The following is a 57,671-nucleotide window of genomic DNA, read 5'->3' as shown; positions in this document are numbered from 1 at the left end:
CAAGGATATATAGTAATAGGCATCATCCATAGCGATCTTCAACAGGGGAGTGGCATTCGTGGTGTCGCCCTGAGCCAATAACGTCTTTCCAACAGGCAGGTATCCATTTCCACGCCAAAACCGTTCCTGCATGGTTTCGAGGTACTGTATGGCTTTTGCTGCGTCGCCGTCTTTAGCGAAACTTTGCGCCAGTTGGGCCACGGCATAATCGTATGTAAGCCCTTCGTCGGGAAAATTTTTAACCGGCCATTTTTTTAGCAGTTCCTTATAGGCCTTTTCTTTTGCCGCTGTAGTTTCGGCTTTGTAAAGCGTGTTCTGGATAAACGCATCGCGTGTGATGGCACCTTTCGGAAATTTCTTGACGGCAACTTTTTCCAGTTCCTGCGTTTTTGCATCCTGTTCCAAATTGCGGAGTATATTTAGCGTCGACCGGTATTCGGCTTCCGTTTTATAGCTCTTTGCTTCACCCACCAAGGCAGTAGCTAAGGAGTCCTTTTGTGCCGCAGAGCCCTCAGTGATGATCGGAAGGTATTGCTGATACCGATCGGCTGGCTTTTGCTGACCGTAACTCACGGTGGCAGATAGCGCCAGGGCGAAAATTAGTGTGTTTTTCATATCTTTTTATTTATCTACGTTTTGTTCCAGTGTTCCGTTACCCGGGTTGTCGAATGCGCCCTGCGGAAAGGGCATTATCCAAAGATGCGAGGCTGGCGATAAGCTGTATGCAGTGCCATTTTCAGTTTTGGTTAACGTTGTTTTGTAGGCATCTTCTTTATTTAATCGTCGTTTATCCGCGAAAGGCATGATAGAAAAGATAAGTTCATTCGCTTTCGTGCGGTGGATCCACTTAATAGCTTGTACGGGGTCGTTCGTTTGTAGATCAGCGTATTTATCGGCGAGGATTCTTGTTTTGCGCACCGTGTTCAGTACTTGCATACCCTCTGCTACTTTTCCGGTACGCGCTAAGGCCTCTGCTTTAATGAGATATACTTCGACTGTAGTGAGTCCTTGCAGGTTGTGGTATCCGGTCATTGTAGTGGCATAGTAGGTATCAGGTCCCAGCGTGCGAAGCTTCCAACGCGATAAAAATTTGGCATCCCCCTCTTCAAACCGCGCAGCGCGGTCTACACGCAGTGCGTACTCGGAAGTGCGGTAGGATGACGCATTATTACCATGCCGGAAGTAGTAATTTTCTACATATCCATGGTTTACAGGGGTTTCGTTCAGGGCGTAGTCTGACGGAGATTCAATACGCGTTTTGTTTTGCTGATAATAAGTAAGCCAGTCAAAGAGTTTGTCGTTTAGCTGTAAAGCGTCGTCAGCATGTTCAAGTGCTAATGGATAATTTCCCATCTGTAAGTAGATGCGGGCAAGCAAAGCATGCGCTGCTCCTCTGGCAGGGTGCAAAACTGTTAGTCCCGTCTCGGGCAAATCGCTCAAAGATGTTTGTAGCTCACTGATCATGAAATCATAAATTTCCTGAATGCTAACCTGGGTATGTGCCGCGCCAACATCTGCACTGTAGATGATCGGCACTGCACGTAAGTTTGATGCCGTTCCTTCCTCATAAGTGGCTGCGTAATAGTTTGTTAAAATAAAGTAATTTAAGGCCCGTAGCACTTTTGCAGTAGCGACAAGCTCTTTCCGTTGCGCATCTGTGGCTTCTGTCATCTCAGCCCCATTCTCTATGATCAAGTTGCAGGTTGATATGCTCGTGTAACTTTGGTAATAGGTGTCTTCATCGGCATTGTTCAGCAATTTTCGATCTACGTCTTCGCGCCAAAAATAGTTGGCATCCCATAAGCGGTAATAATTGAGATTGGAGCTAGATACAAATCGATCATTGAGCAGATTGGTAGCTTGCGTAGTGCGGGTGTGGTGTACACCGTATTCATCGCGGAGCAACGGTTCGAAGTCTGCATACGTCGTCGGAAGTTTTTTCCCTTTTGGCAGTACATTAAGATAGTCGTTGCATGATACAGCGCCAGTTGCTACAAATCCTAGAAGTATATATCTTATCAGTTGTTTTCTCATGATTATGAAGATTATAAAGTAATGTAAAGTCCGAAGACATAATTTGGTCTGCGGTAGCCCCCCAACATATTTTTTGCGTTGGCACTTTTGGCAAATAGCGCTACGTTTTCGGCATTTAGCTGAATGCGGGCATTTGGTATGCGTAGCTTGCTTAAGTATTGGCCAGGAATACGATAGGCCAGGCTGATATTGCGTATATTTAGGTTGCTGGCGTCAAGTACGTTGATGTCTGCGTTTCTGTAAATATTTTCGCTTTGGGCGTTGTACAGGCCTTCTTCTTCCGGAAAGACCAGGCGCGGAATATCTGTGTGCATTTCATCGCCCGCCTGCCTCCAGCGGTCGGCGATGTCTTTGTTAGCGATACGGATATTTGCAAACTGTGAAGATCCCCCTAAATAAGGAAGGTCTGTATTACGAATTTTGTGCCCCGCTTCATAGGTCATCATAATGGAAAAGTCGAAGTTGGCATAGGTGAGACTATTCGTCCACGATGCCGTGTGGGTGGGAACTGTTGATCCAGCATAAATCACAGAGGCTAAATCGCCTGGTGTGTACAAGACTTTTTCGCCCGCGCTATCATAGACCTGGGGCATGCCCTGGTCGGTAAGCCCTGCCCATGCGTATCCATATAGGGATTGATATGGATTTCCTATCCTAGGAAAAGCGTAGGCATGGTCAATTTGCAAGAAATATACCGGCGCTTCGACATCTACATAGGTCACCTTATTCTTATTATACGCATGGAGAAGATTGGTGTTCCAACTGAATTTTCCCTTATTTATTACCGTTGCGCCAAGGGTAGTTTCGATACCGTGATTTGTCATTCCGCCATTGTTTAAGTCATATGTACTATAGCCAAAACCTTCGGTCGGTATGCCTTGGGCGCTGGATAACAAATCTGCTCCTGTCTTCCGATAATAATCAAGGCTACCGGTAATTCGGTTATTCCAGACAGAAAAGTCTGTTCCCAGGTTGAAGGTCGTTGTCTTTTCCCAGGAGAGCAACGGATTTGGACGCGTATCAACAGTGGCTGAGGTACCGCCTACATTCGGGTTCATATTGTAGTAAGTTGTTAAATAAGGACTGGTGTCATGTGCAATATTACCACCTATCCCGTACGACGTTCTGAGCTTCAGCTGATTGATCCAATCTACTTTAAAAAAGCTTTCCTTTTCGAGGTTCCATCCTGCACCGAGAGACCAGATCGGCTTGTTCTGGTATTTATTGCTGGTGCCCCATAAATTGGAACGATCCCACCGTACACTACCGCTCAACAGGTATTTGTTTTGGTAGGCATAGCCCCCATTTGCATAAAGTGAGACATAGCGACGCTCAAGATCAAATTTGCCATAAACATCACTTTGTGGATTAAATTGTGCATAGTTACCAAGTATACCTCCACCGGATCCGATGTTTGGTGTCAACATCTCATAAGTAAGCGCCATCGGGTCGTAGTTGTACAAACTTTGGTTCGTACGGATAATGTGATTGTTACGGATCTCGGTACCGAGGATGGCATTAAGACTATGGTTGCTGCCGAAATTTTTGTCGATATTAAGCTGCTGCCGAAAGGTGAAATTGCGCCCGTTTTGCTCATCAGTCGCAAAAATATGGCCATAAGGTATGAGGTAGCGGAGCTGCCCGTCGATCGTACGTGCATATCCATTCACCCGATTACGCACATAAAAAGAGTTTTTGTCGTAAAGGGTCTCACCGTTATCCCGCGTATATTCGTATTGGAACCACCCCATGTACGAAATCCAATCCGCAAGCTTCGCATCCAACTTCAGGTAACTTCTGTTTCCGAAACGATTCTGCTTTTGAATATTATTCCCGATCTCGTTCAATGGATCTATATGCATAGGGTAAAGATTATTGTTTCTAATGATATCACGCATCTCTAGACTTAAGCGGGACTCTTCGGTGGATATGAAGTTGCTGCCATCGGCATTGCGGAGTCCATCATACGGCATAAATGGGAATTGTGGATTTTGCAGCAAATCATAGGTTTGCGCGTCGCGCGAACCGTATGTCATAAATGTACTGAGTTCTACCGCTAGCCATTTGGTGACTTGCGTGGTATTGCGCAGGTTAATCCCTAAATTATCCTCTTTGTTATAAACGTCTTCCAGCAAATTCTTTTTATAAGTAACCGAAGAATAAAAACGGTTTCTTTCGCTTCCATTTGAGATGTTAATATTGTATTGTTGCGCGAAGGGATTGCGCTTTCCGAATTTCTCGACATCATCATAATACCGATAGCCGCTACTCGCCATTTCATCTAAACGCCTGTTCATTTCTGTCTCGGTGATCGTACCTGCATAGCTTTGCAAAATGGTTTGTATGCCGCGAGTCGGATAAACCATCTGGTTAAGCAAAGCGTGCGCACCGGGAGAAGTTAACGTGTCTAATTTTGGATCACGTAATGCCCATTCGCGTTCAATGCCGATAATATCTGCTGCCGACGTTAAACGGCTCGTGTTGAAATAATAAGGCGTGTGGGTTACAACCGCAGAAGCGCCTACTTCTGTTCCGTTTGCTTTACCTTTCTTTGTGACGATAACGACAACCCCATTAGCGGCCCGCGCGCCATAGATAGAAGCTGCAGCGGCGTCGCGCAATACGGTAATGGATTCGATGTCTTCTAAATTGAGGTTTGGTAGTGCTTCTTCAATATTACCATTGAAAGCTATCGTATTATTTTCTATCGGAAAACCATCTACAACGTATAGGGGATTGGTTACTCCTTTCATGGACGTCGTGCCACGAACTCTACCATTATGGTAGCCAGCAATTCTTCCTTCGAGCAAGGTGCTTAGATCATTAAGCCGCTGTTGTTCTAAGCTTTTCTTCGGTAGTGAAGCAAACGCACCTGTTGCGCGCTCTTTGGGTATCGTCTGATAACCGGTACTCACTGTTACGGCAATCTCTTCGAGTTCGGCCTCCAGTTCTGGCAGGACGATATTGCCTACCTGCGTCTGAGCGGGTACTTCCACGGTCTGATGGCCAATAAAGCTAATCTGTAACGTGCCCTTTTGTCTATTACTGGTTAGTATGAAGATTCCTTCTTCATTCGTTGATGTAAAGATATCGGTATTTTTTAGGCGTACGCTGGCACCTGCTAACGGGGTATTTGCCGCATCTACCACTTTACCCGAGAAGGTATAGCTTTGTACTATTTCCTGTTCGACGCGACCAGGCGCACTTGCTTTCGACGCAGATTTGGTCTTGTTTTTTATCAAGATATTTTTCTTGACGATTTTGTACGTTAGGTTACTGTCATCAAACGCTGCTGCTAAAGCGCGCTCGATGGAGACGTTGCTTATATCTACGTCTACGATCGGAAATTGTATATTCCCTTCGTCGTATACAAAGCGGTACCCACTCTGTTGCTCGATAGACGAGATCACAGTCCGGGCATCCGCTCGCTTTACGCGCAGTGTAATCTGCGAAAAAGCGTTGGACGAAAATAATACGACAGATGCCGCAAGGGGTAATAGCCACTGACGTAAGGTCAGTTTCTTCATTCGGTATTGCTTCATGATTGATTATTTGGTTTTGTTATTTTTTACATCTAGATATACTGTACGGCCTTCAATTCGGCAGCTAATGTCAAAGTAGGATAGGATTTCTACGACATCATATAAGCTTACATGGCGCGATATTTCTCCGGTAATTTGCTTGCTCGGGATAGTCATGTTTTCAAATACAAAGTCTACGTCGTACCAACGCTCAAGCTGCGCGGTAATATCGCGTAGGTCGCTTCGTTGAAAACTGAATAATCCATTTTTCCAGGCCATAGCGCTATTCACATTTACGCGTTTGCGATGTAAGGATCCCTTGTCCAAAAAGGCCTGTTCGCCAGGGTGTAGGAGTAGCGGTTGTACGGCTTGTGATGCCGTTACCTGCACCTTGCCATGTGCCAAGGTCGTTGCCGAAGGGCTGTTTGGATATGCACGCACATTAAAGCCGGTACCCAAGACTTGTATCTGCTGATCTTTTGTTTTCACCATAAACGGCTTGTTCGGGTTGTGACTAACCTCAAAATAGGCTTCGCCAATGAGTTCCACACGACGACTGTCTGCCGCAAATACGTTTGGATAGCGCAACTGCGATCCCGCATTGAGCCATACGGTCGATCCGTCACTCAATACTACTTTATATTGTCCACCCCGGGGTATACGGATCGTATTGAGAGCCGTCGCATGAATTCCTAGTTTCTGAAGATCGATAGTTTTATCGCTCAGTGCGATTGTGCTGGCTCCATGGTGTAGGGTTTGGGTGCCGTCTAGGATGACCTGCTCGCCATTGGCAAGTTCCAATATCGCTTTGTCGCTTCCGGGCTTTATATTTTCCAGTAAGGTTCGCTGTTCTGCTATTAACCGATTGGTGGAACCCAATTGATAGCTGTATAATGCAAAAGCTACCGCAATGACGGCGGATGCGGCCGCGTACCACCAGATATGGTGGGAACCGAAACGCTTTTTTGGAATCTGTTGCCGCATGGAGGCGTCCACCTGTGCCAGGTTGTTCGCCAGATCAGAATCGGATATCTTGTGCTTAGACTGCTTGGCTTTATGTAGATAAAAGCTATCCAGCCACAGTATCTCCTGCCTGCTTAATTTTTCGCCTGCATTGTACTTTTGCAGGATCTTTTTAGTGTCTAGTTTGTTCATCATTATCAGGTACTGGCCCCATATTTACGACGGTCAGTTATAGAAGAGACGGGCAACCTAGGAAAAGGGAGTACTATAAAAACGAAAAAAGTAAAAAAAGTATAGAAAATAGGAGTGTAGTAAGCTTTGTGCGGAGGTAACGGAGTGCATTATGTACCTGTTTCTTTGCAGTTGTCTCCGAAATAGATAGTTTTTCGCCGATTTCGCGGTAACTTAGCTGTTGTTCGCGGTTCATTTCGAAAATTTCGCGCGTACGAGGGGGTAAATTAGACTTATTTTCTTCGATCAGGGCTAAAAGTTCGCGTTCGAGTACCGATTCTTCGGTGTAGCACTGTCCGTTTCGCTCGAAATCGGTCAACTCGCCTAAATATTTGTCAATTACTTTTTCGTGGCTGATGTGATCAAGTACCTTGTTGCGTACCGCTTGATAAAGGTATGAAATTGCAGAGGTTTTGATATGCCAGGTCTTATGCTTGGTCCAGATGGTCAGGAATACATCTTGTATAATGTCGTTGCAGACCTCCACATCGGGAATCATACGATACGCGTGGCGGTAGAGGACTTCTTTATAACGACTGAACAATTCATCAAAAGCCCGGTGGTCGCCGGCATTAATCCGTAAAACTAACTGTACATCATCGCTATAGGTACCTCTCTCTCGCACGGCTACTACTTTGTTACCAAATGATTAATTTTTTGTAAATCTATCTTATTTTTTAAAAATTTGCAAATACCGGATCGTATCATGTCTTTCAGACGACATTGCTCCCGTGTATCTACATCGCTGAAACACACGGGATCAACTATGCTAGCTCTCCCGAACGGAAGAATCCCAGGCGCTATCCTCCTCCGACTCGGCAATGAATACGCTATCTTCTTGGAGCAAGCGTTCCTGCAGTTCGATTTCTTCCCGAAAGTTACCCAGATATTCTTTACTCGTCCGGTGCTGCGCAAGCTTTTTCATGGCTTCATTATCGTATACTATAAAATCCTGCGCTTTGCGGTGCAGGGTGTATTTTCTTAAACCCAACTCGGATAGTACGTCCACGCCCATATATACGGAGTCTAACAGCGATTCCCGGAAGATGTGGTCGATCCCTTTGTCCATCAACTCATACGCATCGTTTCGGTTTTTGGCGCGTACAAAGAGCTTCAGGTGTGGGAAATGCTTGGGAAGCATGTCGAAAAGCTCCATATTGGTGTGTGGATTGTCGAGGGCGGAAATCAGTATTTTTGCATCTCTTGCTCCAGCTGATTCCAATAGATCCAATCGGGTACCGTCGCCATAAAATACGTTGAATCCCATCTTTCGAAGTAAGTTTACGCGATCGCTATCGCTATCGATAATGGTAGCCTGTATATGGTTAGCCCGCAAAAACCGTCCGAGTGTACTTCCAAAATGTCCAAAACCGATCAGAATGACCTCGTGATGTGCTTCAATTTCGTCGTAGGATTTTTCCGTATTTTTTTCGGTAACACCAATCTTGGGCGCGATGAACTTCTCGTTTATAAATAGCAGCAACGGTGAGACCATCATACTGATCGTCACGACCGCCATAAACAGATCCAGGTCATCTTTCGGAACGATGCCGATTTGGCCAATGGAGCTTAATAATACAAACGCAAATTCGCCCACTTGGCAGAGCAAGAATGCAAATAGGATATTCTGGTCGGATGCCAACTTGAATTTTTTCCCAATAACAAACAGGACTATCCATTTTACGAATAGGAGTGAGAAGACAATGGCGGAAACTTTTAGGGGATCGGCCGCGATAATATCAAAGTTGATGGTAGATCCAACGGCGGTAAAGAAGATACCCAGCAGCAAGCCTTTGAAGGGGTTGATATCGGCTTCCAGTTCATGCCTGAACTCGCTGTTAGCCAATAAAACCCCGGCCATAAAAGCACCGAGGGCTGCACTGATACCGACGGCTTCCATTAGCCAGGCAATGCCGATTACAAAAAATAAGGCCGCTGCAGTAAAGAGTTCGTGCATCTGCACTTTGGCAATTAACCTAAGAAAAATTGGAAGGAGGTATTTACTGAGTACAAACACAAAGCCAACTGCGAGGAGTAATAATAGGCTTGGATAATCTTCCATAACCGATAGAAAACCGGGTAATTGATGTTGTTCTTGACTGTCGGAAACAGATTGTAGCGCCAGCAAAGGGAGTACCGCAAGGATCGGAATAACGGCAATATCCTGGAAAAGCAATACAGAAAATGCATTTTGACCGGCTGGTGTCTTGTCGAGGTTTTTTTCCTTCAGCGTTTGCAATACGATGGCTGTCGACGACATGGCAAATGTCATGGCGAGTGCCAAAGACGCATTAAGGGAGAAGGACAGTACGAAATAAAGTAGCGGGAAAAGTAATAACCCGGTAAGCAGCATCTGAAGCCCGCCGAGTCCCACTATTTTCGTTTTCATCTTCCAAAATTGGGCGGGATTCAGCTCCAACCCGATCACGAAGAGCATCATCACTACCCCAAACTCGGCAGTATGCATCACATCGTGCCCATCAGTACCAATCAAGCCCAATACAAATGGACCGACTAAGATACCTCCGATGAGGTAACCTAAGACACTGCCTATACCAAGTTTTTTCGAAATAGGGACGCACACAATGGCAGTTCCGAGATAGATAAGTGCGTTTTGAAATAAATCAGCTGCCATAGTGTATTGTTGTATCGTTTAAATATTCGGTGTGTTCAGGGATAGTGAAGTTTAGATCGTGTTCTATAAGAGATGCAATAAGCGTATTGATCTGACGGGAGTGGTTTTCAAGTGCACTTGTACTTAACTTGTTGGCACCGGGAATGATGTACGGGGGGAGCTGCTGCATCTGGCACAGCTTGTAGGTTAGCTCGAAGGGACGTAAAAGTTCTAAATATGTATACTGATTTTTTCCGGCACTGTGGTAGGCTTCAAAAGTGCCCCCGCTGCTGATGATATGTAGTATTTTCTTACCGGCCAGTTTGTCTCCGGTTCGTCCATATGCCCAATTGTGCTCTAGCACCAGATCGATCCATTGCTTAACCAAAGGAGGGGCGGCATACCAGAAAAAAGGATGCTGCATGATAATGAGATCTGCTTCCAATAAATCTTGCTGTTCTCTTTTAATATCAATATTAAAATCGGGATACAGCTCATACATATCCTTTATCTTAAGTGATGGATGATTGATCAGTTCCTGCTGTAAAAACACATTCACGATGCTGGATTCCAACCGGGGGTGAAACATCAGAACAAGAATTTTCTTCATTTTATTGCAAATTTTAAAGTATACCGTAGCTAGCCCGGCGTTCGTACCAAGCTCGGATGCCGAAGATGAATGGATAAAAATAGTAAAAAATAAACGTATTGGTCGTATAAAAAAGTTACGGTAATATGGGGCTGGTAAATGTAAAAGAAAGCAATTTTTTTTTCGTACAGCACAAAAACTATTTGTTTTCCTTTTTGTTCACTTAGAGCAACGACGGATTGTTTAATATAAAAATAGAGACCTTTGAAAGAACAAAATTCCCCTAACGCCAACACGACTTTCCTTGATAAAGTATGGACTGCAGTTGGTATTACTGCATTGGTAACCATAATTTTGTTGTTACTATGGAAGGCGGTAAACGTATTGCTTTTTATTCTTATGGGAGTGATTATATCTGTTTTTTTTCATGGATTAGCTGGAATGATTGCGCGCAAAACAAAGCTGCCCGGTAAATGGCCGCTTTTTGCCTCTATCCTGATCACGATCCTGTTTCTAACAGGTGTATTTTTCTTAATCGGCACGCGTGTGGTCGATGAGGCGATGCGATTTTCTAAAGAAGTTCCCGCCCTGATAGAAGATGCAAAAGCCTATTTGGAAAAGAACGAGATGTTTAGATCGGCTTATCAAAAGGCTAAATCTTCTCAAATGTTGCAAAAATTATCTCCTGTGCTCGGTAGCTTCTTCAACAGTACGCTCGGTTTCTTCGGAGATATCTATGTCGCACTTTTTATAGGAGTTTTCTTTACGGCTACACCGAAAGAATATAAGATGGGGGTAGTGAAGTTATTGCCAGCCAAAGCCCGTGCTGAAGGAGCAGAAATTATTAACCTCACTGCCCAAAATCTGCGCGCCTGGTTAAAAGGCATGTTGTTTTCGATGTTTGTGGTATTTGTTTTGACCGCCATAGGCCTGTCTATACTAGGCATCGATCTGTGGTTGATCTTGGCGTTAATTGCCGGCTTGCTAAGCTTTATTCCTAACTTCGGCCCCGTTATAGCGGTAATTCCCGCTGCCCTTGTAGCACTGGCACAGTCTCCCACAACGGCTGCCTGGGTGATCCTTATATACTGTGTTGTACAGGTATTGGAAAGTAATTTTATAACACCCTTAGTCCAGCAGGAACTAATCAAGACACCGCCTGCGCTGATCATTATTTCGCAGGTCTTCATTGGTATTTGGCTCGGCGGATGGGGTATCGTCCTTGCAACACCTATTTTGGTGATCGTCATGGTAATGGTGAACGAACTATATATCAAAAAACAAGACCAATTACAGCAGTCTGCAATGGATTAATTTGCTAAATGAAGCCATTAAACGTCAAACGCGGTATTATCATAGTACCGCGTTTTTTTGCTTGTGTTGTCATTACATCGCAACTCCTCTATATTTATGTAAAGTTTTAAATGCAATTATATTGCATTTATTATTTTCAGTTTGTATGTTTGCAACTTAATTGCATTAATACAAATTTATTATGATTACACAAAAACAAAACAAATTTTTAGTCGCACTAGCGTTGGTTGGATTTACGATGTTCTCGCTTTCTTCTTGTAACAAGGATGACGACAACGATCCGATAAAAGAAGGTATTGAGCGCTCAGAGCTTATACTGACAGAAGTGAGCGGTGAGGCCGTTTACCCACATGGTGACCATTTCCACGGTCTTGCTGCTGGTGTAGAAGGGGAGTCCGTAACGATCAAGTTTGATGAAAATGGTGATGCTACGTCTGGCGGCCACTTGCATCTGGAAGCGGACGCGGTCTATAAAATCGAGCTGAAAGCATGGGATTATAATGGAAAAGAAGTGCAGAATGACTTTATTGCCAGCAAAGCGGTAGCCGATAATTATAAAGCTTTTTTGGTAGGGGGTAACTTTATCTTAAATCCGGATACGGATGATGAGAGCGGTGCCATTTTTCAACCACGCGATTTAAAATATGGCGACGATACTGATGTAAGTGGTCAGTTCGAGACCACTGGAATCTTGAGCTACTTTACGATCGGTCACGATAACGAGGGTGCAATGAAAGAAGTGAAGTATGTATTGAGAAAGCTAAATACAGGATTGAAAGCTACGGTTACGCGTACAGATTGGAACAAAGACAATTATGCAACGCTATTTGCCGGTGAGAACGTTTTGGAATTGAAATTTGAAATCCACGCTGAACACGGGCACGATCATTAATTTTATTTTCTTATAAGGCTTGGTATCTCATAGGGGATACCAAGCCTTTGTGGTGTATTATTAATGATAAACATTAGTTTTTTAGGATAGACGAAACTGCGATGGAGGACCTTACGAAATTATTAAAAAAGGAACATGGAATTAGGTCTACCCAGCTTCGATTAAAGGTGTTACAGGTACCTGTTACGTCAAAGAATGCATTTTCTACCCCAGAGATGAATACATCGCTGGGGGGTAGTGAGGATAGAAGTACGATTTACCTAGAAGTTCTGCGGAAATGGATCCACCCAAGATGTATTCTCCCAGTTATTGGTTTCATTTTCCGTCAATAGGCAAGCTCCCAAAGCAGCAACGTGCTCCGCCTTATCCATGTCCTGACCGATGAATACCAATTCCGTTTTTCGGTCTGCCCATTCCCGATCCCAACGGGATAGGATATAATCTTTATTTTCAATATAGTCGGCATAATGCTCGCGTTCGTTCTCGGGAATACTGCACCACCAGGATCCGGCATTTTCAATCCGTAGGCTGCCTCCCGCTTGGCTAAAGCTAACGGCGGTGTGCGGCCTTGAGGCCAACCAAAACAAGCCCTTTGTCCGGATGATATTATGCGGATATACCTCGTTTAAGTAATGGTGCCACCGTTGGGGATGAAAGGGTCTGCTGGTACGGAATACGAATGAAGAGATACCGTACTCTTCCGTTTCGGGTGTATGCTCGTTCTCGAGTTCTTTAATCCACCCTGCAGATGCTGAAGCCTTCTCGAAATCAAAGCGCTTTGTGCCCAATATCTCTTTGGTATCCACCCGTCCAAAATGCGATCTGATGAGCTTTGCTTCTGGATTCAGTTTCTTAATGGCGGCTTCCAGTATACCGATTGTTTCATCTGAAACAAGATCAGTCTTGTTGAGCAGAATGACGTTGGCAAACTCGATCTGGTCGGTCAGTAAGTTCACGATGGTGCGGGAATCATATTCGTCGTCCGTCAATTCCCGGTCGAGAAGCAAGTCGTCTGAACCGAAATCTTTGAAAAAGTTATAACAGTCGACAACTGTAACCATGGTGTCGATATAACTAAATGCCGAAAGGTCTATACCCTTATTTTCATCTGTGTAACTGAATGTTTGAGCCACTGGGACAGGTTCAGAAATCCCGGTACTTTCGATTAAGAGGTAGTCAAACCGATTCTCTTTGGCAAGCCTTTCGACTTCGACCATCAGATCTTCACGAAGGGTACAACAAATGCATCCGTTGCTCATTTCTACTAATTTCTCTTCTGTGCGGGATAAGGTATTTTCTTTCGCTACTAATTGCGCGTCGATATTCACCTCACTCATGTCGTTTACAATAACGGCTACCTTGAGGTTATCCTTATTATGCAGGATATGATTTAAAAGGGTGGTCTTTCCGGCTCCAAGAAATCCGCTTAGTACCGTAACGGGTAATTTTTTTTGGTTCATTTATTTATTTTTTGTCATTTGATGAGGGCTCGAGTACATTTTCGCCAGCAGCTATACGGCTGAACCATTCCATAACCCGTAGGTAATGGGGTTCGCCATAAAGCTTGATGAAGCGTTGTGTTTCAGGAAGCTCACGTTGGCTATAAATGGTTAGCCGTTGGCTCGCGAAAGCCACCGTCAGTGGTATCTGGCATTTCTTTTCAATGCATATTTTCCATTCTTCGAAGTTCTGTGGGATCATATTATCGTATTAATTGCTACCGCAAAAGTATAAAGTATATTTCATAAAAGCAATATAGTTGCATTTAGTATTTCTATATGTTATCTTTGCACGAAAACAAACTTATATGCATCCTTTACTTATTATTTTAATCTTATTTCTGCCCGCTTTATTAAGCGGTCTATCGGTTTTTTTCGTGAAGAGAGACAGTACCTCACTCCTTAAGCTTATTCTTTCGTTTAGTGGGGCGTATCTATTTGGAATTACCGTACTGCACCTCATTCCACATGTCTATCAAGGAAACGAAACCGCCGGATCGACGATAGGCCTCTATATATTGGGTGGCTTTATCTTTCAGTTGGTGTTGGAACATTTCTCACAGGGGATTGAACACGGCCATGTGCACCACGGAAATCACAGTGCATTTCCTTTGGCCATTATGATCAGTCTATGTCTGCATGCATTTTTGGAAGGTATGCCATTGGCTTCCGGTCAGCAATCCCAGCTGGTATTTGGTATTTCGATCCACCATATACCTGCAGCATTTGCGTTGGGCAGCTTGCTGATTGCGACCAACTTGTCTAAAAGGAAAATAGCCATCTGCTTATTGATTTTTGCCTTCATGACCCCACTGGGATTTCTGGTCAGTAAGGGAATCAGCGAGGGAAGTATTGGCGACATCCACCTCTACTACGATAAAATCATGGCGGTGGTAATCGGTATTTTCCTGCATGTTTCGACGACGATCTTATTTGAATCGGGATCGGCAGACCACCATACGTTTAACAAGCGGAAAATGTTGGCTGTGTTTATCGGGCTCTTGCTTGCAGTCGGAAATCTATTTTTTGACGGCCATGATCATAGTCATCATCAGCATGGCGAACGCGGACATGATCACGGTCACAGCCATGACGATCATGACCACGACCACAATCATCATGGACATGAGCCCGAGCAAAAGGATGAAACCCATAACGAACACAATCATGAATAACATTATCAAATTTTTTAAAGAATATCTATTGCCCGCAGCGTGTAGATATATTACCTGTATTGTATTGCTCTTTATCGGACTTGGCGTACTGTACAGTTGTAATAGCGGCAACGATACAGCGATTACGGATCTAAAAGTGGGTACGGATAGCGACCCGAAGGGCTTTGCAGGAATAGCTATGCCTGTAACGGCGAAGGTGAAGGGTGATAAAGATATTAAGGAAATTGAACTGGCTATTTCGCCGAAATCGGGATCGGGCTGGAATTTTTCACAGCGGTATCGAGACGGACTTGCAGGACAGAAATCAGCCGATTTTAAAGAGGCTATCCCTATTCCAATGGATGCTAAGGTAGGGGATTACCATTTGAAAATAAAGGTTATATATGCGGATTTGACCGAAGTCGAATCAACTGTTGATTTTAATATATCAGTGGATAGCTCGATACCACTTGCATCCAAACTGGAGGTAGGCATTAACGCCGATGGTACAGATCTACATCTGGAAAGCCAGCTGAGTGCAGCCAAAACGATCAAATCGGTTACGATTAGCATAATAGGGGATTCCTGGAGTAAGGAGTATCCATTCGAAAAGGCAAGCATGGTAGGCAAATTGGAATACAACTTCCATGAACACCTTAAAGTAGCTGATGTGCCTAAAGGTAGGTATGAGGTCGTGCTACAGGTAAAAGATCAGCAAGATCGGACGTTTGAAACGCGCGGCAGTTTTGAGAAGAAGTAAAATAACGCAATTATTTGACATTAAAAACTAAAATTCACATGAAAAAAAATACAATTTATCTTCTATTTCTACTATTAAGTTTAGGTGGAGTCATTACATCTTGTAAAGACGACAAGGTAGAATTGGTCGAAGCCCCAGTGATTAATTTGTCCGAGATTGGGGCGTCAAACAGCAAAAAGGTAGTTGTGGGATCCGAACTGCATTTAGAAGGCGATATAATCGCTGTAGGCCTCATTGCTAAAATAGAGATTGAAATCCATCAGGAAGCTGGCAATTTTAAAATCCTGAAATCTTACAATGACGGACCGTATATCGGCGTAAGGAATACCTTATTTCACGAACATATTGACATTCCTTCTGATGCACCTGCGGGTGCCTATCACCTCGATTTTACGGTGACGGATAACGTGGGAAATAAGACTACCGTTGAGTCGGAGTTGACACTCGAAAAAGCATTTGATATTACTGAACATTTTGTGGCAGGTACGCTTTCTCCGGCAAGTGGATCTTATAATAGTGTGTATTTTATTAGGTTATTGGAAGATAATAAAGCCGTCTTCATGGGGTCGGGCAACGATCTTGTGGGCGAATACGAGCTGACGTCCGATTCACTCCTCGTTACGATTAGCGATCCCAATAACTACCGCACTGCCAGGTTTGCAATAAATGAGAAGCATGAGCTTACCTCTGCTTATTACAGAGCCCTGTCTATGGTATATAAAACCACCGGTGTACTTTTGGCTATAAATGAACAGAACCAGTTTGTCGGTAAAACATTTAGAGGTGAAGAGTTTAAAATGGGGCCTGCGAGCAACAAAGCCGATTGGTATTATAAATTCAATGCAACGGGTAGTCACTACGGTGCAGCGGAGAGGGCTGCTGCGGCAGAGCCTACTAACGCGTTTGAAAATATTAATAACAGCGCTTTTAAATTTAAGAACAGTGCAGGGGGAACAGAATTAGGTTTCGTTAGTGGCGACTCGCTTACTGTTTTCAGATCGCAGGGGTTGTTTTATTTTGGTACTTATAAGTTACTGCAGTAGCCATACCGACTAATCTAGTAAGAAATGACGACAAAAAAATGCGCTATCTTCCGCTATGTTATTTTATTTGCTTTTCCGTTTTTGTTCGTGAATTGCGCGAAGGAGAAGGATGCGCAGCCAGAACCTATTGATACGAGAACTGTATTGCAAATTTCGGATGTAGAGATAGGTACAAATGACAGTAGGACAGCTTACGTAAATGGCGACTTACATCTCGAGGCGAAAGTAACCGCAAGTACAAAAATAAAGCAGTTGAAGCTTCAGATTACGCCGAGCATATCAGGGCATGGATGGATATTCAGCCAGACATTTACCGAGAATGTGTCTGGAGCAGAAAGTTTACATTTTCATGAGCATATTTACATTCCTGAGAACGCGAGAGCGGGAGTTTATGATGTGCTTTTTATCGCATACGACGAAAATGGGGGACAGACTCGGTATAAAGGATCTTTAACTATTCTTAAAGATCCACTCATTCCTCAGATAGCAAATGCTGAAATTAGCTTAAGCGGTGATGTATTAGCGGTAACAGCGGATATTAAGATTCCCTCCGGATTGCAAGAAATTTATATCGAAGTGCAGTCTGCAGCATGGACACGGAAATATGTATTTACGGAAGTCGGGCTAGTAGGATTGACAAATTACACCTTGAATAAAACGCTAAATCTAGCAGAAGCGCCGAGTGGACACTATCATATCCATATTTCCGTGACTGATCGGGTGGAAAAGCGGATCGGTCATACATTTCATCTCGATAAATGATGGACATTAAATGATTTTTTTATATTTTGGAGTTGTGTCGGGATAGAAGAAGATTTAAATATGCAATACAAATCAAATAATTGATATTGCATATTTAATATTCATTTAACATAGGGAAGGTATCTTTGATTGATTAAAGAAACTTATGTCCCAAGTTGTGCCACTACATCGAGGTTGGCTGCTAGCCATCAAAGAACGAAACGATAAAGACGCTTTTGGCGCTGTTTATCGTGTGTACTGGGAAGAACTCTATAACCATGCCTTACGACGTGTTCGGAATGAGCAGCAAGCGGAGGATTTAGTGCAGGAGCTCTTTATTCAACTGTGGGAACAACGCGAGCGACTCGATACCATGATGAATCTGCCTGCATACCTGTACGGCATGCTCAAATATAAAATCATTGATTTCTTTAACTCCAACAAGGTAAAACCCCAGTTACTTGATTTATGGGCGACCGACCTGCATCACTATGTGCAACAAAATCCGGATGAACTGGAGGCCTACTACGCGCTGGAGCGCCTATTGGATCGTGAACTCGATAGCATGCCGCTCAATATGAAGCAAGCTATATTACTCAAATGGGACAAACTTAGCATCCGCGATATCGCCGTACAGCTGGGGCTGTCGGAACAAACGGTAAAAAATAATATAAGCGTAGGAAGCAAGCGTCTGCAGCATGCCTTGCTGGTCAATAATTCGGACGCTTATAGCACCTTGGCTGTACTGGCAACACAGTCTCTTACCCTTCTATTGGCATACTAACTGTACTCATCTCTTCACGCAGTTTTAGGAATTCATTAACTTAACAATCACTTAACGTAATCGTAACAATTTTTAAAAGTACCTTTTGGCCTTTTTTCTGACATACTTATAAAAGCAATAAGTAACACGTGGGAAATAAATTATTTCGATTCTTAATAGATCGGTATCAACAGGGGCAGGCGAGCAAACAGGAGAAACAGTTGTTTGACGACTGGTACGAAAGTTTGGACGACCGGATTCAGGTACCCGAGACCGATAACGAAGCGCGCCGCAATCAGTCCTGGCGACGCTTGCTGGCAACGATCGACAACACCGAACCGGTAAAACAGAAATCAAATCTTCCTCTTGGGCGCTGGCTGGTCACTGCGGTCGCTCTCTTGATTGCAAGTATCGGCTTGTTCTATTGGAATACCCAGCAGGAGTCGCAGCAGCAAGCGCATGTAGCTGTTGTACCGGCATACCGGACCATTACCACGCAGGTGGGCGAGCGCAAGCGTGTCGATCTGCCCGATGGGTCGACGATCACCTTAAACGCACGTAGCCAACTTCGCTTCGATGAAAACCAATATGGCCGTACAACCCGGATGGTGGAGCTGCTGTCGGGAGAAGCCTTTTTCGATGTGGCCAAAGACAGTAGCCGTGCTTTCATTGTACAGGCCGGTGTCTTACAGACGACTGTGTTAGGTACTTCGTTTAATATACAGGCCTACGGCGAAATGCCTGAACAGGTGATCTCTGTATTTACAGGTCGGGTGCAGGTGCAGCGCGGTACGCATATGCTGGGTACGTTAGAAAAGGGCCAACGCATCCGTTTTGAAAAAGAACGCGCCAATAGTCTCACCGAAGATTTCGATCGGGAATACAGCCATTCATGGACCAGTGGAAGAGTGGTGCTGCAAGATGCTGAATTTAACGAGCTGGCCTTGGCCATCAAAAATACGTATGGCATCGTACTCCGAGCCGGTAATGACCATGTGGCCCGCCAGCAATATAGCATGCCAATCATAAAATACGTATCGGTTGATGAGGCCTTACGCGCCATACAGTCTATTCACCAAAACAAAATTAGAAAGGAGGGGAATACAGTGATCCTTTATTAACCGTCAATTGTCTACTAAAAAAGAAGAGTTACCGACCGCCATCGATAACCCTTCTCAACAAGCGGACGGTATTCTTCCGCTCTAAACGTGACAACATCGTATCATTTACCATTAACACTAATATTATACACAATACAAATTTATGCAATTTAACCCATACTATCTCTATTTTCTTATGCGAACTTTGATGCTTGGTGTAATCGTTGTTCTTTGCTTTACCGAAGTGTTAATCGCCTCGGCAGTCAACGCACAGCTTTTACAGAAAAAAGTTACCCTCGACGTGCATAATGGCAGTATTGCCGAAGCCGTCAAATCCTTAGAAGCGAAGAATATACTGATCGCGTACGACGCAGCTAGGTACGACCTGGACAACCGGAAAGTAAGCGCTAGACGTTTCGTGAGCAAGCCGATAGGAGAAGTACTTACTTATATTTTTAACGGCACCGATCTAGGCTTTCGCGAAACCGGTGCTTATATTATTTTGGAGAAGACAGTGCCACAGCGCCCGGGGCGCATTAGCGGTACTGTATACGACGAACGCGGTTTACCATTGATAGGTGCCAGCGTTAAGGTGGTAGGTAATAAGACCGCACAGACCGGTGTAGACGGTACCTACAATATCGAGCTACCTGCCGGTACCTATGTGGTGGAGGTAAGTTATATATCGTATAAGACCCAGCGTGTACAGGAGATCAAGGTAGCGGCTGGGCAGCGTGCAACCTTGGATATCGCTATGGAGATAAGCAGCGAGCGTCTGGAAGATGTGGTGGTAACGACTACGTTTAAGAAAGCTTCGGTTGCTGGATTATATGCTGCCCAGAAGAATGCTGCATCGGTTACAGACGGGATTTCGGCCGAGCAGATTGCGCGTACACCAGACATAAATATGGCCGGATCCATTAAGCGAATTAGCGGTGTGACCACTATGGATAATAAATATGTGATTGTACGCGGGATGTCGGATCGCTATAATCAGGCTATGCTAGATGGAGTCACTATTCCGAGTTCGTCGATGAATAAGCGCAATTTTTCGTTTGATGTGATTCCTACTGAAGTGGTGAGCAGTGTGGTCGTAAACAAAACGGCTACGCCGGATATGTCTGCGGAATTTTCCGGTGGACAGGTATCAGTCAATACATTGGATATTCCCGAACAAAACTTTACCAGTATCCAGCTAGGAACGGGAGGAAATGCGCAGTCGACCGGAAAGGACTTTTACCGGTTGGGCCAAGGTTCTACCCATGAGTTTTTTACCTTCCCGCAGGAGAAAAATAAACTGCCGGAGAATATCCTAAACTGGTATTGGCACAACGAAGCTAGCCAAACGGAAACACCGCCTCCCGGGACAGACGTGACAGGTAATATGCCATTGGATCCCGGTAATCCAAATGGGCCGAAGTACAGCGACTTGGACGCAGCGGGTCAGAGTCGGCGATTCAACGTCGACGCACTCACAAAATACAAGTATAAGGCGCTACCTTACCAAAATTACCGTCTTTCTTTGGGGCGGGTATACGAGCTGCCCGGCGATCAGCGCCTAGGGTTTGTGGCCAGTACGAGTTTTCGTAATGAACAGAATATATTGGACTTCAATAATGTTCGTGGTCAGGATCATTCCAAGGCAAACTATATTGATAGTACAGGTTTTGGGCAGAATGGGGCGGGTAAGTCGTACCGGTCGATGAGTGCACTAAGCGCGGTAGCCAATATCGGGTACCAAAATTCAAAACTGAAGTTGTCGTTGAAAAACTTGTACTCGCGTGTATATCATGATAATTATAACGAAGCGTACCGCCTGCCTTATTCGGATGTTACGCAGGTTGGCTTTAAAGAAGAATTTCAACAACCGGAGCTCTTGACCTTGTGGCAGCATAAATTGGATGCGGAATACTTATTACCGGCAGACTTTCGTTTGCAGCTTAGCGGTACCATGAACCGCATCGGTCAGCAGATAATCGATCAGCGGAAATTGAAGTACCGCTTAACGACAATTATCGGCGATACCTATTATTTTCAGACACCGAATATCATGAACCTAGATGCGCTTGCAAACGATGTTATAGGGGAAGATTCCAGGATGTGGTCTGAGGTTGATGAAACCGACTACTATTGGCAGGCTGCGCTCACACGTACCCTTGGCGCGGAAAGCGCTATTAGCACGTTGCTAAAGATAGGCTATGCCGGTTACCAGCGACAAAGAGGGCTTTCGGCGACACGGCTTATTCCCTATACGCACTCGGAAAGTCAGATCGAAAAGCCGTATGATGTTGTGCTTGCACCCGAGCATATAGGAGTCGGGGTTAACGAAGCGTATTATTATGCGAATTATTACAACGGTACGGTGTTCGATGGAAAATTAGCTTCGCATGCGTTGTACGCGATGGCCGATCAAAAGCTATTAAACAATAAGCTTCGGCTTATTTATGGCTTGCGTGGCGAGTTTTTTAACTTGCGCAACCAGCAAGACGTATTTTTAAATCGGCTGTTTCCGGAGGGGATACCGGCTTACTACAGTGACGATATAGAGCCGGCAGAAAAAGGTTGGAAATTTTTGCCCTCGCTTAATGCGATTTACAGTGTGACGTCTAAATTTAATGTGCGTGCCTCATACGGAAAAACGGTAATACGTCCTGATTTACGGGAGACATCTTTATTCGAAATGTACGATAATGATCTGGATGGGTTGATCGCGGGTAGAAACCTAAAGTCAACTACCATTGATAACGTGGATCTGCGTTTGGAATGGTATCCGTCGGCGGGTGAAGTGCTGTCGGTTTCGGGCTTCTATAAGTACCTCGACAAGCCCATTGAATTGGCGCAAGATGATGCTGTCAATTCAGGGTATAGGTACAACTACCAAAATCAGCATTCGGCAGTGAATTACGGGTTGGAAGCCGAAATTAGGAAATCTCTTAACTTCTTGGGTGACCGGTCGTGGCTAGCAGAGACGTTCCTATATGCTAACGGTACATTAATGACCTCACAGGTAGAAGCTATGTCTTTTCCAAAATACAGTACAACTCCTCCGGGAATAATTAGTGAAAGACGTCCGAGGCAAGATCGGCCGTTGATCGGGCAGTCCCCCTGGTTATTGAATGCAGGAGCAGGATACTGGGGTGACTATGCGGGAATTACAATGAATTATAATGCAATAGGCTATAGAACGTTTATTAGTTCTGCGCAGGCTATTAACACTGAATTTGAAGTGTTGCCCAAGCAATTGGATTTGCAGCTGTACGGGCGTTTTCTGAACAGAAAAGCCGAAGTCGCCTTCAACATAGCTAATTTGTTGAACGAGTGGGCCTTTTACTACCGAAATTCGGAAGATACCTATGAACAGGTGCCCACAGTGGGTGACGAAATTGGTGGCTATAAAGTGGTGGGGGATTTAAAATATGAGCCGGAAAAGGGCGATATCATTACGTACCGAAGAAGAGAAGGAAGACGATTTGTATTGACGTTAAAATATAATTTTTAAAATATAACTGCGCGAGGCAGTTCGTTAAGCGGTTGGTAAAAATAAAAGGATTCCGAGCATTGTCCATTAGCACAATCTGGAAATTAACACGAAAAAAAGAAACCAACGGTTGACAAAAACTATACTACTCATCGAAATGCTGTCCCGGCGAGTAGCATAGTCATTAAAGGATTTGTGACGGCAAAGTTAATTAAATACTAATTAAAAATGAAAAATTTTTTAACACTAGCCTCCGTATGCGCTATCGCATTGGCTTCATGTAACAAAGACACTGTTACACCAACAGGTGATTTTAACGCAGGTTTACCGAGTAAGCCTCAGAAACACCTTCCAGTAGATGTGGACGGTTTAATTACCCAAAACTTTTTGTCAAAGGATACCGTTTGGTTGATCGACGGTATTTCGTTTGTAAGACCAGGCCAAACATTAGAAATTCAAGAAGGTACTTACCTTACCACTGGAACGTTAAAGCCCTATACGAATGGAGGCGCGACTGTTAATATAGGTGGTGTTCTTGTTGTGCCTAAAACAGCTAAGATTGATGCGGAAGGTACTGCTGCAGAACCGATTGTGTTTACATCGCCTAAGGCAACTGGACGTGCTGCAGGTGATTTCGGTGGTCTGGTACTTTTAGGTCAAGCCCCTACAAACCGTACAACACCTCCGGTAATAGAAGGTATACCGCAGCCAATAGGTGTGGATGTAACGTATGGCGGAAATATTAGTGCAGACGATTCAGGTATTTTGAAGTACGTTCGTATTGAATTTGCAGGTTTTAATTTGACACCTGATAATGAAATCAACGGCTTAACATTAGGTGGTGTTGGTAGTGGTACTGTTTTGTCTCACATTCAGGTTTCTTGGGGTCGTGATGACGCTTTTGAATTTTTTGGAGGAACAGTTAATGCGGATCACTTAGTTGCCTTATCAACTGACGACGATGACTTCGATTTTGACTTTGGTTACACGGGCACGATCGAGTATGCGTTGTCGTTAAAAGATCCGAATTCAACAAACAGTACTTCTGGCAGTTCTTCAGATTCCAATGGTTTAGAGTCGGATAATGACGGTACAGGTTCTGCGGCAAGCCCAAAAACTCAGCCTACGTTAAAGAACTTCACGTTCTTGGGTATTAATAACTCAACGACTGCTGCTACCAAACTGAAATTTGGTAACCGCTGGAGAAGAGCATCTGCAATGACTATTACTCGTTCTATTATTGCAGGTTATGGAACAGGTGTATCCTTTGAAAGTATCACTGCTGCTGGAAGTACTTTTAGCGATAATGTGGTACATGGCTATACTACAGCAATTACAGGTACACCTACACCTGCTAATTATACAGGTAACAGTACAAGTACTGCAGCTACTGCAAACAGCTACTTATTGCTAGGATCTCCTACTGCTAATCCATTCTACCAGACTGCAGCTTCTGGTACAACATCGTACAATCCGCTGATTTTAAGACCAACGGCTTCTTCACCAGCTTATGGTAATGGAACAACCACTTATAAAGGTGCTTTCCAACCAGGTGTGGCGGCTTGGACGCAAGGGTGGACACAGTTTAGTCCAAAAACTTATTAATTTAGAATTGCTGTCTCTAGATAGTAGTTTCGCTCTTTGATAAAATGAATATAGCTTATCTGCCACTACATTAAAATGGCAGATAACTATATTTAATTGATCAAGAATCGTTTAAATCGAAAAAATACATGAGAATATCTACCAATCAATATATAATAGCTTTTATTGCCTCTTTTTTTATGCTTTCATCCTGTGAAAAAGGAGAGAAACTGTCTTCGTTCCAAGAATTTGCTAGACTAAGCATTTCTGGTCTTGACCCAAATCTGATAGTGTATTGCAACGATATCGCGGTTAATCTTCCGCACATACCGGCAGGAAACGTAAACATTTCGCTCGTCAACAGATCTACGGGAGAAAAAGTGTTCGAAAAGGGATATGAAATTGTAGGGGAGCAAACGTTATACTATTTTCAGGATCAATTGTTGACAAATCCGCAAGATACAATGGGAAAAATCGAGGGAACAATACAAGTTCGTTTGGCTAATTTTTCTGATAAGATTTCTGACGAAAGCAAGCCTATTCATCTGGTGTTTCAACAGGAATTGGGGATAGATTGGGATTTGTTTATGAATATATATGCTGAACACAGCGATACCGTATACAACGTTGAAAGTAGTTTTGGCGAAGAATATTCAAAATTGAAAGTAGTGGAAAGTCCGGAAACTAACAATATATACAGAGCGCGCGCCAAGGTCTTAAATGAAGATAAAAGTCCACTAAAAGTTGATGGAAAAGAAGTTTATCTCATTTTTGTTGCGGGATCAAGCAATGCGTCTATTTTCACCAGCTATATTCCAGAGGATTTGATGTTTTCCAGCGACGATTTAGTTATATCTTCGGCAGAGGCATGGGTCGGACTACCTATACTTCCTAATTTATTTGAGAATTAAAATTTAGACATCTTTTCGATCTTTTGTGTTTAGGTTGGCACGAGGTCGATATATAATAACTACCTATGAAAGGCATCAGTAAGAAAGATCACGATATTCTTTGTGCGAAGTTTGCGCAAATTGCGTTTCTGAAAGCCGGTGATACTTCCAGCGAAGCGGCTGCAAATGGCTTATCTGCGCTACGCGAAAAATACCAAGAATATGAGTCGCTAATCGATTCATTAAGAGAATGTATTGCCGGATATGATGAGCTAAACAAAGAACTTCGTGCTGAAATTCTGGTGCCGGCACTGCGCGAAAAGCGTAAAGCTGCTCGATACAGCACAAACGATTTCGAGTCAACTTCTCTTCTTACAGCTGGATAGGGGGGCTAAAGAAAGTGTCTAAAAAGCACAACATCGTCGTCATTGCGAACCGGAGGGACGATGGTGAAGCAATCTAACGATGTTAAAAACGCAGATTGCTTCGTCATCCTTCCTCGCAATGACGCGTTTTTCTCGCTGGCACCGACCTTTTTAGACAGCCTCTTTTTTGTAAGCTAATTTTTAAAATCAATCTCGATAGGCTTGGCTTCATAAGGAGCAGACTGAAACTGCAAAGTAGCTGCTGCAGGTAATGCTGTCGGAAGGTTGGACATACGCTGCAGGCGAAGTGTTCTCTTACTGCCCAAAAACGTTAACGCATCGGTAATTAGTGCATCACGCTTGTCTCCAAATGGGTATAAAGGTAAAGTAGCATACTCCACGACGGATCGCTGCGGTAAAAGACCCTTGCTATATTCTCCCTCGTTATTTGCATTGTATATTTTGTACACCATAGGCAAGATATGCCAGCTCGCTTCGGATCCGATAACGGATGCAGGGCTTGTCAAGGTCGTACTCGCCATATCCTTGCCGTAGGTGCCTTCGCCAATATGGATTACGCTGATATAGGGTTTCAGGTTGTTGATCAGCATCTCGGCAGCAGAAGCAGTATGCCCAGTCCCCAAAACTACAATACGGCTAAGTCCGAGTCCGCTCTCGCGTACGGCACTGCCGGAGAAGCTGTAGCCTTCGGGTTGCCGACCTAGTGTTTCGCCAAAGGTTTCCTGTAATTGATTCAGATGGCGATTGCCTTTGTAGTTTACAAAAATATCGGTAGGACTTACATCTGCGAGTGCCAAAGCCGTGAAAGCGGCGAACGCCACACTTCCTCCGCTGTTGTAACGGAGGTCCAAGATCAGATCCCGAACACCACTGCTACGCATATCACCGACCACTTTTAGCAATTCGTACGCGCCCGAAAAATCAAATGTACTTAAGAACAGGTAGGCGATCTTTTGATCTGCATCCAGTAGAAAATTGTGGTACGGGTATACCACAGGCTGAGAGATGTAAGATGCGGGAAGCGTATAGGTAGAACCATCAACCAAAGTAAGTGCTAAGCTGGGATTTTTAAGTGCGTGCTGTGTCAAGACTGGTAGGTCGGCAGTACGAAGTGGTGTCCCGTTGATGCTATGTACCGTATCACCACGCTGAAGCGCTAGTTTCGCGCCTTCGCTTCCGGGAACTATATGGCTTAGTAAAGATACTGATCCTGTAGGGCGCTCAACCTGAAGAAAATCGATACCGAAGGTGTTCAATAAGGTATTACCATATGTATCGGCTTGTCGGGTTTGCATAATAGCCGAGAACCGGTCTTCTTTTACTAATAACGACTGAAAATAGGCTGTAGGAGTGAAATCTATCTTGCGACTGGATGGGAGGGAGGAAGACCAGTAATAATACTGTTCCATCTGTTCCCTAATCCATGTATTGACTGCTCCATCCGACCCGACCGGGAAATTAGGCTCGTCTTTGCGGCAAGATGTCATCATGCAAACATAAAGAACAAGAAGAACACTGTAATGGACCGTTCTGAAATTCATGAGGATAAGGTACAGAACAGGTGTGAAGTTAGCGTTAATCGTACGTGAATTTTTTAGGATTACCGATCAATTTAAATTTTCGTTAGTAGGTTTTTGCACTGACATTAGTGTTTTCGACGAAAGGACGAGCACCTGTATAATTACGGCTATGACGATTAGAATAGCCATTTCAATATAGGAAATAATGCTCGATAGATTTGTCATGCTCAACACCTTATCCAATTGGTTTTTTCCTTCTTCAACTTGTATGGAAGACAGTGTTTGAAGGACACCTTCGGCTTTTACAGCCGCTATCTTGGCTGCATTGTAGTCTTCCGTTTTGTTGTTTACGGAGATGGTTTGGGATAGCTGCTTGAAATTTTCAAAATTGCTTTTTTCGGTTTCCGTCAACTTGGTCTTTCCATAGAGTATGTTCAGTTCATCGATATGTGTAATATGCTCGTTGATTAATGCACCTGTGTTTATTCCATCTTTGTCGAGTACGGTAAGAATACCTTCGACGTGTTTTGTTAGCCTAAGGATATAAAGACCAACCACGAGCCTGTCTTCATAAATGGAAGTTACTGCTGTACTTATTCTCGCTGCATTTCGCCGCTCGCGCAAATTCGTCAACATAACCAAGCAAAGTACTGCACACAGCAGCAACGCGGCCGTCATTTTTTGTTTAATCGCAAATGCCCACATCATCTTAATTTGAGGTAATTGACGCAGTGCGCCAAATATGTAAAATGCAATTTAACGATTTATTTTGATATAAACTTTTCTAATTTAAGAAGATCTGTATCCAATATGCTTATCGAATTAGATGCGATAGCTTTTATGGTAGAAAAATAGGATATTTGTAGCAACGTTAACAAGTTAGGGTGACATGAACTTCGTGGTAGAAATTACCATCTTTGCCAAGCGGCAAACCGCAAGCTTCACACTAAAAAAATACAATCCATATAAAATGAAACTAGACAGCATTGAAATTCTAACAAATGATTTGAACGCCACAAAGGACTTCTATGAAAAGATATTAGAACTTCCAATAGTGGAAAATAAATCAAATTTTCTTTGCATTAAAATCGGATCTACAATACTTAAATTTGTAGAAAACTTAGAAAAGTCGGATTCAATCTATCATTTGGCTTTTAATATACCTGAAAACAAATTAAATGAAGTAATAAAATGGTGTGCAAATCGAATTGAATTAATCAAAAAAGAAGACGACATTTTGATCGCTGAATTTGAAACTTGGAATGCAAACGCAGTGTATTTTTACGATAATAATGGGAATCTATTAGAATTTATCGCTAGACACGATTTGAAGAATACGACGACAGGAGCGTTTAATAGTGAACAGATATTAAACATTAGTGAAATCGGAGTTGTTAAGGAAAATCCGCAAGAATTTGGACTTCAACTAATCGAAGATTATGGTCTTAGTCTATTTGATAAAAATCAAAATAGCGAAATGTTTACTGCAATTGGAGATGACAATGGACTTTTGATAATCGTAAAAGCTAAGCGAAATTGGTATCCAACTGAAATACCGGCAAAAAGTAAGTGGACGAAAATCGGGTTAACCAACAAAGGGCAGGGTGCTACGATTGAAATTACGGACTAAAGCTAAGAGATAATAAGGGCGTTTGTGCTAAAACGATGAAAGAGGAACATAACTTATACGATAATTTTATTGATGAAGTAAGGCTTTATTATCCCTTATCCAGCGAAGCAGTAGAGGAGTTTATTAAAATTCTCCAAATAAAGCATATAAAAAAAGGAGAATACTTATTAAAGCAAGGTAGTGTACCTACTTCTTATGGTTTTATTCAAGAGGGACTGTTTTCATATTTTCATACGTACGACAATGGTGATGAGATCATCAAAAAATTCTTTGCAGAGAAAAGTTTTATCGCTTCTACTGCTGCTTTAATAGAACAAAAGCCAAGCCTTTTTGCAATACAAGCTTTAGAAGACTCTAAAATATTCGTGTACCCAAAAAAAGCTTATAAAGACTTAATGAGGCTATATCCGGAAATATCTTTTTTTCACATAAACTATTTAGAAAAAAATTGGGTTGTTGACAAAGAACCGCTGGAAGTTGATTTAAAATACAAAACAGCAAAAATCAGATATCAGAAATTCCTTAATGAAAATAAGCACCTTCAAAACAGATTAAAACAACACCAAATATCATCTTATTTGGGAATTACGCCAACGCAATTAAGTAGAATAAGAAGAGACTTGCTTCAATAATTCTCTTTCTCTCAACATATGTATACGTTTTATGAAGACAGACAAAGTAACTTTGTCCATATAATCTTAAACATATATAATATGAAAAATTCCATGTTTCTTTTGGCTGCTTTAAGTATAGTTGGTTATTGCTTTTCGTACAAAGTAGATACTCGAGTGGATCTCAAATTTCTTTAAACGGGATGAATAAAATAGCAGGAGTCGTAATGGTAGCTGTAGGGTCAGCTAGTTACGGTATTTTGGCGACCATCATCAAATTAGCCAACAACAATGGGCTGGGAACTGCCAGTCTTACTTTTTCACAATATCTATTTGGTGCTTTAATTTTAAGTATTTCTTCTTTGTTTTTTTCTAAAAAGCCGACAGAATCTATAAAAGGAGAAACAAGGTCAAAGTACCCTAAGTTAAAATTGGTGTTATTTGGAACAAGTTTGGGACTTACCAGCAGCTTCTATTATCTATGCATACAGTATGTTCCGGTATCGGTAGGTATAATCCTTTTAATGCAAACGGTATGGATGGGTATATTATTAGAGTTTTTTATTGACAGAAGACTCGTTAATAAATCCAAGTTGATAGGTGCTGCAGCTGTATTAATAGGTACTTTATTAGCATCGCGAATTTTCGAGAGTGATTTTAATTTCAATTTTATAGGTTTTTTATATGGTCTTTTAGCTGCAGTATGCTTTACAATTGCCTTGTATTCGGCCAATAAAGTGTCGCTACAGTTGCCCGATATTATACGAAGTAAATACCTTGTATTTGGTGGTTTTATAGCTGTTTTAATATTTTGGAATATTCAAATAATTCAAGAACTTAACTCGCTAGAACTACTTAAATGGGGGATAGTTTTAGCGTTATTTGGTACTGTATTACCTCCTGTGTTATTTAGCAAGGGCGTGCCGATAATAGGAAATGGATTAACCAGCATAATTGCAACACTTGAGATTCCGGTTTCCATTTTGAGTGCATTTTTTTTACTCCGCGAACAGATAGGGATTTCACAAACTGTTGGCATTGTTATAATTCTAGTATCCATAATACTAACCAATATTGGGAAGAAAAACAATGATTTTAAACATCAAAATAGGGTCAAAAAGCCTATTTATTAACTGCATAAATGTAAAACACTTAAATACTAAAAATATGACTCGTATAAATCATAAAAACCCAGAAAATCTATTTGATCCTACCCCATACGCATTTTGTCATTCTACACACACAATGTCGCCAGGGAGGTTTATATTTATTTCAGGGCAAAGCGGTGGACAGGATTTAGAGCATACCCTTTCTAATAACTTTAAAACCCAGGTACATTATGCCTTAATTAATCTAAAAACGGTTTTGGACGACAATAATTTAGCTCCTGAAGATGTTCTTAAAATAACAGTGCTTATAGTAGATCACAATGAAGATAAATTGAAGATCTGGACAGAAGAAATGAAAGAAATTTGGAAGAATCAAAAATATCCTGCCAGTACATTGATACCTGTACCTCGGCTAGCATTAGATAATATGCTTATCGAAGTAGATGCGATAGCTTTTAAAGCTGAAAAATAGACATTGGCTGCACCCGCATAGTTTTCTACATGTAGTTATTTGCAGAGTACTTGAACAAAGCCAAAGAAATGAATGCTATTACGGTGGGTTATATGTTATTTCTATTTGGGATTATTTATAAAATAATATTGTTTTGCGGTTGAATTGCCGGAGGTAAATCTTTTTCGGCTAACATTTCTCTTAAATCTATTTCTATATTTCTGCTAATTTGCGTGATGGGAATATCATTTGCACTTCCTTCAAATGGGTTTTCGGTACTTTCTCCAATTTGCTCTAGCACTAAAAATACCCAACCTAATAATACACTTAGTGGAATGACAAGCCAAATGATATTCTCGCCAAATTTTTCGGTCATTTTTGAAAATTCTCCGATAAATCCGAGTGGTAATAACAGACATAAAGCATTTGTAAAATATAAATTGATGCTCGAAAATTGACGCGGATAGGGGAAATTTTTAATACGCTCACACTTACCTTGTTGGTCGTACAAATCTTTCAGTTGATTTTCTAAGACTACATAATTATAATCGGTAATCACGTCTGTTTCATTAAGTTTTTTCAATGCAGCTGATTGCTGGGCAATGATTTGGGTGGCTCTGTTTTTGGTCGATAAAATATATTGGCGTTCATCTTCAGTTAAAAACGGTTTTAATTCTTCATCCAAACTGCTTTCCCATTCAGGCACTTTGTAATAGTTGAGATACTCAGAATTGTAGCTCTTGGTTTTTACGTTTTCCCAGCTCTTTGTTTCACGAAGCTGAAATCGCAGCGCAGTAAGCCAAGCAAAATGGCGGTAAATAATTTCTTGATGAAGTTGATTGTCGAGGGTTTTATTGTCCGAACGGATAAAATCTTTCACCATTATTCCAAAAGCCCTGCTACTGTTGATGATGGCGCCATAAATTTGCCTTGCTTCCCAACTGCGGTTATAGGTTTGGGTGTTTTTAAACCCAGAAATAAAAGCAGTTGCCGTACCCAACAATGCCACCGGAACCCACGGAATTGCCAACCATTTTATATCTAAAAAATAGAACAATGCAGTTGGAACAATGCTTAATAAAAGCATTTTGTAAATTTTGGTTCTTGTCCACGGAATAAAGTGTACGAGCTTATAGTGACTTGAAATGTTCATTTAAATTGATTAATGATGAGTACCGTTTATTTTGAGATCTTCAAGGTCTAACTGTATTTCTGCTTTTCTTATTTCTTCATCGCTAAAATACTTCTCTTTTCGCATTTTAAACAGTTCTTTTCGTTGTAAACCATAAATATCAATTAGTATCTTATGATAGGTTTTTATTTCCTCCTTGCTATTTTCATCGTGTGCTAATGAAGTCAATTTCTGTTGTGTATTGGTGGTCTCTCTCTCCAGATTTGATTGAAGAAAGCCGATTAGTTCGTTGCTTTCTACTTGTAATTTATACTTGTCATTAAGAATTTTTAGTGCCAATGTATCTAATCTCAACTTTATACCCGTCTGCTGTTCTTCATCTGAAATTACACTATCTATTTCTTTCAGTTTAATGAATTTGATTACAAAAGGTAAACTTAAGCCTTGCAAAACTAACGTTATAAATATAACTACGAAGGTAATGAAGATAATAAGATTTCGTTGAGGAAACGCCGTACCGTCTGACATTAACATCGGAATAGAAAGAGCAGTTGCTAATGATACTACACCACGCATTCCAGCCCAACCTATTACTAATGGGCCCTTCCACCCAGGTGAAGGGTCTTGTCTGGCTTTTGCACTAAGCCAACGAGGGATATGAGCAATCGGATAAACCCAGAGAAAACGTATCAGAATGATAGTTGCGCTCATGTAAATACCGTATTTGATACCATCAGAAATAGAATATTCTCCCAAACCATTAATAATTTCAGGGAGTTCTAACCCTATTAATATAAATACCAAAGCATTCATTGCAAAAATCATTGTGGTCCAAACGCCCAACATATTTAGGCGAGTACTACCTGTTTGAAATACTTCGTGAGATCTGAATGACATAAACAACCCTCCACTTACAACAGCCATTACACCAGAATAATGAAATTGTTCTGCAGCAAGAAAAAGTATATACGGTGTCATTACAGTTAAGGCTCCATCAATAGCTGGTGTAGTGGGTAAAAAGCGATGGATGGCATATATAATATGGGCTCCAGTTAAACCTATCACAACCCCCATTCCGGCTACTAAAAAAAACTGCCCAGTAGCTTCTTGCATGGAGAATGTACCTGTTAATACAGCTGCTAAGGCAAATTTAAATACGATTAGAGATGAAGCATCATTGACTAGACTTTCTCCTTCTAAAATCGTCATTAATCTTTTAGGAACTTTTTCTCCTTTTAAAACCGTAGCGGCTGCTACCACATCTGGCGGAGATACAATTCCGCCAAGCAAAAAGCCTAGTGCTAAGGTCATGCCAGGTATAAGAAATGTAGCAGTATAGGCTACAACTGTAGAGGTTAGGAAAACTAAGCCGAAAGCTAACAGTGCTATCGGACGTTTCCATTTCCAAAAGTCGTTCCAAGAGGTATACCAGGCCGCTTCATAAAGTAATGGTGGCAGAAAAATCAAGAATATAAGTTCTGGCTCGAGGCTAACTTGTGGAACACCTGGTATAAGACTAATACCCAATCCGGCAATGACAAGAAAGATAGGATACGCAATGCGAATACGCTGTGCCAGCATTACTAGAAGAAACACAACAAATAATAAACCCAGTACCAGCAAAAAGGTATGATGCATTGTTTAAGATAAAAAAGATTAAAGATTAATTAGATTAGTCAATTTACTTGTGTCCATTTGGTTTTTTTTGAGTTTTGTTTTGTCCGCACGTTGTAAAACTGATTGCGGAAAAAACAATAAATAAAAGCGTAGTTATTTAATGGCTCTTTCATATCAATGAATTTATGATAATGGAAGTTGTAAATAAATAATTTGTAAATAGATAATTACTAAATTAAGAAACAAAAATGGAATTACGGCCGGTTTATAAGTTAATTATCTAGTGGTATAACCACCGTTAGCAAAGATGGTTTGTCCTGTAATCCACCATCCGTCAGTTACTAAAAACTCTACCAATGGCGCAATGTCGTTAATATTGGTCAATCCACCCAAAGCTGATGCCGATTTGTGGTAAGCCACTGCTTCAGGACTTTCTTGTCCGTAGAAAAACGGGGTGTCCATTGGTCCAGGAGCTACTGCTGTTACCGAAATTCCTCTAGCACCAAATTCTTTGGAAGCCGCTCTGGTAAAGTGTTCTACCGGAGCTTTTGCACCTGCATAAGTAGAATATAAGCCTGTGTAAGCTGCCAATAATGAAGTAACGATTGTACAAATTTTAGCATCGTCATTCGCTTTTTTACCTGCTTCTTGTAAGAAGAAATAAGCCGATTTAGAGTTTATGCCAAACATAGTGTCATACTCTTCTTCTGTCGTTTCTGCGAAAGGTTTTTTCAATACCATCCCAACGGTGTTGATTGCAATGTCAATACCACCAAATTTCGCAATGGTTTCATCAAAGAACTTGGTAATGTTTTCAACTTTGGTTAAATCGCCTTGAAACAACAACGCATCTGCACCCAAAGCCTGCACTTCTGCCAAAGTTTTTTCACTTTCAGCTTTTGAACTTTTACTGTTATAGTGTATTGCCAATTTTGCACCTTTTGCTGCAAAGTCTCTACTTAATAATCCACCAAGGTTTTTACCACCTCCGGCAATTAGAACTACTTTTCCGTTTACATCGTGTCTGCTCATTTGTGTAATTTTTTAAATGTTATTATACAAAAATCCACAATGAAAGTCACGTATCTATGGTGAACTTTTCGTAAGATGTTAGAAATTCGAAAATTCTTTTGTTATTTTCTGAATTCTCCTGGAGTTTCACCTGTCCATTTTTTGAAAAACTTTGAAAAGTTGGAAGGATCATAGGTTAGTTTTCGGGCGATTTCAGCAATAGGTATATTGGTGCCTAACAGCATTTCTTTTGCTATTTCTATTATTTTCAAATCATAAAAGTGGCAGGGGTGCTGTCCCATTGTCTGTTGAATAGTGTGGGTCAGGTGCTTATGGGATACGCATAAAGCATCTGCTATTTCGTTTAATTTTAGCATCTCTGTGGTTTTTCCCTCTACAATATCAGACAAATGCCGATCGAGAAAAGCAAAATAGTCTCTGGTTATTTCTACGTTTCTTTTTAATAATGGATTCGTTTCGATATTTTTCATAATTCGCTCGTGTTTTTGGGTTCTATTTTACGGAATTCATTGACAGAATTATTCCCCAAATCTTTCGCAATGCAAAAAATCCCATCATTTCTGATGGGATTTTTCTGCGGAGAGCGAGGGATTCGAACCCCCGAACCTGTGACAGTTAACGGTTTTCAAGACCGCCGCATTCGACCACTCTGCCAGCTCTCCGCGACAAAAGTAGAAATTCTACTCTTATTTGCAAAATTTATTTCAAAAAAGTGCGCTTCTGATTGCAGATGCTGCCTTTTTACGCTGATTGCTAGACGTTTGATGTCCATCGTTTTCTACCACCCTTTGATGGCACCACCTTTAAAGGCTTCCTCTGCTGCTTGCGCAACCTCATCGGATTGATAGGATTTCACAAAATTAGCAAGTTTTACGTCGTCTTTATTGTCTTTGCGGCTTACGATAATATTTACGTACGGGGATTTCTCACTCTCTATAAATATACCATCTCTTTTGGCGGTAAGCTGATGGCTAGCCGCAAAATTATTATTGATTACTGCTACTGTTACTTGATCGTCGTCGAGTGTACGAGGCAACTGAGGTGCTTCAAGTTCTAAAATCCGCAGGTTTTTCTTGTTCTCTGTAATGTCCTGTAGCGTTGGAAGTAAGTTGCTGCTATCCGTTAGTTTAATTAGACCGACTTCCTGAAGCAGTAGTAGGGCTCTTCCCAGATTGGTGGGGTCATTTGGGATAACGATCGTATCTTCGTCTTTAAGCTGTTCGATGGAGGTTATTTTTTTGGAGTATCCTGCCATCGGATAAACAAATGTATTACCCAATACTTCGAATTCATAGCCTCTGTTTTTTGCTTGTACATCCAAGTAGGGTCTGTTCTGAAAGACATTGGCATCGATGTCTTTTTGCTGCAGTGCTTCGTTAGGCATTACGTAATCGCTGAAGGTAACGAGCTCGACATCCAGATCGTATTTTTCCTTCGCTACTTTTTTGGCTGTTTCGGCCAGGATGTACTCCGGCCCGGTTTGTACGCCTACCTTCAATACATTTTCATTGTTGGAGTTAGAAGAGCAGGATAAGGTAAGGGTAATGACCACAAAACCGATGATTGATTTGAATGTTGTATTCATACTATATTTTAACGGTGTAAGTTAACCTAATTAATTGACTTTCTGATAGAGGCCTTGAGCTTTGTTATTTACGATGGTCTACACGTCTTGATAGCCTATCGCCAATGAATTGTATGAGGAAGACAATGCCAACGAGCAATACCAGCACCATGTTCATGATCAGCGCATCATAGCCTACGTATCCATATTGATAACCAATGTGTCCTAATCCGCCGGCACCTACTGCGCCACCCATGGCAGAATACCCTACCAGTGTAATCAGCGTGACGGATGCACTATTGATCAATGCCGGTAATGCTTCAGGGATCAATACCTTACGGACAACTTGCATAGGAGTAGCTCCCATGGCACGGGCGGCCTCAATAAGACCGTGCGGGATCTCCAATAAGCAATTTTCGACGAGACGGGCTACAAAGGGTGCTGCACCTATGCTGAGGGGTACAATTGCGGCTTGCATACCAATTGACGTTCCGACCAGCATCCGGGTGAATGGAATCATCCAAACAATGAGAATAATAAACGGGATGGAACGAAATACATTTACAAAGAAGGCTACTGTACGGTACAAGGAGGGGGTTTCCATCAATTGACCGGGGCGACTGATGAACAAAAAAACGCCCAACGGTAAACCGATACAAAAGCTGAAAAATCCAGATGTAAAGGTCATGAAAATTGTTTCCCAAGTGCCTTTTAATAATAACCAGAATATTCCTTCAGACATATATTATACCGTACTTTATAAGTTAATCGATTCGTAAGGATGGATTGAGTAGATCTTTGGCAACCTGCGATTGCGGATTTAAAAATAGGGATTCTACATCGTTCTGCTCAATGATCTCACCTTGTGCAATCACTGCGACCCTGTTGCATATCGCGCGGACAACTTCCATTTCATGCGTGATAAGGATGATGGTTATGTCCAATTCGCGGTTTATTTTTTTCAAAAGGGCAAGTATCGATCGCGTAGTATGGGGATCGAGTGCGCTGGTAGCCTCATCACAAAGTAATATCTCGGGATCTGAGGCCAATGCCCTGCCGATAGCCACCCGTTGTTTTTGTCCACCGGATAGATTAGCGGGATACTCGTCTTTTTTATCAAGCAGATCCACCAATGTAAGTAAGCGCTCCACCTTATCCCGGATCACCTTGCTAGGTGTGCCAATGAGTTCAAGCGGGAAGCCAATATTGTCGTACACGGTGCGGGAGGAGAGGAGGTTAAATTGCTGGAATATCATACCTATTTTACGGCGTACCTGAATAAGTGCCTTGTCTCCCAATTGAGCCAAATCAATCTTATCCCAGAAAATATGCCCTGAGGTGGGTCTTTCGAGTAGGTTGATTGTACGGATTAACGTACTTTTGCCAGCTCCGGATGAACCTATGATACCAAAGATATCTCCTTTTTCGATGTGTAGCGTAATGTCTTTCAACGCATTCACTCGGCTATTTTTTTTGTGAAATACCTTACTTACCTTATCTAGATGAATCATATACTTCTGTAAAAGTAACCATCTCTACCGGTGACCGATAGCCAATTGTTTATTTTTTTAACAATTTTCTTTTAGGCTGCTAAGATAAGGTGTTTAATTTATTTTATATAATAAAATCTATCGGATCGGTCTATATTTTTCCAGCTTCGAAGGGAATATGATTGGTGTTAACGCATGAGATTGTAAGAGGTGAGGCTTAGACATAATCAGACATAAGATGATGAAAGAAAATATTTTAATTGAGATTGGGTATTTTGTTCAAAAAAAGGTTATTTTTGCGTCTAATTTAATACACACTTAATTTCGTGGTATAACATGGCAAAGATCGGGAGAGGGAACATGCTGCTCATATTATCAATTCTTACTTTATTGGAGTTCTCGTCCTGTCAACGCAGCTCAAGCACGACCTTGGCTTACGTTGCGACGACGGATACCGTAGCACTGGATGTTGATTCTATAACGATACAACCGGAACCACAAAATAGTCCTTTATTGCTGACCAAATGGGATTCATTGCAAAAGAATTTAATTACATTTCTGGTTGACAGTATCAACCCGGTGGATATTAAGATGCAGAAAAGGCGTTTGAAGGATTCTCTGCGAAAGGAATTTGATAAAAAGCCTAAACATGTGTACCTGACATTCGATGATGGTCCCCTGATTGGTAGTTCAGCGATTGATTCGATTGCAACAGCAAAGGGTATAAAAATAAATGCGTTTTTGGTGGGGCGGCATGCTAATATGAGCAAGCGCCTGAAAAGAGATTTGGAAAAATACAGATCTAATCCCTTAGTCGGTTGTTACAACCACTCTTATACGCATGGAATGAACCGGTTCAGTGCATTTTATAGTAATCCGAACACAGCGGTTGCTGATTTTGAAAAGAATGAGATCGATCTGGCCTTAACGCATAAAATTATCCGTTTGCCTGGCCGAAATATATGGATCTATGACGATGTGCGTAAGATAGATCTACAAAGTGGATCAAGTACAGCAGACCTATTATACACGAATGGATACAAAATATACGGCTGGGATGTCGAATGGCGAATTCATGGCTTGACCGGTAAACCTATACAGTCTGTGGGAGAGGTCTATCATCGGATCCGAAACTTTATGAACAACAAGAGCGCCCTTACACCTAACAACGTGGTGTTGCTCATGCATGACGATATGTTTCAGAACAAGAAAGGGCAGGCGCTCTTGACAGCACTTATTGATAGCTTAAAGCAGGAAGATTATCAGTTTGAGTTTATGGAAGATTATCCCAGAAGATATTAATAATCAACTGGAATGATCTTTTGCTAACCCTTTCGAAGATATTTGGTAAGAATGACGATCGTTTGTCCTTCTACTTTCCCTTCGATTTGTTCGGTATTATCAGCTACTAATTTTATGTTTTTGACTACTGTTCCTAGTTTGGCACTTAAAGAGGACCCTTTAACATCTAAAGTTTTCGTAAGAACGACGGTATCGCCCTCATAAAGCCGGGTTCCATTGGAATCTTGGTGGAATTCTACGGTACCATCCTGTTCGTGATCACCTGTTTTCTTGGCCCATTCTAGGTTTGCATCATCTAAGTATAGAATTTCCAGATTATCGGATGCCCAGCTTTCATTCCGTAATCGGCTTAATATTCTCCACGCTACTACTTGTACAGCGGGATACTCAGACCACATGGTATCCGACAATACGCGCCAGTGTGCTGGATTCAATTGCTCTTTTTTTTCAATCTGTGCAAGACAGGTTTGACATACCAAAATACTGTTGTCGCTATTTGCTACTGATGTGGGTGGTACTTGGTATGCGGAAAGGCTTTCCGTAGCGGTACATAATTCACATTTTCCTCCACTGCGTGCTATAAGTTGTTTCTCTAAACTCATCTGATTTGATTTTGCGCGAAAATACGAAATTAAAATCTTTTTGAAGCGTATTAGCAAATTCGAAGGTGTAAAGGCAGTGTTTTTTAGTGTTGATGTTAATGAAGGTTTATTTTAATTATTTTTCTTTTGTCGCTTGGACCGCGACAGGTCGACACTTTTGACCGCAAAAGTGTCCAAAACTCGTCGCTGCGCCGGCTCGACACGACGGTGCACCATTCCTGCTATTGTCGACCCGCCAAGGCGACATTTGTCGGGTATAAAAGGATGGTGCTTTATCCTTAAATATTATTTTATACTTCAGCTGAACCGAAAAGGACGACCTAGGTCGATGTAGCGTTAAGAAAGCTTTTGGATTTGCGTTAAGAACAGATCCCCCAAGTGAAACGGCTTGGAGCTATTTAGTAAATCCAAAAGCTTTTAGCGTAATATTGACCAAGTCTTGACTCTTTGCTTCTTTCTCGTCAAGGAGAACCCTCGAAGAGGCTCTTGAATGCCTTTGAATTACAAATAATAAATGAAAAAAGAAGAAGCCCTGTCGTGGCAACGACGGAAAGGTAATGCGGTGGGCAAAAAAGATGAATAAAATAAACCTTCATTTTTCACTTCCCATTAATATTACTTATGTGGTAAGAAAGTTGTGGCAGAGATTTTGTATTATTGATTGGAAAAAATTTGTTAATCATTAAATAGCTGAATTATGAAATGGCAAGGTGGCCGTAGAGGCGGAAATATTGAGGATAGAAGGGGAATGTCTGGTGGACAGAAACTCACGCTTGGTGGTATTGGCGGGGTGATCGTACTGGTGGTTAGTTTATTACTGGGCGGGGACCCTTCGCAGATATTGGATCAGATGGGGGGTGGTAGTGCGGTGAATGCAACCCAGCAAGGGGAGTATCAGTCTACTCCGGAAGAGGATCGACTATTGGATTTTGCCGATGTCGTGCTGGCCAGTACGGATGATGTATGGTCTAATTTATTCAAGCAGGCAGGGGAGGCTTATCCGAAACCAGCTATGGTTATCTATACGGAAGGTACGGCAACGGAAGGATGTGGTTATGGACAGTCGCATTTTGGTCCGTTTTACTGCCCTGCTGACAAAAAGGTGTATCTCGATCTAGGTTTTAATAGAGAATTATCAGAAAAGTTTGGTGCGGAAGGTGAATTTGCTTTGGCTTATGTAATTGCCCATGAAGTGGGACATCATATTCAGAATGTATTTGGTGTGATGGATAAGACCAATGCCATGCGGGCGCAGATGAGCGAACGGGACTACAATAAAATTTCGGTTATGACGGAGTTGCAAGCGGATTTTTATGCTGGTGTATGGGCTCATCATGTCAACAAACTAACGGACATTGAATTGACCTATGATGATATTGTAGATGGGATGCAGGCTGCGGCAGCAGTTGGTGATGATCATCTTCAGGAGCAGGCAACAGGGCATGCTAATCCGGAATCTTTTACGCACGGTACCTCGGAGCAACGAGCATACTGGTTTAAGAAAGGGTATGATACCGGAGATATGAATGCGGGTAATACCTTCAATGATCCGAGTTTGCAGTAAGTGGCCAACTTGGGGTATGACGAAAGTCTTATTGAACCAATAGGTTGCAGCCGCGAATGTCGGCGTTATCAAAGCGGCCGAGGATTTCGAAATCACCATTTTCGTGGTATTTACCTAGATCTTGGGTGGCGATAAACGAGCAGGAGTAATAGTTTGCCAGATCAATGACATTTATTGCACCTGTTTTTTTGTTGTCGAGCAAGGTTAGCGGATCATTGGTGTCGCGAATCAATATTTTCATCCATGGGGGTGTTTTAAAAAGACCCTGTCCGTAGGAATAGCCTTGCGATAGTAGTTCGGTCATGCCATATTCGGAGTGAATGGCAGTGGTTCCAAATCCTTTACACAATAGCGCATGGAGCTCGTGGCGTACCATTTCTTTCCGTTGGCCTTTCATACCGCCGGTTTCCATAACAATGAGCTCGGGAAAATCAAGCCTGTACGTATCGATAAAATCTAGTAGGGCATAGGTAACCCCAATGAGTATGGTCTTTGTACCCTTAACCTGCAATTCTTGTAATGTCTGATTTAGATCTTCATGATTATAAAGAAAATAATTGCTTTCTTTCTGTTGGGAGGCGCGGATTAAATCATCTACCATATAAATAAGGCTTGATCCCGTACGCTCGAGATAGGATGGAAGGAGAGCTAGGACGGCTATATCGTTTACATTTCCATAGAACAGTTCGAATGCGTTGCGAAAACTGCGTTCGTATAATTGAATATCAGCGACCTGATGTTGGCTGGTTACCATGCCTGTAGTGCCCGAACTGGTAAATGTGATTTCAGGGGTCTTATCGTCGGCAATAATTGACTGTGTTTTGAAAAATTGAATGGGTAAAAACGGAATTTTTGTATAATGGTCGATCTGCGCGGGCTGTATACCGAGATACGTTACATACTGTCTATAGATTGCTGTATGTTCATATTGGTAGCGGAATGTGGCTAATGCGGCCACATTAAATTGATCATCATCCGAAATATCAAAAAGATGTGCTACCATGTTGCAAACTTAGGTTATCGATGAAACAAAAACCATGGTTTGCTCTTGTTTCATTGATAACGCGGCTATTTTAGAATATGTAATGTCTATAACATTCCACCACAGACAGGTAATACCTGGCCATTGATGTATCCGGAAAGATCTGAAGCTAAGAATAGACATGCATTGGCCACATCTTCTGCTTCGCCGGCACGCTTTAATGGGATATTAGCTTCCCATCCTGCAACTACTTTCGGATCCAATACATCAGTCATCTCTGTACGGATAAATCCTGGAGCGACAACATTGGTCCGGATATTACGCGAGCCCAGTTCTTTTGCAAGGGATTTTGAAAACCCGATGATACCCGCTTTCGAAGCAGCATAATTTGCCTGTCCGGCATTACCTTGTACGCCTACGACCGAACTCATGTTGATGATGCTTCCTTTACGGTTTTTCATCATCACTTTGGAAACAGCTTTAGATATATTGAAAATTGATTTCAGGTTGACATTAATCACGTCATCCCAGTTTTCTTCAGTCATGCGCATTAGTAGGCCATCTTTGGTAATGCCTGCATTATTAACGACGATATCAACGGTTCCGAAATCGGCTACTATACCATCTATTAATTGCTCTGCTTCGATAAATTTGGAAGCATCGGAGCGATAACCTTTTACCTGCGTTCCAAAAGCTTGTAATTCTTGTTCTAATGCTTGGCCTTTTTCCACTGATGATAAGTAGGTGAAGGCTACATTGGCCCCTTGTTGGGCAAATACTTCAGCAATTTTACGACCTATTCCTTTTGAAGCTCCTGTTACTAAAGCAGTTTTTCCCTCAAGTAATTTCATATGTAATTTGATTTTTTTAAACACACACGTTCCCCACGCTATTCCATTCTCACCACAAAAGTGTTAAATTCTGCTTATAATCCAAAAATAAACTTATACTAAATATGTGGGTATATAGTTTATATGTTCTGGTTTTTAGAAATGTAATGGAAATTTTAACTTTTTAAAAATTCATTAGGGAAATGAAAGAATTTTGACAAAACCATTCGAAATAACCGATTATGAATGCTAATTTTGCATCCAATTAAATAGACATGGGCAAGAGAAAACAAAAAACTGAAGTTGACGTAGTTCTTATTGGTGGTGGTATAATGAGTGCTACATTGGGTACGCTTATCAATGAATTAAATCCCGCTGTCAATATAGAGATATTAGAACGCTTGGATGTTGTTGCTGCGGAAAGTTCGGATGCATGGAATAATGCGGGAACTGGCCACTCTGCCTTATGTGAATTGAATTATACACCTCAACAGCCTGATGGTTCTGTTAAAATTGATAAAGCAATTACCATTGCTGAGCAATTTGAAATATCAAAACAATTCTGGTCTTATTTAGTGGAGAAGGGTATTATTGCCGATCCAGAACAGTTTATACGCCAGGTGCCTCATATGAGTGCAGTGTTTGGAGAGAAAGATGTAGATTTCTTAAAAACCCGTTATGAAGCACTAACGAAGGAGAATCTGTTCAAAGGGATGGAATATACCGAGGAGAAATCCTTGTTAAAGGAATGGATCCCGTTGATGATGGAAGGCCGTGACCCGAATGAGCCAATCGCTGCAACGAAAATGGAGATCGGTACTGACGTTAACTTTGGTGTGCTTACCGAGGATTTGATAAATCATCTGGATAAAAAGGATAATATTAAGCTTTCGTTGAACCAAGAGGTGAAAGATATTGACCGTGAGGATGATGGACGTTGGGAAATAGAAGTTAAAGACTTGAAAACGGGCGAGAAACGTGAGATTATCGCAAAATTTGTCTTTATCGGTGCGGGTGGACATTCTTTGTTATTGTTGGAGAAATCGGGGATTCCTGAAGCAAAGGGATATGGCGGTTTTCCAGTGGGTGGACAATGGTTGCGCTGCACCAATGAGGAGATCATCAATAAACATATTGCAAAAGTATATGGTAAAGCCTCGGTAGGTGCTCCACCGATGTCGGTACCACATTTGGATACACGTTTTATCGATGGCAAACAGGCCTTGTTGTTTGGTCCATATGCAGGTTTTTCAACTAAATTCTTGAAAAAAGGCTCATATTTTGATTTACCTGCTTCGATTAAACTTTCTAATATAAAACCGATGCTCTCTGCTGGATTGGATAATCTTCCCTTGACGAAGTATCTGATCACTGAAGTAATGAAAAAGCCGAAAGATAAGTTGGATTCGCTGAAACAATTTATGCCTACGGCCAAATTGGAAGATTGGGCGATCGAAAAAGCGGGACAACGGGTACAGGTCATTAAAAAGGATCCAAAACATGGTGGGGTATTGGAATTCGGCACGGAAGTCGTGTCGAGTGCGGATGGTTCGATTGCAGCCTTGTTAGGCGCATCTCCCGGTGCTTCGACTTCAGTGGCGATTATGATTCAGCTGTTGAAGAAATGTTTTCCGGAGCGTGCAAAATCGGATGAATATCGCAACAAATTAAGGGAGATGATTCCTTCATGGGGGAAATCATTGAACGATGACCCGCAGCTGTGTGAACATACGCGGGAAAAAACGCATACTGTATTAAAACTAAAATAAGTTAAACAAACTTATGGGGTGCTAAGGATAGAGATTACTCTATTAAAAGGCTGAGATTATACCCAATACCTTACAAAAGGTAGGAACCTGATCCGGATAATGCCGGCGTAGGGATTAATTTCTAGATCGTGTCTTAATAAAGCAGTTCCGTAAGTGTAGTTAATTTTAACACACTTCAATGGAAATAATAATTGAACATATCGTGACTGCTTTCCAGCAAACTTCCTGGTTGGAAAGATTAGCTGTTGTATTTGGAATTATTCAGGTACTGCTATCTAAAAATAACAAAGTATCAAATTATTTTTTTGGTATACTCTCGATTGTATTGAGTATGTATGTGCTGTTCGGTGCAAAATTGTATGCCGAAATCGCGCTCAATATGTATTACCTGATCATGAGTATCTACGGCTGGTGGTACTGGACTACGAATAAGGTGGCCAAAGACAGGCCAATCAGCAGATGCAGCAAGGAAGAAAGGTGGGTGGTAGCTTGCATAGTGTTCGGTGGTTTTTTTCTTTTTTATTTTGTTTTAAAGGGAGTCACAGATTCTGATGTACCAATGTGGGATGCATGGGTGACTGCTACGGCATGGGCCGGGATGTGGCTATTGGCCAAACGTAAAATTGAAAATTGGATACTCCTAAATATCAGTAACTTTTTCGCTGTTCCTCTTCTGATTCATAAAGACCTCTATCTTTTTGCTGCGCTCACTTCTTTTTTATTCGTTGTCGCGATCTTCGGTTTTCTAAAATGGACTAGAATCATGCGCCTTCAACAAAACTAATTTTCTATGATATCTGCTAAAAATAAAGCGATAATAAACGATCATCGGGCAGCATCCATACAGCATAAGTCGCTTGTGGTTGAGCAACTAGAGATGATCTATGTGCAGAAATGGTTTAATATATGGGTGCCGCGCAGTTATGGGGGGTTAGAGCTGAGCCTCATGGAAGGCTTTGAGTTGTTAGAGGAATTGGCTTACCTGGATGGCGGACTGGGCTGGACGGTCACGTTGTGTTCGGGAGCCAATATGTTTGCCGGATACTTAGATCCGGAACAGGCCAAAGCCATATTCTCCGAGCGTAATGTTTGCTGGGGTGGTAGTGGAAGGGTAGGCGGAATAGCTGATCTTAGGCAAGGCATGTATGAAATTAGCGGAGAATGGCAATATGCTACGGGAGCACCGCATCTTACGCATTTCACCTTAAATTGTTTTATCCATGAGGATGGTGTGCCGCAATTGGATGATGAACAGAATCCGGTTGTACGCTCGTTCTTCGTGGATCGGGACAGTGTTCTGATTCATTACGATTGGGATACCATCGGATTGGAATGCACAGCCAGCCATAGTTTTTCCATAGCTAAATTAATGGTGCCGGTATCAAACTCTTTTACGATTTCGCCTGCGCACCGTCTTTCATCGGGCCACTTATATAATTATCCTTTCTTGCCTTTTGCAGAAATCACCTTATTGGCCAACTATGCGGGAATGTACCGTAGATTTTTGGATTTAATGGAGAAGTATTTTTTCGAAAAATCAAGAAGTGACACCTGGGCAGATAAATATGCTAAAAATCGCTTTAAGCTGATCGATCGTAAGCGTACTTATTTAGAGCATGAAATGCATATCGTACGGGAACTTATCGCTGAATCGTGGGAGAATGTTATAGAGGATTTTGTTTTGAATGAACATATTTTTGAACAGATCCATTTGAAATCACATGCAATCGTGCGTGAGATTAGAAGCCGTGTGGTGGAATTGTACCCCTTGGCGGGAATTTACGCGGCCCAACGGGACAGCGAGTTGAATATCGTGTTTCGGAATTTATTTACGGCCAGTCAACATAGTTTGTTAAATATAGAAGATTAACCGCCGTTAATCTTCTATCAGGTGCTGTTTGTCTGCATCGTAAACTAAGTTTGTCGCTAGCTCAAATAGATGCGCTTCAGACTCATAAAAATGCATCATATAGCCCGCCGTGTTGACGAATAAAATTAAATCGCCCACCTGAGGGAATGTGTTGAATTTAATCTTACGCTTTAGAATAAATTCCTGTTCTAAGCAATAGGCGCCAACTAAATACCCATAATATTCTTCTTCTTCGCTGTGTGCTGCCGTTGAAAGATGGATCGGATCTGACAAGAAATCTGCACTTGAACTCCTCAATTGCGTACGGTTCATTTCTAATCCGATCAATAGCTCGCCATTGGTGTCGGGTTTTCGAAAGGCTACTTTCGCAACCGTAATGCCTGCCTGGTCGAGTGTGCTACGACCTGGTTCTATCCTAATTTCTATGCTACGGTCGTGAATGAGTTGATGTATGGGAATACCGTCGCTATTTTTATATACTAAGATTTCTTCTAAAAACTGTGCCTTGTTTACCTCATTGTAATAGGGATAGACCGCAGGTTCTCCATAGATACGTCCGTCCAAAATGGTCATTCCAAGTGGATCCCGGTCGTAGGTGACTGCAGAGCGTTGGTGGAGTACCGATGATTTTAATTCTGCTATAAATAAATCCCACTCTTGCCGGGAGGATAAGTAGTTGATCAGGTAGCCTCCGCCTATATCGATGACCTGCGTGTCGATGCCTTCGGTGCGAAGGCTATCGCTTAATACAAGGCATTGGAGCAACGCTTCTGCACGTTGGGGAATGGAATAACCGTTTAAATGAAAATGAAGTCCAATGTAATTAAATCGGGGGAATAGGGAAGGTAAGGTCTGACTAATCAAATCTTTTGCGATATCGATGGCAAAGCCAAATCTGCTCTGCATCTGATGTCCCATAAATTCAAATCCACTTACGCGTACCAATATCTGGGCCTGGGTATTCAGTTTTTCACAGGTCTCATGGATAAGATTACATTCATCTATATTATCGACGGTAATAGGTATTTGATTTTTGATGGCTAATTCAAGAAGTCTGCTGTTTTTTACAGCGGCTGTAAGCACAATCTGGGCTGCGGGAACACCTTCGTGTAGGACCTGATCTAATTCGCGGAAACTGGCGGTATCTATTCCGGCACCAATCCGTTTGGCGGATTTCACAAAAGCGAGTGCCTTATTCGCTTTCCGGGCGAAAAATACTTGATGTTTGAGCTCGTATTTTTGAAAGACGCTTTTAAATCCGGCTATGTTTTCTTCGAAACTGCGTACATCGTGGATATTAATTGGAGAATGATGGCGTGCTATCGCCTCGTTTAATAGTTTCTTATTACGCACGATCTCGTGTACCCAGGGTGCGGTTATCGGTGTTAGCGGGGTGTGTTTATCGGCTGCTGTGTTCATATTCTTTTTCGTACTTGATGGTGACTAAATTAGCGATCTTCTGTGCCCAGGTATTACCAAAATTATATGATTTGCGGGAAAGGGTGTCATTATCCAGCACATTGCCGTCGGTGGGCGTTCCATACACATATATCATTGATTTTTCTTTTCCGGCAAGTCTTCCGTCTGGATGGATCGCTATAGATCCAGTGTGGTAATTATCGTTGATAAGCTCCTGTGCCAATCCGTTTTTAAATAGATTACTGTACAAAGGATGATTGCCTTGGGCCAAATTGGGCTTGGCAATGCGACCATCGATATGGTAGTTAAACGTTTTTGTATAATAACCGTTGGTAAGTTGTAAACCCTCCGTATTGAATTGTACAGTAGGAAGTGTACCAAATTTGCTCCGGATGTATCCTGCTTTTAGTAATGCGTGTATCTTTTTACTGTTCGTTGTTGGTGGACCGAAACTAAGTCTATTCATATTGCCAAACCAGTGCTTATCAAAATATTCTTGGGATTTGCCATCCATTCCACAAAAGTTATAAACTTTTGTCATTTGAAGGAGGCATGCCCGGCAAGCGTGTACGGCAAGCATCAGCGGACTTTCTGAAATCCCTCTGTCGGCTTCTTCCTGAATATAGCGTGTATGGTCTACCATGTACTGGTGATAATCCTCAAGCTGCGTGCCACTGATGTATTTGTTGGGAAAGAAAAGATCATCAATGGAGAAATGTTTTTCTTGATCATCGCCATCCAGCTTTTCTATGATTTCTGTTTCCGTAAGATTTTTTTCTCGCCACGCTAACCGATAATAGGCGTATTGAATTTCTTTTGCTATGATCGGTCGGATATCTTTTGTAAAGGATATTTTATTTTCTTGACTACGGGCTTGTATATGTGCGATATAATCATCTGTAAAAAAAAGCAGTTCATATTTTTCTTCAGGCAGCATACCACAGCGGGGCACCATCGTCAAATTGTTTCTGGAATAGGGATAGAGAAAAGGTTCTCTTCCAGAAGGAATGTAAATAAGCTCATTATTATGGGGCTCAAATCGTCCGCCGCGGCCTTCGGTAAGGTGAAGTGCCACATCCGTAAACGTAAGTCCATATCCTTGTATAGCTACTTCTGCTTGATCAGGTATGCGATTTAAATCGTGGATCGGATAGGCGGAATTAAAACAGGTGACGTGGGGATACTGTCGAGCACAATCTAAAGAAGGGTTAACGTAACTGTTTCCTGTAACTAGCATAACCGACTGATAAACAAAGGGAAATATTTCTTCATCGCTGTGTAATCTATAGGTAGCATCTAACTCCGTGATATTGTTAATTTGCTGGGTAATCAGACGGATTGATATTTTTTCAGGAGCAGCATGCAATACCTGTTGGAAGCAGTCTATCAAATAATAGCCCACCAGTTCGCGGGAAGCGAAATCCCGGGGGTTAACTTCAGGGCTGTGCGAAACTTTATTGCACTTGATCCAGTCTGTCAGATCCAATCGCTCTTGTACGATTTGAGGTGCTGGCTGTACTTCCCATGCGTCGATGTTGCCGATTGCATAGTTGATGAGTAAGTTGTCGGGTTGATCGGGACGATAGTTTTGGCCACACGCAAAAAAGGAATTGCTGTTGAAAACATGAATTTCCAGCTCTGTAGTCATATCCACATCTTTTAAGGTTGCTAACAGTCGCTCCAGTGCATAAAATCCCTTGGGGCCTCCACCTATTATAGCGATATGGATTGTTTCATTAGATGTATTTATATTATTGATATCAAGTGTCTTATCGATTATTTTTTTTTCTGATTGTAAGACATGTTTTGCAATATGTTCTGATCGCCAAATCATACATTTTTTATTTTTACGGTATGGGGGAAATAGCGGCTTATCCATTCCTTATTATATATTGTATCGAGGTATCTTTCGCCTCGATCAGCGAATATGCCGACAACCGATGCTTTTCTCTCGATTTTGTTTGCTATTTTTTCAATAGCGGAAATGATAGCACCGGAGGAGCCTCCTGCTAGAATACTTTCCTTTTTTAGGAGTTCATGACATCCGGTAATGCATTCTTCATCGTGGATGTGTATCACCTGATCTATCAAATTCTGATCTAGAAAATGTGAATGTTGACTGGATCCCATTCCTGGAATACGGCGTAACTGCGGTATATCATCAAAAATTACCGATCCGACGGAGTCTACTGCTATTACTTTGGTTTTTGCTTTTTGACGATGCAATTCTTTCGCAAATCCCATTAAGGTGCCACAGGTGCTCGTGGGAATCAATATATAGTCGGGAAAGTAACCTAGGGATTCGTGAATTTCATTGATAGTTTGTCGATGAGCGAGGGGATTGTCGTGATTGTGATACTGGTTGGGGTTGAAAGAGTTGGGGTATTTAGCCAATAATTCTTCTACCTTTTTCAAGCGGGTTTTGAGGTATCCTCCCTTGCCATCATGTTCGGTGACCACGACAAATTCAGCGCCATACGTTTCCAATAACCTAGTGGCCTGAGCATTGATATGAGGGTCTACCACCAGTATCAATTTCAGTCCATAATATAAACAGACCTGTGCTAAACCAATCCCCATATTACCTGAGGTGGATTCAATAATCACTGTATCACTGCTTATTTTTCCTTCCTGGAAAGCATGTGTAATTATTCGGTAAGATGTCCTGTCTTTAATGCTTCCTCCAGGGTTCTGCATCTCCATTTTACCGTAAAACTCGAAATTGTATTCTGCAAATATATTTTCTAGATGTACTAAAGGTGTGTTTCCAATTAGGGATAGTATCCCTTCCATCGTCTTGTTTTTGATCATATGTAAAGCGCTAATGCTACTTAATAACAATTTGAGAGTAGGTTTTGTTTCGCTGGCTAGTACGCGCTTATAGTGCATCGTTTGAGGGCTTAATACATTTGGTTTCGAATGTATAGCATTCTAACGGTAGGGTTCGGTGTAGAAAAGGTAGAGTTAAGTGTAGAAAAAATGAAGGTTTATTTTATTCATCTTTTTTGCCCACCGCATTGCCTTTCCGTCGTTGCCACGACAAGGCTTCTTCTTTTTTCATTTACTATTTGTATTTCAAAGGCATTCAAGAGGCCTCTTCGAGGGTTCTCCTTGACGAGAAAGAAGCAAAGAGTCAAGACTTGGTCAATGTTACGCTAAAACCTTTTGGATTTACTAAACAGCTCCAAGCCGTTTCACTTGGGGGATCTGTTCTTAACGCAAATCCAAAAGCTTTCTTAACGCTACATCGACCTAGGTCGTCCTTTTCGGTTCAGCTGAAGTATAAAATCATATTTAAGGATAAAGCACCATCCTTTCATACCCGACAAATGTCGCCTTGGCGGGTCGACAATAGCAGGAATGGTTCACCGTCGTGTCGAGCCGGCACAGCGACGAGTTTTGGACACTTTTGCGGTCAAAAGTGTCGACCTGTCGCGGTCCAAGCGACAAAAGAAAACTGAATAAAATAAACCTTCATTTTAACCTATTTCGTTAACAACGCACGAGCTGTAATATCAAAAGAATGCAGGCGTTTAACATCGTCGAAGATATAATTTGTAGTGATGATCTCATCAACCTGATAACGGGCTATAAAATCTCCTACTTCCGTGCGAATATCATTTTCGGTACCGATAAAAGTGCACGACACCATGCTTTGTACCGCTTGTTCGATTTCGGCTATCCCATCGTAAATGGGTTTCTCAGTTGGTGGAGATAAGGGCATTCGTCGATTGGTGAGGATTCCTGCAAACATATTGAACAAACTGGTGGATAGATGGGTTGCTTCTTCATGGGTATCTGCGGCGACAATATTCACGCAAACCATGGTATAGGGCTTGCTTAATTGGGCCGATGGTTTAAAGTTCTTTTGATAGATTTCCGTGGCCTGGGATAACATTGCAGGTGCAAAATGGGCAGCAAATGCGTAGGGGAGGCCAAGTTCGGCCGCGAGATATGCACTGTCGGTGCTTGAACCTAATATATAAATAGGTATATTCTGACCCTCTCCGGGGAAGGCTCGTACCTTAGCCTGTACATTGTTTACGTCAAAATACTGTTGAAGCGCCATTACATCGTCTTTGAAGTAGAAGGAGGTATTCAAGTTGTTACGACGTAAGGCCATTGCTGTCACCTGATCTGTCCCGGGAGCCCTACCCAGCCCTAGATCTATACGATTGGGATATATACTTTCTAATGTGCCAAATTGTTCGGCAATAACCAGTGGGGAATGATTGGGGAGCATTACTCCCCCTGAGCCCACGCGAATGGTCTTTGTTCTACCGGCCGTATGTCCTATTAATACCGCTGTAGCCGAACTTGCGATATGCTGCATGTTATGGTGTTCGGCAAACCAGATCCGGTGATAGCCTAATTTTTCGATATGTTGAGCGCCGATGACTGCTCGTTCAATAGCCTCAGAGGTTGTACTTCCTTTGCTGATTGTCGCTAATTCTAGTGCAGATAATTTAATGTGATCCATATGTATGTATTGTCTCGCCCCGAGGCGAGTAAAAAAATATAATTTAAAGATACAATGAATCGGTATAGGCTTTGTAATTTTACTGTCTTTTATCGTACTCTGTAGCCATGTATGACAATATGATTACCTGTCATATCGGTTGTGAAATACAGAAAGTCTTTTCCGCCATCTTTGATTTTAAACTTTTTACGGATATCTTCTACTTTGACCGGGAAGTTTTTTGTAGCGACATTGGCTTGACTGATTTTGTTTTCTTTCTTGAAATTGGATAGTGTGTATACCTGCTGGATCTGGAATATGCGGCCGGGGAAATGATCTTTTATATCGTTGGCCGTATAAAGATGGGTATGCTGATGTAACTTATAGAGATCGAAGCGTTTGGCTATGGTTTTGAATGCACCGGCTTTGGTAATGGATACATCGGGGTCATAAAGATAGGTTAATGGATCGGAAGCACGGGTTAAGGTTACTTTTTCTTCCTGTATCGTAAATGTATGGCTCTGCAACTGATCCTGAAATATCCGTATGGTTGAAACAACAGCGTCGCCTTGATAGTCACGTTCCTGGACGAATAATAGCTCTTTGCAGTCACCATCTACACTGATCACATATATGCGTTTGATATGTCGTAATTTTTGTATGGCAGCTGTTAAGTCTAATAAAGGGGATAGTTTACTGATGATGGTATGAGATTTTTTGAGGAATCCATCCTGTAATTCTACAATATTCGGTTCACAGTCTTCCAGTAGGAAAACTTTTGCATGATTCACCCGGCGGGACGGGTCGATATAGATATAATCCAATGCGTCATCTTTCTGCTGGTGTATATATGCTACACCATCTGTAGCAATGCATATGAGATTGGAAACTCCGAGTTCAATCGCATTCTGCCGTACAATTTCAGATAGCTTGGCATTCAGTTCACAATGAATAACAACCTCGGCTTCTTGCGCCATGTAACAGCTGTCTACTCCGAATCCTCCCGTGATATCGACAACGCGTGCCCCTTTTTTGATAAGGGTCTGTTTTACTAAAGCGGTGTGCTCAGAGGAACATTGCTCGAGATTGATTTTATCTGGATAGTAAATGGGAGAGGAAAATGCCCAAGTGGGCAATTTACGAACGCTACGTTGCCAACCGTCGATCTGGGTAGCTAATTCGGACGAACTGACATCGAGAAAAGGACTTTTCTTCAAAGCAATAGCAGAAGGTGATTTCTCTCTATTCTCTTTGATAAACTGTTGTACGTCCTTATCTAAAATGCGTTTATTCATCTATATTTTTCACTAGCATTTGGCAAGTGTAACTGTCCTTAAGTTCGCGAATTATTTCCTTATTTACTAATACTCGGTCTAAAGTTTGTTGATTGTAGTAGCGAATGGTGATTAACTCTAGCCCTGATGCTACGCTTACCTTATAGCGTTTTTCAAGATCTTCCATTAATTTCCATACATTTTCACCTGTATCATCGATGCTCACTGAAAAACTGATGGCACTATTGTGCATCATATTTATTTTGATACGGTTTTGGTGGAATAGATTGAAAATATGGCTTAAATTATCTTCGACGATGAACGAAAAATCACGTGGTTGAATATTGACGAATACCTGATTGACCTTAAAAATAAAGGAGGGCACAGGTAAAGTTTGATTGGTGGTACGGATTTTAGTTCCAGTTTCTTCGGGGTGGATAAAAGACCGTACATTTAACGTTATCTTTTTGTTCTGTAAGGGTTTTATGGTTTTCGGATGGATAACCGTTGCCCCATAATAGGTGAGCTCGATCGCATCGGTATATGATAACTCGGGTATTAATTCGGTTTGATCAAACCATTTGGGATCTGCATTAAGTACACCTGGAACGTCTTTCCAGATGGTAATGTCTTCTACATTTAAACAAGAGGCAAAGATCGCTGCCGAATAATCTGATCCCTCCCGGCCTAATGTGGTGGTAAAGTTTTCAGAAGTAGATCCGATAAATCCTTGTGTAATAACAACATGTTCATCTAATATAAAGGGAATATCCCGGCGAATTTTATCCTCCGTTTTCTCCCAATCTACATTTGCTTCGGTAAAGGTATTGTCGGTAAGAATATAATCTCGAGCATCTACCCATTTTGCGTTGATATGCGTGAGCTGGCAGTAGGCGGCTAATATCTTAGAGGAAAGGATTTCGCCCAATGACACAATTTGGTCGAATAGATAGTCAACGGAATCTTGCGGCTCTTCTTCTAAAATCCATTCTACTTCAACAAAACAGTTAGCAATTTCATCAAAAACAGGATGGTCTTCTGTTTCGAATAATTCTTTTACTATATTGAAATGATTGTCTTTAACTGCATTTAGATAAACAAAAGGATCACCTGATTGGTTGACATAATTTTTAGTTACTTCTTCTAATTTATCGGTCGTTTTTCCGATAGCGGATACCACAACAAGAAGCTCCTGATCTTTGTATTTTGAAATGATAGTCGCTACATTTTTTATACTTTCTGCATCTTTCACTGATGCGCCACCAAACTTGAATACTTGCATTAATTCTTAAATATAATAGGTTGTGTTATGCTAATTTTTGTTTATACTTTCGAGATATTGTTTGCCTCGAATAGTCAATAAGTCTTTTATCTGTTCATATGGAATACGGATTTCCGTCGTACCTTCTGAATAAGGTTTTATTTCGTACTCGTTGTAATAGAGGATAAAATGATTTGCTGTGAAACCAAAATTGTCATTGAGTTGAAATTTTCCCTCCTTAAAGAAGTATAAGCTATCCAACGACGCTGTATCTAGGAGAGATTCCGATTTTCTAAAGTATTTTTCTGCAATTTGTGTTAATTCGTCGTGTTTATTTTCTGCCAATATATCCGGGAGTTCAATTTTTTCTGCTTTTAAAACGTCAAAGTTGGTCCAAAATACGTAACTATTTCCATGTGCTCCTCCGGTATATTCGGAGAGCGTATTTTTCAAGGAAAAGAAGAGGGGAGTATTGATTGCAATGGTACATTCAATATCCCGATGCCAAGCAAATTGAAGTTGTCTCGTGGCCTCGTCTTCGACAAACTCATTGTAGGCAATAATAAAGTTTTCTGCGGCTTCTTGTGCCGTATTTTCCCCTTCAATGAGTATATAAGGTTTTAACATTACATTATATTTCTGTACATCAAATTGAGGGTAGCGTATAGCGTAAAATGCCGTATCGATGCTATCGTTATGGAGCGCGAAATAGGGGCTTACTTCTTTTAAGTCGACATAACTATAGGATAGGGTGTCTTTTAACAAAGGGGCGGTATGTGCAATTGATATAGACTTATCATTGTTACCTGCCCCGCAAGACCAGATAAAAATTGGGATTGATAGATAGATGAGTCGAAGCATCCATTGAATTGCCATCTATACGGTTTTAAAATGTTTGGTGACTCTCTTTCCAAATATGGTGCTACCTAAACGTACCATGTTGCTGCCACGCGTGATAGCTAGTTTATAGTCTGACGACATGCCCATTGAAACCGTATCGAACGTATCATCCTTGCGGTAATAGCTGACCTTGACACCATCAAAAAGCATTTTTAATTCGTAGAATTCTTCCATAATCTCCTTTTCCTTATCGGTATTAGTGGCTATGCCCATCAGACCTCTGATACGTATATTTTTGAGTTCGGGGAATTCCTTTTCTTGAAACATTTCGATCAATTCGGCATGATCAAATCCATACTTGGTTTCCTCTTCGGCTATAAACACCTGCAAAAGACAGTCGATGATACGGTTGTTTTTAGCGGCATGTTTATTGATTTCTTTTAATAATTTGAAGGAATCTACAGAATGGATTAATGAAATGAAAGGCGCAATGTACTTAACTTTATTGGTCTGAAGGTGGCCTACTAAATGCCAGTCAATGTCTTTTGGAAGTGCTTCGTATTTGTCTACAAGCTCCTGGACCATATTTTCGCCAAATATTCGTTGCCCTGCATGGTAGGCTTCTAGGATGTCCTCATTGGGTTTTGTTTTAGAAATAGCCACCAATGTCACACCTAGTGGGTCTAGTTCTTGTCGTATTTCTTCTATATTCGTCGTTATACTCATGTATGCAATAATATTTTGGGAATGATCTATGTAAACGCAATGATTACAATGCCTTTTCGTATTTTTGTACAAATTTACAAAATGAATCGCTTATTATTTGTTATAATATCTTCGTTTTTTTTACGTCGTGTTTGGCTTCAATGGTTATCGAGAACTTTTAGACCAGTTTCACGGTTGTTGTTGGTGATGCTAATCATGAATTTCCTTTTATTGGTTTCCTGCGGTCAGCAGGCGCCTGACAATAGATTGTCGGAAAGCAAAATGAGCGATCTGATGACAGAGGTACATCTGATAGATGGCTACCTTTCTGCGTTGAGCAAAGATAGTGCAGTGAAGGTTTTACCGGTATTGTATGAGGGTGTTTTCAAAAAATATGGGTTAGATTCAGTTTCTTTTGCCGAAAACCGTAATTATTACATGGGAGACCCCGATCTTACGGAGAGAATTTATGGAAAAGTAAAACAAAAACTAGAAGGATACAATAGGGAGATCATAGTCGAAGATTCACTTATAAATGTTCGCGTTCAGGATAGTATCAATAGGGTATACCGTTTGCAAAAGAATGCGGATGATATGAAAAACTTGATTTCTAATGTGATAGTAGACACGACTGAAATAACCTATGCTGAATTTGCAAGGATGTTTTATGATTATTCCGGTCTCGGTATCCAAGTATACGGTGTTCATATAGCACCTGTTGTGGAAGTTCCCCCGATACCGACTACGGATACAATACCTTCGGTGGATCTAAATAAGCCAATCGACTCATCTTCAGTAGAGAAATTGCCAACGGTACTGCCTTCCGGAAACCTCCGCCCATTGTCGGATACCGGAAGAAATATTCCGCGCACTGTTCCGAATACGTTGAGGCCGCTACAAAGACCTAAATTACAATAAGCAGTATGATTTATCCTCAAAATGCCATAGACAAGTTAGGCTTTACAGATATTCGAAGTTTAATCAAGGAAAAATGTCTGAGTGAAGCGGGAAAAGTGATGGTTGAGCGAATTCAGCCTCAAGTAAAGATGGATCAAATAGATCGTTTCCTACGTCAAACACAA

The 57,671-nt window shown here is 41.7% G+C and carries 52 protein-coding genes and 1 tRNA gene (2 of these 53 only partly in view); 23 read left to right on the top strand and 30 right to left on the bottom strand.

Annotated elements, in window-relative coordinates; all coding sequences use genetic code 11:
* From FAZ19_RS13080 to FAZ19_RS13050, 7 genes are all read right to left on the bottom strand, one after another.
* Nucleotides 1-615 carry the start of a TlpA disulfide reductase family protein gene (locus FAZ19_RS13080; RefSeq protein WP_136821149.1) on the bottom strand. 855 nt of this gene lie to the left of the window's left edge, so only the first 615 of its 1,470 coding nucleotides appear in the window; the start codon lies at nucleotides 613-615; the stop codon falls past the left edge of the window.
* A gap of 6 nt (nucleotides 616-621) precedes the next feature.
* Entirely contained in the window at nucleotides 622-2,034 is a 1,413-nt protein-coding gene (locus FAZ19_RS13075; RefSeq protein ID WP_136821148.1) for a RagB/SusD family nutrient uptake outer membrane protein, read from the bottom strand.
* Nucleotides 2,035-2,045: 11 nt separating this feature from the next.
* On the bottom strand, nucleotides 2,046-5,576 hold the full coding sequence (locus FAZ19_RS13070) for a SusC/RagA family TonB-linked outer membrane protein (protein WP_229707455.1): 3,531 nt from the start codon (nucleotides 5,574-5,576) through the stop codon (nucleotides 2,046-2,048).
* 6 nt (nucleotides 5,577-5,582) lie between these two features.
* Entirely contained in the window at nucleotides 5,583-6,713 is a 1,131-nt protein-coding gene (locus tag FAZ19_RS13065; protein ID WP_136821147.1) for a FecR family protein, read from the bottom strand.
* A gap of 70 nt (nucleotides 6,714-6,783) precedes the next feature.
* Entirely contained in the window at nucleotides 6,784-7,374 is a 591-nt protein-coding gene (locus FAZ19_RS13060) for an RNA polymerase sigma factor (protein ID WP_136821146.1), read from the bottom strand.
* Between the two features lie 144 nt (nucleotides 7,375-7,518).
* Nucleotides 7,519-9,384 (bottom strand): monovalent cation:proton antiporter-2 (CPA2) family protein, encoded by a 1,866-nt coding sequence (locus tag FAZ19_RS13055; RefSeq protein ID WP_136821145.1) that lies wholly within the window; start codon nucleotides 9,382-9,384, stop codon nucleotides 7,519-7,521.
* Entirely contained in the window at nucleotides 9,374-9,973 is a 600-nt protein-coding gene (locus FAZ19_RS13050) for an NAD(P)H-dependent oxidoreductase (RefSeq protein ID WP_136821144.1), read from the bottom strand. Before FAZ19_RS13050 ends, FAZ19_RS13055 begins: the two co-directional genes overlap by 11 nt.
* A 243-nt stretch (nucleotides 9,974-10,216) precedes the next feature.
* Between FAZ19_RS13050 and FAZ19_RS13045 the strand changes: the two genes are divergently transcribed.
* Both FAZ19_RS13045 and FAZ19_RS13040 read left to right on the top strand, forming a co-directional pair.
* Nucleotides 10,217-11,266, top strand: a complete 1,050-nt coding sequence (locus tag FAZ19_RS13045; RefSeq protein ID WP_136821143.1) for an AI-2E family transporter — start codon at nucleotides 10,217-10,219, stop codon at nucleotides 11,264-11,266.
* Nucleotides 11,267-11,447: 181 nt separating this feature from the next.
* A complete protein-coding gene (locus FAZ19_RS13040; RefSeq protein WP_136821142.1) occupies nucleotides 11,448-12,158 on the top strand; it encodes a hypothetical protein in 711 nt (236 codons plus the stop codon).
* 260 nt (nucleotides 12,159-12,418) lie between these two features.
* Here the strand turns inward: FAZ19_RS13040 and FAZ19_RS13035 are convergent, their stop codons facing one another.
* Both FAZ19_RS13035 and FAZ19_RS13030 read right to left on the bottom strand, forming a co-directional pair.
* On the bottom strand, nucleotides 12,419-13,618 hold the full coding sequence (locus FAZ19_RS13035) for a GTP-binding protein (RefSeq protein WP_136821141.1): 1,200 nt from the start codon (nucleotides 13,616-13,618) through the stop codon (nucleotides 12,419-12,421).
* A 4-nt stretch (nucleotides 13,619-13,622) separates the two neighbouring features.
* A complete protein-coding gene (locus tag FAZ19_RS13030; RefSeq protein ID WP_136821140.1) occupies nucleotides 13,623-13,859 on the bottom strand; it encodes a hypothetical protein in 237 nt (78 codons plus the stop codon).
* Between the two features lie 106 nt (nucleotides 13,860-13,965).
* Here FAZ19_RS13030 and FAZ19_RS13025 point away from each other — a divergent pair, with 106 nt between their 5' ends.
* The 10 genes from FAZ19_RS13025 (at nucleotide 13,966) to FAZ19_RS12980 (ending at nucleotide 25,556) form a co-directional block, all read left to right on the top strand.
* Nucleotides 13,966-14,832, top strand: a complete 867-nt coding sequence (locus FAZ19_RS13025) for a ZIP family metal transporter (protein ID WP_136821226.1) — start codon at nucleotides 13,966-13,968, stop codon at nucleotides 14,830-14,832.
* Nucleotides 14,825-15,571, top strand: coding sequence for a DUF4625 domain-containing protein (locus tag FAZ19_RS13020; RefSeq protein WP_169305650.1), 747 nt, complete (start codon nucleotides 14,825-14,827; stop codon nucleotides 15,569-15,571). Before FAZ19_RS13025 ends, FAZ19_RS13020 begins: the two co-directional genes overlap by 8 nt.
* A gap of 38 nt (nucleotides 15,572-15,609) precedes the next feature.
* The gene (locus FAZ19_RS13015; RefSeq protein ID WP_136821138.1) at nucleotides 15,610-16,614 is read left to right on the top strand and encodes a DUF4625 domain-containing protein; all 1,005 of its coding nucleotides are present in this window, start codon (nucleotides 15,610-15,612) and stop codon (nucleotides 16,612-16,614) included.
* A 24-nt stretch (nucleotides 16,615-16,638) separates the two neighbouring features.
* The gene (locus tag FAZ19_RS13010; protein ID WP_136821137.1) at nucleotides 16,639-17,376 is read left to right on the top strand and encodes a DUF4625 domain-containing protein; all 738 of its coding nucleotides are present in this window, start codon (nucleotides 16,639-16,641) and stop codon (nucleotides 17,374-17,376) included.
* 145 nt (nucleotides 17,377-17,521) lie between these two features.
* Nucleotides 17,522-18,139, top strand: a complete 618-nt coding sequence (locus FAZ19_RS13005; RefSeq protein ID WP_136821136.1) for an RNA polymerase sigma factor — start codon at nucleotides 17,522-17,524, stop codon at nucleotides 18,137-18,139.
* A gap of 128 nt (nucleotides 18,140-18,267) precedes the next feature.
* The gene (locus tag FAZ19_RS13000; RefSeq protein WP_136821135.1) at nucleotides 18,268-19,239 is read left to right on the top strand and encodes a FecR family protein; all 972 of its coding nucleotides are present in this window, start codon (nucleotides 18,268-18,270) and stop codon (nucleotides 19,237-19,239) included.
* A 175-nt stretch (nucleotides 19,240-19,414) separates the two neighbouring features.
* On the top strand, nucleotides 19,415-22,717 hold the full coding sequence (locus FAZ19_RS12995; RefSeq protein ID WP_244927458.1) for a TonB-dependent receptor domain-containing protein: 3,303 nt from the start codon (nucleotides 19,415-19,417) through the stop codon (nucleotides 22,715-22,717).
* Between the two features lie 207 nt (nucleotides 22,718-22,924).
* On the top strand, nucleotides 22,925-24,301 hold the full coding sequence (locus FAZ19_RS12990) for a hypothetical protein (RefSeq protein WP_136821133.1): 1,377 nt from the start codon (nucleotides 22,925-22,927) through the stop codon (nucleotides 24,299-24,301).
* 128 nt (nucleotides 24,302-24,429) lie between these two features.
* A complete protein-coding gene (locus tag FAZ19_RS12985; protein ID WP_136821132.1) occupies nucleotides 24,430-25,191 on the top strand; it encodes a hypothetical protein in 762 nt (253 codons plus the stop codon).
* A gap of 65 nt (nucleotides 25,192-25,256) precedes the next feature.
* Nucleotides 25,257-25,556: a hypothetical protein gene (locus FAZ19_RS12980; protein ID WP_136821131.1), complete on the top strand. Its 300-nt coding sequence runs from the start codon at nucleotides 25,257-25,259 to the stop codon at nucleotides 25,554-25,556.
* Nucleotides 25,557-25,729: 173 nt separating this feature from the next.
* On the opposite strand, the gene FAZ19_RS12975 is transcribed toward FAZ19_RS12980, so the two are convergent.
* Entirely contained in the window at nucleotides 25,730-27,046 is a 1,317-nt protein-coding gene (locus tag FAZ19_RS12975) for a S41 family peptidase (RefSeq protein ID WP_169305649.1), read from the bottom strand.
* Between the two features lie 117 nt (nucleotides 27,047-27,163).
* Nucleotides 27,164-27,784, bottom strand: a complete 621-nt coding sequence (locus tag FAZ19_RS12970) for an MCP four helix bundle domain-containing protein (protein WP_136821129.1) — start codon at nucleotides 27,782-27,784, stop codon at nucleotides 27,164-27,166.
* A gap of 190 nt (nucleotides 27,785-27,974) precedes the next feature.
* Here FAZ19_RS12970 and FAZ19_RS12965 point away from each other — a divergent pair, with 190 nt between their 5' ends.
* From FAZ19_RS12965 to FAZ19_RS12950, 4 genes are all read left to right on the top strand, one after another.
* Complete coding sequence (locus FAZ19_RS12965; protein WP_211245496.1) at nucleotides 27,975-28,706, top strand: VOC family protein; 732 nt, start codon at nucleotides 27,975-27,977, stop codon at nucleotides 28,704-28,706.
* A gap of 35 nt (nucleotides 28,707-28,741) precedes the next feature.
* On the top strand, nucleotides 28,742-29,338 hold the full coding sequence (locus tag FAZ19_RS12960; protein WP_136821128.1) for a Crp/Fnr family transcriptional regulator: 597 nt from the start codon (nucleotides 28,742-28,744) through the stop codon (nucleotides 29,336-29,338).
* Nucleotides 29,339-29,520: 182 nt separating this feature from the next.
* Nucleotides 29,521-30,450 (top strand): EamA family transporter, encoded by a 930-nt coding sequence (locus FAZ19_RS12955; protein ID WP_136821127.1) that lies wholly within the window; start codon nucleotides 29,521-29,523, stop codon nucleotides 30,448-30,450.
* Nucleotides 30,407-30,898 carry a RidA family protein gene (locus tag FAZ19_RS12950; RefSeq protein WP_244927457.1) on the top strand — a complete coding sequence of 164 codons (492 nt, stop codon included), beginning with the start codon at nucleotides 30,407-30,409 and terminating at the stop codon, nucleotides 30,896-30,898. The genes FAZ19_RS12955 and FAZ19_RS12950 overlap by 44 nt, the downstream gene beginning before the upstream one ends.
* Before the next feature lie 115 nt (nucleotides 30,899-31,013).
* Here the strand turns inward: FAZ19_RS12950 and FAZ19_RS12945 are convergent, their stop codons facing one another.
* The 8 genes from FAZ19_RS12945 to FAZ19_RS12910 all read right to left on the bottom strand — a co-directional run bounded on the left by FAZ19_RS12945 (nucleotide 31,014) and on the right by FAZ19_RS12910 (nucleotide 37,733).
* Nucleotides 31,014-31,964 (bottom strand): bestrophin family protein, encoded by a 951-nt coding sequence (locus FAZ19_RS12945; protein ID WP_229707457.1) that lies wholly within the window; start codon nucleotides 31,962-31,964, stop codon nucleotides 31,014-31,016.
* 75 nt (nucleotides 31,965-32,039) lie between these two features.
* Nucleotides 32,040-33,647: a Na+/H+ antiporter gene (locus FAZ19_RS12940; RefSeq protein WP_136821125.1), complete on the bottom strand. Its 1,608-nt coding sequence runs from the start codon at nucleotides 33,645-33,647 to the stop codon at nucleotides 32,040-32,042.
* A gap of 255 nt (nucleotides 33,648-33,902) precedes the next feature.
* The gene (locus FAZ19_RS12935) at nucleotides 33,903-34,658 is read right to left on the bottom strand and encodes an SDR family oxidoreductase (RefSeq protein ID WP_136821124.1); all 756 of its coding nucleotides are present in this window, start codon (nucleotides 34,656-34,658) and stop codon (nucleotides 33,903-33,905) included.
* A gap of 101 nt (nucleotides 34,659-34,759) precedes the next feature.
* Complete coding sequence (locus FAZ19_RS12930) at nucleotides 34,760-35,128, bottom strand: helix-turn-helix domain-containing protein (RefSeq protein ID WP_136821123.1); 369 nt, start codon at nucleotides 35,126-35,128, stop codon at nucleotides 34,760-34,762.
* A gap of 107 nt (nucleotides 35,129-35,235) precedes the next feature.
* Nucleotides 35,236-35,320: transfer RNA gene (locus tag FAZ19_RS12925), tRNA-Ser, on the bottom strand.
* Nucleotides 35,321-35,436: 116 nt separating this feature from the next.
* Entirely contained in the window at nucleotides 35,437-36,243 is an 807-nt protein-coding gene (gene metQ / locus FAZ19_RS12920) for a methionine ABC transporter substrate-binding lipoprotein MetQ (protein ID WP_136821122.1), read from the bottom strand.
* Between the two features lie 64 nt (nucleotides 36,244-36,307).
* Entirely contained in the window at nucleotides 36,308-36,964 is a 657-nt protein-coding gene (locus FAZ19_RS12915; protein ID WP_136821121.1) for a methionine ABC transporter permease MetI, read from the bottom strand.
* A 22-nt stretch (nucleotides 36,965-36,986) separates the two neighbouring features.
* Nucleotides 36,987-37,733: a methionine ABC transporter ATP-binding protein gene (locus FAZ19_RS12910; protein WP_136821120.1), complete on the bottom strand. Its 747-nt coding sequence runs from the start codon at nucleotides 37,731-37,733 to the stop codon at nucleotides 36,987-36,989.
* A 315-nt stretch (nucleotides 37,734-38,048) separates the two neighbouring features.
* Here FAZ19_RS12910 and FAZ19_RS12905 point away from each other — a divergent pair, with 315 nt between their 5' ends.
* Nucleotides 38,049-39,014: a polysaccharide deacetylase family protein gene (locus FAZ19_RS12905; protein ID WP_229707459.1), complete on the top strand. Its 966-nt coding sequence runs from the start codon at nucleotides 38,049-38,051 to the stop codon at nucleotides 39,012-39,014.
* A 23-nt stretch (nucleotides 39,015-39,037) separates the two neighbouring features.
* On the opposite strand, the gene FAZ19_RS12900 is transcribed toward FAZ19_RS12905, so the two are convergent.
* Complete coding sequence (locus FAZ19_RS12900; RefSeq protein WP_136821119.1) at nucleotides 39,038-39,616, bottom strand: PhnA domain-containing protein; 579 nt, start codon at nucleotides 39,614-39,616, stop codon at nucleotides 39,038-39,040.
* 697 nt (nucleotides 39,617-40,313) lie between these two features.
* Between FAZ19_RS12900 and ypfJ the strand changes: the two genes are divergently transcribed.
* Nucleotides 40,314-41,180, top strand: coding sequence for a KPN_02809 family neutral zinc metallopeptidase (gene ypfJ / locus FAZ19_RS12895; protein WP_136821118.1), 867 nt, complete (start codon nucleotides 40,314-40,316; stop codon nucleotides 41,178-41,180).
* Between the two features lie 28 nt (nucleotides 41,181-41,208).
* Here ypfJ and FAZ19_RS12890 read toward each other — a convergent pair whose 3' ends face one another.
* A complete protein-coding gene (locus FAZ19_RS12890; protein ID WP_136821117.1) occupies nucleotides 41,209-42,183 on the bottom strand; it encodes a LuxE/PaaK family acyltransferase in 975 nt (324 codons plus the stop codon).
* An 86-nt stretch (nucleotides 42,184-42,269) separates the two neighbouring features.
* Nucleotides 42,270-43,013 (bottom strand): 3-oxoacyl-[acyl-carrier-protein] reductase, encoded by a 744-nt coding sequence (gene fabG / locus FAZ19_RS12885; RefSeq protein WP_136821116.1) that lies wholly within the window; start codon nucleotides 43,011-43,013, stop codon nucleotides 42,270-42,272.
* Nucleotides 43,014-43,267: 254 nt separating this feature from the next.
* Here fabG and FAZ19_RS12880 point away from each other — a divergent pair, with 254 nt between their 5' ends.
* From FAZ19_RS12880 to FAZ19_RS12870, 3 genes are all read left to right on the top strand, one after another.
* Nucleotides 43,268-44,761 (top strand): malate:quinone oxidoreductase, encoded by a 1,494-nt coding sequence (locus tag FAZ19_RS12880; RefSeq protein WP_136821115.1) that lies wholly within the window; start codon nucleotides 43,268-43,270, stop codon nucleotides 44,759-44,761.
* Nucleotides 44,762-44,939: 178 nt separating this feature from the next.
* Entirely contained in the window at nucleotides 44,940-45,545 is a 606-nt protein-coding gene (gene pnuC, locus FAZ19_RS12875; protein WP_188876110.1) for a nicotinamide riboside transporter PnuC, read from the top strand.
* 6 nt (nucleotides 45,546-45,551) lie between these two features.
* Entirely contained in the window at nucleotides 45,552-46,631 is a 1,080-nt protein-coding gene (locus tag FAZ19_RS12870; protein ID WP_136821114.1) for an acyl-CoA dehydrogenase family protein, read from the top strand.
* Between the two features lie 6 nt (nucleotides 46,632-46,637).
* Here FAZ19_RS12870 and FAZ19_RS12865 read toward each other — a convergent pair whose 3' ends face one another.
* The 8 genes from FAZ19_RS12865 to FAZ19_RS12830 all read right to left on the bottom strand — a co-directional run bounded on the left by FAZ19_RS12865 (nucleotide 46,638) and on the right by FAZ19_RS12830 (nucleotide 56,610).
* Nucleotides 46,638-48,050: a type III PLP-dependent enzyme domain-containing protein gene (locus FAZ19_RS12865; RefSeq protein ID WP_136821113.1), complete on the bottom strand. Its 1,413-nt coding sequence runs from the start codon at nucleotides 48,048-48,050 to the stop codon at nucleotides 46,638-46,640.
* Complete coding sequence (locus FAZ19_RS12860) at nucleotides 48,031-49,884, bottom strand: FAD/NAD(P)-binding protein (protein ID WP_169305648.1); 1,854 nt, start codon at nucleotides 49,882-49,884, stop codon at nucleotides 48,031-48,033. Before FAZ19_RS12860 ends, FAZ19_RS12865 begins: the two co-directional genes overlap by 20 nt.
* A complete protein-coding gene (gene sbnA / locus FAZ19_RS12855; RefSeq protein WP_136821111.1) occupies nucleotides 49,881-50,861 on the bottom strand; it encodes a 2,3-diaminopropionate biosynthesis protein SbnA in 981 nt (326 codons plus the stop codon). Before sbnA ends, FAZ19_RS12860 begins: the two co-directional genes overlap by 4 nt.
* Nucleotides 50,862-51,534: 673 nt before the next feature.
* Nucleotides 51,535-52,530, bottom strand: coding sequence for an LLM class flavin-dependent oxidoreductase (locus FAZ19_RS12850; RefSeq protein ID WP_136821110.1), 996 nt, complete (start codon nucleotides 52,528-52,530; stop codon nucleotides 51,535-51,537).
* An 89-nt stretch (nucleotides 52,531-52,619) separates the two neighbouring features.
* Nucleotides 52,620-53,804 carry a THUMP-like domain-containing protein gene (locus FAZ19_RS12845; RefSeq protein ID WP_136821109.1) on the bottom strand — a complete coding sequence of 395 codons (1,185 nt, stop codon included), beginning with the start codon at nucleotides 53,802-53,804 and terminating at the stop codon, nucleotides 52,620-52,622.
* Nucleotides 53,797-55,065 carry an aspartate kinase gene (locus tag FAZ19_RS12840; protein WP_136821108.1) on the bottom strand — a complete coding sequence of 423 codons (1,269 nt, stop codon included), beginning with the start codon at nucleotides 55,063-55,065 and terminating at the stop codon, nucleotides 53,797-53,799. The genes FAZ19_RS12845 and FAZ19_RS12840 overlap by 8 nt, the downstream gene beginning before the upstream one ends.
* Nucleotides 55,066-55,095: 30 nt before the next feature.
* A complete protein-coding gene (locus FAZ19_RS12835; protein ID WP_136821107.1) occupies nucleotides 55,096-55,920 on the bottom strand; it encodes an RsiV family protein in 825 nt (274 codons plus the stop codon).
* Nucleotides 55,921-56,610, bottom strand: a complete 690-nt coding sequence (locus tag FAZ19_RS12830) for a YggS family pyridoxal phosphate-dependent enzyme (RefSeq protein WP_136821106.1) — start codon at nucleotides 56,608-56,610, stop codon at nucleotides 55,921-55,923. It lies immediately after the preceding gene.
* Nucleotides 56,611-56,805: 195 nt separating this feature from the next.
* Here FAZ19_RS12830 and FAZ19_RS12825 point away from each other — a divergent pair, with 195 nt between their 5' ends.
* The gene (locus FAZ19_RS12825; RefSeq protein WP_169305647.1) at nucleotides 56,806-57,507 is read left to right on the top strand and encodes a DUF4296 domain-containing protein; all 702 of its coding nucleotides are present in this window, start codon (nucleotides 56,806-56,808) and stop codon (nucleotides 57,505-57,507) included.
* A 5-nt stretch (nucleotides 57,508-57,512) separates the two neighbouring features.
* Nucleotides 57,513-57,671, top strand: partial view of an endonuclease MutS2 gene (locus tag FAZ19_RS12820; protein WP_136821104.1) — the beginning only. Its footprint extends 2,223 nt past the window's final position; only the first 159 of its 2,382 coding nucleotides appear in the window; its start codon is at nucleotides 57,513-57,515; its stop codon lies beyond the right edge, outside the window.

The sequence above is a fragment of the Sphingobacterium alkalisoli genome (assembly GCF_005049105.1).
GTDB lineage: Bacteria > Bacteroidota > Bacteroidia > Sphingobacteriales > Sphingobacteriaceae > Sphingobacterium > Sphingobacterium alkalisoli.
Note: the sequence above shows the minus strand (reverse complement) of the source record. Positions and strands in the feature narration are given on the sequence as shown.

Bases quoted from the DNA above. Each gene is read 5' to 3' on its own strand.
- FAZ19_RS13075 (WP_136821148.1), bottom strand. From the start codon at position 2,034: ATGAGAAAACAACTGATAAGATATATACTTCTAGGATTTGTAGCAACT.
- FAZ19_RS13070 (WP_229707455.1), bottom strand. From the start codon at position 5,576: ATGAAGCAATACCGAATGAAGAAACTGACCTTACGTCAGTGGCTATTA.
- FAZ19_RS13065 (WP_136821147.1), bottom strand. From the start codon at position 6,713: ATGATGAACAAACTAGACACTAAAAAGATCCTGCAAAAGTACAATGCA.
- FAZ19_RS13055 (WP_136821145.1), bottom strand. From the start codon at position 9,384: ATGGCAGCTGATTTATTTCAAAACGCACTTATCTATCTCGGAACTGCC.
- FAZ19_RS13050 (WP_136821144.1), bottom strand. From the start codon at position 9,973: ATGAAGAAAATTCTTGTTCTGATGTTTCACCCCCGGTTGGAATCCAGC.
- FAZ19_RS13040 (WP_136821142.1), top strand. From the start codon at position 11,448: ATGATTACACAAAAACAAAACAAATTTTTAGTCGCACTAGCGTTGGTT.
- FAZ19_RS13035 (WP_136821141.1), bottom strand. From the start codon at position 13,618: ATGAACCAAAAAAAATTACCCGTTACGGTACTAAGCGGATTTCTTGGA.
- FAZ19_RS13030 (WP_136821140.1), bottom strand. From the start codon at position 13,859: ATGATCCCACAGAACTTCGAAGAATGGAAAATATGCATTGAAAAGAAA.
- FAZ19_RS13025 (WP_136821226.1), top strand. From the start codon at position 13,966: ATGCATCCTTTACTTATTATTTTAATCTTATTTCTGCCCGCTTTATTA.
- FAZ19_RS13020 (WP_169305650.1), top strand. From the start codon at position 14,825: ATGAATAACATTATCAAATTTTTTAAAGAATATCTATTGCCCGCAGCG.
- FAZ19_RS13015 (WP_136821138.1), top strand. From the start codon at position 15,610: ATGAAAAAAAATACAATTTATCTTCTATTTCTACTATTAAGTTTAGGT.
- FAZ19_RS13010 (WP_136821137.1), top strand. From the start codon at position 16,639: ATGACGACAAAAAAATGCGCTATCTTCCGCTATGTTATTTTATTTGCT.
- FAZ19_RS13005 (WP_136821136.1), top strand. From the start codon at position 17,522: ATGTCCCAAGTTGTGCCACTACATCGAGGTTGGCTGCTAGCCATCAAA.
- FAZ19_RS12995 (WP_244927458.1), top strand. From the start codon at position 19,415: ATGCGAACTTTGATGCTTGGTGTAATCGTTGTTCTTTGCTTTACCGAA.
- FAZ19_RS12990 (WP_136821133.1), top strand. From the start codon at position 22,925: ATGAAAAATTTTTTAACACTAGCCTCCGTATGCGCTATCGCATTGGCT.
- FAZ19_RS12985 (WP_136821132.1), top strand. From the start codon at position 24,430: ATGAGAATATCTACCAATCAATATATAATAGCTTTTATTGCCTCTTTT.
- FAZ19_RS12980 (WP_136821131.1), top strand. From the start codon at position 25,257: ATGAAAGGCATCAGTAAGAAAGATCACGATATTCTTTGTGCGAAGTTT.
- FAZ19_RS12975 (WP_169305649.1), bottom strand. From the start codon at position 27,046: ATGATGACATCTTGCCGCAAAGACGAGCCTAATTTCCCGGTCGGGTCG.
- FAZ19_RS12970 (WP_136821129.1), bottom strand. From the start codon at position 27,784: ATGATGTGGGCATTTGCGATTAAACAAAAAATGACGGCCGCGTTGCTG.
- FAZ19_RS12960 (WP_136821128.1), top strand. From the start codon at position 28,742: ATGAAAGAGGAACATAACTTATACGATAATTTTATTGATGAAGTAAGG.
- FAZ19_RS12955 (WP_136821127.1), top strand. From the start codon at position 29,521: ATGAATAAAATAGCAGGAGTCGTAATGGTAGCTGTAGGGTCAGCTAGT.
- FAZ19_RS12950 (WP_244927457.1), top strand. From the start codon at position 30,407: ATGATTTTAAACATCAAAATAGGGTCAAAAAGCCTATTTATTAACTGC.
- FAZ19_RS12945 (WP_229707457.1), bottom strand. From the start codon at position 31,964: ATGCTTTTATTAAGCATTGTTCCAACTGCATTGTTCTATTTTTTAGAT.
- FAZ19_RS12940 (WP_136821125.1), bottom strand. From the start codon at position 33,647: ATGCATCATACCTTTTTGCTGGTACTGGGTTTATTATTTGTTGTGTTT.
- FAZ19_RS12935 (WP_136821124.1), bottom strand. From the start codon at position 34,658: ATGAGCAGACACGATGTAAACGGAAAAGTAGTTCTAATTGCCGGAGGT.
- FAZ19_RS12930 (WP_136821123.1), bottom strand. From the start codon at position 35,128: ATGAAAAATATCGAAACGAATCCATTATTAAAAAGAAACGTAGAAATA.
- metQ (WP_136821122.1), bottom strand. From the start codon at position 36,243: ATGAATACAACATTCAAATCAATCATCGGTTTTGTGGTCATTACCCTT.
- FAZ19_RS12915 (WP_136821121.1), bottom strand. From the start codon at position 36,964: ATGTCTGAAGGAATATTCTGGTTATTATTAAAAGGCACTTGGGAAACA.
- FAZ19_RS12910 (WP_136821120.1), bottom strand. From the start codon at position 37,733: ATGATTCATCTAGATAAGGTAAGTAAGGTATTTCACAAAAAAAATAGC.
- FAZ19_RS12905 (WP_229707459.1), top strand. From the start codon at position 38,049: ATGGCAAAGATCGGGAGAGGGAACATGCTGCTCATATTATCAATTCTT.
- FAZ19_RS12900 (WP_136821119.1), bottom strand. From the start codon at position 39,616: ATGAGTTTAGAGAAACAACTTATAGCACGCAGTGGAGGAAAATGTGAA.
- ypfJ (WP_136821118.1), top strand. From the start codon at position 40,314: ATGAAATGGCAAGGTGGCCGTAGAGGCGGAAATATTGAGGATAGAAGG.
- FAZ19_RS12890 (WP_136821117.1), bottom strand. From the start codon at position 42,183: ATGGTAGCACATCTTTTTGATATTTCGGATGATGATCAATTTAATGTG.
- fabG (WP_136821116.1), bottom strand. From the start codon at position 43,013: ATGAAATTACTTGAGGGAAAAACTGCTTTAGTAACAGGAGCTTCAAAA.
- FAZ19_RS12880 (WP_136821115.1), top strand. From the start codon at position 43,268: ATGGGCAAGAGAAAACAAAAAACTGAAGTTGACGTAGTTCTTATTGGT.
- pnuC (WP_188876110.1), top strand. From the start codon at position 44,940: ATGGAAATAATAATTGAACATATCGTGACTGCTTTCCAGCAAACTTCC.
- FAZ19_RS12870 (WP_136821114.1), top strand. From the start codon at position 45,552: ATGATATCTGCTAAAAATAAAGCGATAATAAACGATCATCGGGCAGCA.
- FAZ19_RS12865 (WP_136821113.1), bottom strand. From the start codon at position 48,050: ATGAACACAGCAGCCGATAAACACACCCCGCTAACACCGATAACCGCA.
- FAZ19_RS12860 (WP_169305648.1), bottom strand. From the start codon at position 49,884: ATGATTTGGCGATCAGAACATATTGCAAAACATGTCTTACAATCAGAA.
- sbnA (WP_136821111.1), bottom strand. From the start codon at position 50,861: ATGATCAAAAACAAGACGATGGAAGGGATACTATCCCTAATTGGAAAC.
- FAZ19_RS12850 (WP_136821110.1), bottom strand. From the start codon at position 52,530: ATGGATCACATTAAATTATCTGCACTAGAATTAGCGACAATCAGCAAA.
- FAZ19_RS12845 (WP_136821109.1), bottom strand. From the start codon at position 53,804: ATGAATAAACGCATTTTAGATAAGGACGTACAACAGTTTATCAAAGAG.
- FAZ19_RS12840 (WP_136821108.1), bottom strand. From the start codon at position 55,065: ATGCAAGTATTCAAGTTTGGTGGCGCATCAGTGAAAGATGCAGAAAGT.
- FAZ19_RS12835 (WP_136821107.1), bottom strand. From the start codon at position 55,920: ATGGCAATTCAATGGATGCTTCGACTCATCTATCTATCAATCCCAATT.
- FAZ19_RS12830 (WP_136821106.1), bottom strand. From the start codon at position 56,610: ATGAGTATAACGACGAATATAGAAGAAATACGACAAGAACTAGACCCA.
- FAZ19_RS12825 (WP_169305647.1), top strand. From the start codon at position 56,806: ATGAATTTCCTTTTATTGGTTTCCTGCGGTCAGCAGGCGCCTGACAAT.